The organism is Oceanisphaera sp., from assembly GCF_048268965.1.
GTDB lineage: Bacteria > Pseudomonadota > Gammaproteobacteria > Enterobacterales > Aeromonadaceae > Oceanimonas.
In genome coordinates this window covers 57,672-103,291 of the sequence record NZ_JBLWUK010000008.1, presented here as the reverse complement: position 1 = coordinate 103,291, position 45,620 = coordinate 57,672, and the positions used below count along the sequence as shown (strand labels likewise).

36 protein-coding genes and 4 tRNA genes (1 of these 40 only partly in view) are annotated in these 45,620 nt (G+C 56.2%); 23 read left to right on the top strand and 17 right to left on the bottom strand.

Annotated features, from left to right (window positions below; all coding sequences use genetic code 11):
- Positions 1-179: 179 nt before the first annotated feature.
- The 4 genes from ACN0VL_RS06125 to yfbV form a co-directional block, all read right to left on the bottom strand.
- Positions 180-863, bottom strand: a complete 684-nt coding sequence (locus ACN0VL_RS06125; protein WP_417615539.1) for a LuxR C-terminal-related transcriptional regulator — start codon at positions 861-863, stop codon at positions 180-182.
- Positions 864-1,378: 515 nt separating this feature from the next.
- Positions 1,379-2,872 carry an alanine/glycine:cation symporter family protein gene (locus tag ACN0VL_RS06120; protein ID WP_417615537.1) on the bottom strand — a complete coding sequence of 498 codons (1,494 nt, stop codon included), beginning with the start codon at positions 2,870-2,872 and terminating at the stop codon, positions 1,379-1,381.
- Between the two features lie 536 nt (positions 2,873-3,408).
- The gene (locus ACN0VL_RS06115) at positions 3,409-4,167 is read right to left on the bottom strand and encodes a M15 family metallopeptidase (RefSeq protein WP_417615535.1); all 759 of its coding nucleotides are present in this window, start codon (positions 4,165-4,167) and stop codon (positions 3,409-3,411) included.
- Between the two features lie 82 nt (positions 4,168-4,249).
- Entirely contained in the window at positions 4,250-4,690 is a 441-nt protein-coding gene (yfbV, locus tag ACN0VL_RS06110; protein WP_417615533.1) for a terminus macrodomain insulation protein YfbV, read from the bottom strand.
- Between the two features lie 274 nt (positions 4,691-4,964).
- On the opposite strand from yfbV, the gene ACN0VL_RS06105 reads away from it, so the two are divergent.
- The 4 genes from ACN0VL_RS06105 (at position 4,965) to ACN0VL_RS06090 (ending at position 10,574) form a co-directional block, all read left to right on the top strand.
- Positions 4,965-6,197, top strand: coding sequence for an acetate kinase (locus tag ACN0VL_RS06105; RefSeq protein ID WP_417615531.1), 1,233 nt, complete (start codon positions 4,965-4,967; stop codon positions 6,195-6,197).
- 9 nt (positions 6,198-6,206) lie between these two features.
- On the top strand, positions 6,207-8,369 hold the full coding sequence (gene pta, locus ACN0VL_RS06100) for a phosphate acetyltransferase (RefSeq protein ID WP_417615529.1): 2,163 nt from the start codon (positions 6,207-6,209) through the stop codon (positions 8,367-8,369).
- A gap of 556 nt (positions 8,370-8,925) precedes the next feature.
- On the top strand, positions 8,926-9,426 hold the full coding sequence (gene tpx, locus ACN0VL_RS06095; protein ID WP_417615527.1) for a thiol peroxidase: 501 nt from the start codon (positions 8,926-8,928) through the stop codon (positions 9,424-9,426).
- A gap of 242 nt (positions 9,427-9,668) precedes the next feature.
- Positions 9,669-10,574 carry a TIGR01777 family oxidoreductase gene (locus tag ACN0VL_RS06090; protein ID WP_417615525.1) on the top strand — a complete coding sequence of 302 codons (906 nt, stop codon included), beginning with the start codon at positions 9,669-9,671 and terminating at the stop codon, positions 10,572-10,574.
- A gap of 39 nt (positions 10,575-10,613) precedes the next feature.
- Here ACN0VL_RS06090 and ACN0VL_RS06085 read toward each other — a convergent pair whose 3' ends face one another.
- Positions 10,614-13,037 (bottom strand): ABC transporter permease, encoded by a 2,424-nt coding sequence (locus ACN0VL_RS06085; protein WP_417615523.1) that lies wholly within the window; start codon positions 13,035-13,037, stop codon positions 10,614-10,616.
- Positions 13,030-13,713 (bottom strand): ABC transporter ATP-binding protein, encoded by a 684-nt coding sequence (locus tag ACN0VL_RS06080; RefSeq protein WP_417615521.1) that lies wholly within the window; start codon positions 13,711-13,713, stop codon positions 13,030-13,032. Before ACN0VL_RS06080 ends, ACN0VL_RS06085 begins: the two co-directional genes overlap by 8 nt.
- Here ACN0VL_RS06080 and ACN0VL_RS06075 point away from each other — a divergent pair.
- Positions 13,712-14,320 (top strand): arylesterase, encoded by a 609-nt coding sequence (locus tag ACN0VL_RS06075; RefSeq protein ID WP_417615519.1) that lies wholly within the window; start codon positions 13,712-13,714, stop codon positions 14,318-14,320. The two genes, ACN0VL_RS06080 and ACN0VL_RS06075, sit on opposite strands and share 2 nt — an antisense overlap.
- 142 nt (positions 14,321-14,462) lie before the next feature.
- On the opposite strand, the gene ACN0VL_RS06070 is transcribed toward ACN0VL_RS06075, so the two are convergent.
- The 5 genes from ACN0VL_RS06070 to gltX form a co-directional block, all read right to left on the bottom strand.
- Positions 14,463-14,538: transfer RNA gene (locus tag ACN0VL_RS06070), tRNA-Ala, on the bottom strand.
- Between the two features lie 21 nt (positions 14,539-14,559).
- Positions 14,560-14,635: transfer RNA gene (locus ACN0VL_RS06065), tRNA-Ala, on the bottom strand.
- A gap of 39 nt (positions 14,636-14,674) precedes the next feature.
- Positions 14,675-14,750: transfer RNA gene (locus ACN0VL_RS06060), tRNA-Ala, on the bottom strand.
- A gap of 48 nt (positions 14,751-14,798) precedes the next feature.
- Positions 14,799-14,874 (bottom strand) — tRNA-Ala (locus tag ACN0VL_RS06055).
- A 251-nt stretch (positions 14,875-15,125) separates the two neighbouring features.
- Positions 15,126-16,538: a glutamate--tRNA ligase gene (gene gltX, locus ACN0VL_RS06050; RefSeq protein WP_417615517.1), complete on the bottom strand. Its 1,413-nt coding sequence runs from the start codon at positions 16,536-16,538 to the stop codon at positions 15,126-15,128.
- 259 nt (positions 16,539-16,797) lie between these two features.
- Here gltX and ACN0VL_RS06045 point away from each other — a divergent pair, with 259 nt between their 5' ends.
- On the top strand, positions 16,798-17,325 hold the full coding sequence (locus tag ACN0VL_RS06045) for a LysM-like peptidoglycan-binding domain-containing protein (protein WP_417615515.1): 528 nt from the start codon (positions 16,798-16,800) through the stop codon (positions 17,323-17,325).
- 81 nt (positions 17,326-17,406) lie between these two features.
- Here the strand turns inward: ACN0VL_RS06045 and ligA are convergent, their stop codons facing one another.
- Positions 17,407-19,440 (bottom strand): NAD-dependent DNA ligase LigA, encoded by a 2,034-nt coding sequence (gene ligA / locus ACN0VL_RS06040; RefSeq protein ID WP_417615513.1) that lies wholly within the window; start codon positions 19,438-19,440, stop codon positions 17,407-17,409.
- Positions 19,441-19,502: 62 nt separating this feature from the next.
- Positions 19,503-20,537 carry a cell division protein ZipA gene (gene zipA, locus ACN0VL_RS06035; RefSeq protein WP_417615511.1) on the bottom strand — a complete coding sequence of 345 codons (1,035 nt, stop codon included), beginning with the start codon at positions 20,535-20,537 and terminating at the stop codon, positions 19,503-19,505.
- A 375-nt stretch (positions 20,538-20,912) separates the two neighbouring features.
- Here zipA and cysZ point away from each other — a divergent pair, with 375 nt between their 5' ends.
- Positions 20,913-21,674, top strand: a complete 762-nt coding sequence (gene cysZ / locus ACN0VL_RS06030; RefSeq protein ID WP_417615509.1) for a sulfate transporter CysZ — start codon at positions 20,913-20,915, stop codon at positions 21,672-21,674.
- Here cysZ and ACN0VL_RS06025 read toward each other — a convergent pair.
- Entirely contained in the window at positions 21,638-22,186 is a 549-nt protein-coding gene (locus tag ACN0VL_RS06025) for a DUF882 domain-containing protein (RefSeq protein WP_417615543.1), read from the bottom strand. The two genes, cysZ and ACN0VL_RS06025, sit on opposite strands and share 37 nt — an antisense overlap.
- 337 nt (positions 22,187-22,523) lie before the next feature.
- Complete coding sequence (locus tag ACN0VL_RS06020) at positions 22,524-24,110, bottom strand: L,D-transpeptidase family protein (protein ID WP_417615507.1); 1,587 nt, start codon at positions 24,108-24,110, stop codon at positions 22,524-22,526.
- Positions 24,111-24,425: 315 nt separating this feature from the next.
- Here ACN0VL_RS06020 and cysK point away from each other — a divergent pair, with 315 nt between their 5' ends.
- The 6 genes from cysK (at position 24,426) to ACN0VL_RS05990 (ending at position 31,502) form a co-directional block, all read left to right on the top strand.
- Positions 24,426-25,400, top strand: coding sequence for a cysteine synthase A (gene cysK / locus ACN0VL_RS06015; protein ID WP_417615505.1), 975 nt, complete (start codon positions 24,426-24,428; stop codon positions 25,398-25,400).
- Between the two features lie 269 nt (positions 25,401-25,669).
- Complete coding sequence (gene crr / locus ACN0VL_RS06010) at positions 25,670-26,179, top strand: PTS glucose transporter subunit IIA (protein ID WP_417615503.1); 510 nt, start codon at positions 25,670-25,672, stop codon at positions 26,177-26,179.
- Positions 26,180-26,254: 75 nt separating this feature from the next.
- Positions 26,255-26,533: an HlyU family transcriptional regulator gene (locus tag ACN0VL_RS06005; protein ID WP_417615501.1), complete on the top strand. Its 279-nt coding sequence runs from the start codon at positions 26,255-26,257 to the stop codon at positions 26,531-26,533.
- The gene (locus ACN0VL_RS06000) at positions 26,511-28,601 is read left to right on the top strand and encodes a tRNA(Met) cytidine acetyltransferase TmcA (RefSeq protein WP_417615499.1); all 2,091 of its coding nucleotides are present in this window, start codon (positions 26,511-26,513) and stop codon (positions 28,599-28,601) included. The genes ACN0VL_RS06005 and ACN0VL_RS06000 overlap by 23 nt, the downstream gene beginning before the upstream one ends.
- Before the next feature lie 87 nt (positions 28,602-28,688).
- Positions 28,689-30,038 carry an alanine/glycine:cation symporter family protein gene (locus tag ACN0VL_RS05995; RefSeq protein ID WP_417615497.1) on the top strand — a complete coding sequence of 450 codons (1,350 nt, stop codon included), beginning with the start codon at positions 28,689-28,691 and terminating at the stop codon, positions 30,036-30,038.
- 108 nt (positions 30,039-30,146) lie between these two features.
- Entirely contained in the window at positions 30,147-31,502 is a 1,356-nt protein-coding gene (locus ACN0VL_RS05990; RefSeq protein ID WP_417615495.1) for a D-serine ammonia-lyase, read from the top strand.
- Between the two features lie 133 nt (positions 31,503-31,635).
- Here ACN0VL_RS05990 and ACN0VL_RS05985 read toward each other — a convergent pair whose 3' ends face one another.
- Positions 31,636-32,238, bottom strand: a complete 603-nt coding sequence (locus ACN0VL_RS05985) for a hypothetical protein (protein ID WP_417615493.1) — start codon at positions 32,236-32,238, stop codon at positions 31,636-31,638.
- A 227-nt stretch (positions 32,239-32,465) separates the two neighbouring features.
- On the opposite strand from ACN0VL_RS05985, the gene ACN0VL_RS05980 reads away from it, so the two are divergent.
- The 7 genes from ACN0VL_RS05980 to oppF all read left to right on the top strand — a co-directional run bounded on the left by ACN0VL_RS05980 (position 32,466) and on the right by oppF (position 40,707).
- Positions 32,466-34,724, top strand: a complete 2,259-nt coding sequence (locus tag ACN0VL_RS05980; protein ID WP_417615491.1) for an Orn/Lys/Arg decarboxylase N-terminal domain-containing protein — start codon at positions 32,466-32,468, stop codon at positions 34,722-34,724.
- A gap of 65 nt (positions 34,725-34,789) precedes the next feature.
- Positions 34,790-35,101: a monooxygenase gene (locus ACN0VL_RS05975; RefSeq protein WP_417615489.1), complete on the top strand. Its 312-nt coding sequence runs from the start codon at positions 34,790-34,792 to the stop codon at positions 35,099-35,101.
- Positions 35,102-35,135: 34 nt separating this feature from the next.
- Positions 35,136-36,761, top strand: a complete 1,626-nt coding sequence (locus ACN0VL_RS05970) for an ABC transporter substrate-binding protein (RefSeq protein ID WP_417615487.1) — start codon at positions 35,136-35,138, stop codon at positions 36,759-36,761.
- Positions 36,762-36,853: 92 nt separating this feature from the next.
- Complete coding sequence (oppB, locus tag ACN0VL_RS05965; protein WP_417615485.1) at positions 36,854-37,780, top strand: oligopeptide ABC transporter permease OppB; 927 nt, start codon at positions 36,854-36,856, stop codon at positions 37,778-37,780.
- A gap of 4 nt (positions 37,781-37,784) precedes the next feature.
- On the top strand, positions 37,785-38,693 hold the full coding sequence (gene oppC / locus ACN0VL_RS05960) for an oligopeptide ABC transporter permease OppC (RefSeq protein ID WP_417615483.1): 909 nt from the start codon (positions 37,785-37,787) through the stop codon (positions 38,691-38,693).
- A 9-nt stretch (positions 38,694-38,702) separates the two neighbouring features.
- Positions 38,703-39,680 (top strand): oligopeptide ABC transporter ATP-binding protein OppD, encoded by a 978-nt coding sequence (gene oppD, locus ACN0VL_RS05955; protein WP_417615541.1) that lies wholly within the window; start codon positions 38,703-38,705, stop codon positions 39,678-39,680.
- Positions 39,667-40,707, top strand: a complete 1,041-nt coding sequence (oppF, locus tag ACN0VL_RS05950) for a murein tripeptide/oligopeptide ABC transporter ATP binding protein OppF (protein ID WP_417615481.1) — start codon at positions 39,667-39,669, stop codon at positions 40,705-40,707. The genes oppD and oppF overlap by 14 nt, the downstream gene beginning before the upstream one ends.
- Before the next feature lie 67 nt (positions 40,708-40,774).
- Here the strand turns inward: oppF and ACN0VL_RS05945 are convergent, their stop codons facing one another.
- Positions 40,775-41,083, bottom strand: a complete 309-nt coding sequence (locus tag ACN0VL_RS05945) for a hypothetical protein (protein WP_417615479.1) — start codon at positions 41,081-41,083, stop codon at positions 40,775-40,777.
- A gap of 428 nt (positions 41,084-41,511) precedes the next feature.
- On the opposite strand from ACN0VL_RS05945, the gene ACN0VL_RS05940 reads away from it, so the two are divergent.
- The 3 genes from ACN0VL_RS05940 to ACN0VL_RS05930 all read left to right on the top strand — a co-directional run.
- Positions 41,512-42,861, top strand: a complete 1,350-nt coding sequence (locus tag ACN0VL_RS05940) for a hypothetical protein (protein ID WP_417615477.1) — start codon at positions 41,512-41,514, stop codon at positions 42,859-42,861.
- A 24-nt stretch (positions 42,862-42,885) separates the two neighbouring features.
- A complete protein-coding gene (locus ACN0VL_RS05935) occupies positions 42,886-45,102 on the top strand; it encodes an Ig-like domain-containing protein (protein WP_417615475.1) in 2,217 nt (738 codons plus the stop codon).
- Between the two features lie 87 nt (positions 45,103-45,189).
- Positions 45,190-45,620, top strand: the 5' portion of a protein-coding gene (locus ACN0VL_RS05930) for a hypothetical protein (RefSeq protein ID WP_417615473.1). It continues 70 nt past the right edge of the window; 431 of the gene's 501 nt are visible here — the first part of the coding sequence; the start codon lies at positions 45,190-45,192; its stop codon lies beyond the right edge, outside the window.

Below are 45,620 nucleotides of genomic sequence, written 5' to 3'. Positions count from 1 at the left end.
CGAAGGCGTTAATTAGCTCAAGCCATTGCGCCTGGCTACGATGTTTACGACTCATAGATCACCTCGTTCATTAAAACGGGTAATCTACGGTATTAAAAGTGGGCTAAACAGGTGCGGATGCAGTGACGCTTACTACTCAACCGAGACAATGACTGGACGACTACTGAAGCACAGGGCAACTACTGAAGCGAGCGAGCCGTTTCAACATTGGGCATGAGCGGCCCTATGTTTTTATGAATCCAGTTCAGCGCCTGAACCCGGTTATTCACATCAATTTTGCGGAAGATATTATAAAGATGAGACTTGACCGTATGCTCACTCACAAACAGCTTTTCTGCTATCTGCTGGTTGGATGCACCGGTACCCAATAAAGAAATAATTTCCATTTCCCTGTTGGTTAGCCCACACACGGGGCGAAAGGCGTTACGTTGCTGCTTGCGATATAAATGTATCAGCTTGGTCATTAATTCTCGTGACAGCCACAAGTCCCCTGCCAGCATGGCATGAATGCCTTTACAGATGACGACCAGGCTCTCGTCACGATAAAACACGCCCTTCAACTGAGAGCAATAAAGTGCTTTCAGCGCTTGCTCAAGATCGGGCACATTAAGCGCAGCCACGGGAACGTCGGCCATGCTGGCTGGCAGGGTTTCATACCAGGGGTGCAGCTCGTCGCTCCCGATATGATCACTATCAACCACCAACAATACCGGGTGAGAAGGCAAGCTGGTAAAAGGGGTATCAGGCGCATGTACATGGATCTCGCAGCTGGTATGCTCTGCAAGGTAGTTGGCAAACAGCTGAGTTTGAGCACTGTTCTCGGTGATAATGAAGACTGTGCCCGTTATTGTTTTATGCTGCATTGAAACTTCCTTGTTGCCATGTAGCCATAGTTTGTACGGGGCCTAAAAATAAATGTAGCCATAGTTTGTACGGGTGCCTTAAAAAAGTGTCGTACATTACAGAGGGTTAGTAAAGTACCGGCCTGCGGCTTGCCGGCCGCCCACCACAAACCCCATACGAATCCATTATTTTCAAGCACTTGAATACACATAACTTTCCAATATAAAAAGACAACTAAACTATTATTTCACCCTATTACTTTGATTGTGATGGCCTCACAAAGAACCGCTTCCCTGCAATTCCACCACCAGTTTTATAGTTATTATTTCAGTCATAAACATGATTTTTTTAATAGTTTAGGGATTAGAAAACTCCCCCCCCTCGTCTCTTGTTGAGCAACTTCTGTTGAGCGACTTCCTTGAATGCGGCTCTCCCTGTTTGTGACAGACTGCTCAATGACTCCGGGCCTGAGGGGCAGAAATGAAAAAAGCCGGGCTCTTAACCCGGCTTTTGCAGCAATACTGTGTCTGTTGACTTAACCGCGCTCTACCTCGGCATCGGTCAATACCTCATCGGCACGGGTGCCGGTGTTGGCTTTCTTGTCCTTGACCCAGATATCGGCATTCTTGATACCCAGTTTCACGGGGTCGAAAGTGGGATCCAGCCCCTGTGCCTTCTGCGCCTCATAGTCTTTCAGGGCGAGCAGCGCCGGCTTTTGCAGCAACAATATGGCAACTATGTTCAACCAGGCCATCAGCCCCACACCGATATCACCCAGACCCCAGGCCAGTTCCGCCGTTTTCACCGAACCGTACACCACGGAGCTCATCAGGGCGATCTTCAGCAGGAAGGTCAACCAGGGGCGATGCACCTGACGGTTGATATAGGCTACGTTGGTTTCGGCTATATAGTAGTAGGCCAGAATGGTGGTAAAGGCGAAGAAGAACAGCGCTATTGCCACAAACATGCCACCAAAGCCCGGCATGACCGACTCTACCGCCGCCTGGGTATAACCCGGACCGGCTTCCACGCCGGGCAACTGCTCGACAATGGCCTCACCGGCCTTACCCATAACATTGTAGGCACCGGTAATGATGATCATGAAGGCCGTTGCAGTACACACAAACAGGGTGTCGACATAAACGGAGAAACCCTGCACCAGACCCTGCTTGGCCGGGTGAGATACCTCGGCTGCCGCCGCCGGATGGGGACCCGTACCCTGACCGGCTTCGTTGGAGTAAATACCGCGCTTGACACCCCATTCGATAGCCAGGCCCAGAATGGCTCCAAAACCGGCCTTCATGCCGAAGGCGCTGCCAACGATCAGACCCACTACATCAGGCAGCATATCGATATGCATCACTATGATGACGAAAGCCACCAGGATATAACCCAGCGCCATGAAGGGAACCACTATCTGGGTAAAGTGAGCAATCCGCTTGACGCCACCGAAGATGATAAGCCCCAGCATCACAACCACAGCCGCGGCAGATACGGAGGTGGAAATGCCGAAGGCATTCTCGATACCGGACGCAATACTGTTGGCCTGAACACCCGGCAGCAGCAAGCCACAGCCTATGATGGTGGCAAAGGCAAAGATCCAGGCATACCACTTCATGCCCAGGCCTTTTTCGATATAGTAGGCAGGACCGCCGCGATAGAGACCCTTGTCGTCTTTTTCCTTGTAGATCTGCGCCAGCGTCGATTCCACGAAGGCAGTACCGGCGCCAAAAAAGGCGACGACCCACATCCAGAATACGGCTCCCGGGCCACCGAAGGTGATGGCGGTAGCCACACCGGCAATGTTACCTGTCCCTACTCGCCCGGACAAAGACAGCGTGAGTGCCTGAAACGATGTGATGCCGGCGGGCGAAGATTCGCCCTTGAACATCAGGCGTACCATTTCCTTGATATGGCGTATTTGCAAAAAACGGGTACGCAGCGAAAAGTATAACCCCACCCCCAGACACAAGTAGATCAGAGGCAGGCTCCATATATAACCATTTATGCCATTAACCAGGTCACTCATATAACATCCTTTGTTCTAATGTAATGGCTCTGCATCAGCAGAACATTTCTCAAAAATGCTTAACACTAACGGCTAAGACAAGGCCCACCCGTTATGTGCAGAGAAAAATACTACGCATTGGCCATCTACACAAGTAAGCAACCGCTTCAAAAACACATCGTCACCAGACAACCATTGCGCAACATATGAATAACATTTCACCTGGCCGGATGAATAAATCATGGTCTTGACACACACACCTTGCTAACCATTTGTTTGTATTGAATTAAATGCAACACTGCGGATTGATGATGGCCTGGAGGCATGCATGAATATCTAAAACAATGTAAAAAAGTGGTGTTTAAATGGGGAAATAAAATCGGAAAAGCGAGAGAAAGGTCACATATTGCTTCCCAGTGCACTGGCCATACCGCCCCGGGCACGGCGCTCTGGTGGGCCATGCATGGCCTGACAAGCTGGTGTACGACAGAGACAAGAATGAATACAGCAGAAAATGCTTGCTGTGCATGAGATTGCAGAGCAAGCAATTAACCCTGTTACTGAACCTGCAAGGCGACCTGACGCAACCAGCGTTGCCTTAGTGGTTGCAGCTCGGTGGCACTAAACACGGCCTCTCCCGACTTGCTGTACCAGGCCCAGGACTGATTGCCATAATCAAAGTGCCACCACTCACTGGGTAAGTTGGTAAAACCGGCCTGGATCATGACGCTGTGCAGCAAGCGGCGATTCTCGATGACTTCCGCTTCCCGGGCATTGGGCTTTTCTATGGCTTCGAAGGCCGCACTGTAAGACCAGGGGCTAATGTCGTCAAACTCGGTGCCCATGTCGAGCAACAGCCCTTCACCGTCGCATAGCGCCACATCAACCGAGCCGCCGGTTAAATGCGGGCTGGGGGCAGCGGGATCGCTGCTGGGCAGTGCAACAAAGTGACGAATTCGGTTCAGCAGCTCGGGCTCGCTCTCGCTGGCATAATGGGCACTCATGGCGGCAAACAGGGTATCAAACAGATGTTGCTGCACCTGAAGTGGCCGCCAGCCATCCAGTACCACCAGCTCTATGCCTGCAGGCAATAGTCGTGCTGCTTTATATAAACGAAACAACACACTGCGACGCACATAGCATTCACTCAGGGAGCCGGGCACCCCCTGGTGAAAGTAAGCGGGATAGGCTCGCAGCGGAGAGTTGACCAGCCCAAGCGGCACCAGAGGATCGTTGTTTTCCGCTATTGGCTGTGCCAGTAGCGCCGGCCAGTCAGGCTCTGGCTTGGCCGCGATGGTTTGAGACAAGAAATTCATCGGGTTTACCCACTATTACAAAAACATGGCACAGCCTCACCAAAATCAGCCATGTTTGCAAGGGAGTGCCCGTCTATAATCATTACAGATCGCGAATAAACGACTTGTCCAGCTGCTTGAAGGCCAGACTCAGGGTTTCACCCAGCTGAAAATAACTGGGCCTGGCGACGGGCTCTGCAATAGGCACACCGGCGGCGGCAATTTTGGCATACAGCTGACGATACCAGTTAACCAGTGAGGGAGGCAGTTGCGTATCGGCGCGCTTGCCCAGCCAATACAGTCCCTGCATCGGCAGGCTGGCCAGAAACAACACGGACGCGACCACGCCCGGCCAGTAACGCGGATCACCCAGCTGAAACTGCACCAGCAGGCTCAGTACGATCAGAGCCGGCATGGCGCGCAGCCCCAATCGTGTGGCTGTCATAATGCGATATTCGGGAAACAGCGCTGCCAGTTGCCGCTCTTTGGGCCAGACGCCAAGGTAGGCGCTGCCTCTGTGTAGCGTGTCAGTCAATGTTGCCATAATGCCTCCAAAACAGATCACGGACGCCAAGGGAGTGGATCCAGATCATAAACCCGTCGTCACTTTATGTTATTTTACGCCACCAAACGGGGTTTATCCCCTGTTATTGTGATTTGCCTGGTTTCACGCCACCGGCAAGCTGAATCAACCCGGGCGAAAGCCACCTGTTTGATGCTGACTGTGCATCCCGCTCGCGGATGCAACCGAAGCCAATGACCTGAATATCCTATTCAGGCAACAAGACTTTCGACCTCACTGACGATAAGGTTTACAGATGACTAGCAAGCTGGTTCTTGTGCTTAATTGCGGCAGCTCGTCGCTTAAATTTGCCATCCTTAATGCCGACACCGGTGCCGAGAAGCTTTCCGGCCTCGCCGAGTGCTTCTATTTGCCCGACACCCGTATCAGCTGGACCCTCAATGGCGAAAAGGGCCAGGCTGCTCTGGGGGCCGGTAGCGCTCACCAACAAGCCCTGGACTTTATTGTTGATAAGCTGCTGAAGCCCCATCCCGAACTGATGCGCCAGCTATCTGCCATCGGGCACAGAGTGGTGCACGGTGGCGAACAGTTTACGCATTCCGTGCTGATTGATGAGTCCGTCATCAAGGGGATTGAAGACTGCGCCAGCCTGGCACCGCTGCACAACCCGGCACATTTAATTGGCATCGCCTCGGCCCGGCACTCGTTTCCCGAGTTGCCGCAGGTCGCGGTATTTGACACCGCCTTCCATCAGTCCATGCCCGAGCTGGCCTATCTCTATGCCCTGCCCTATTCGCTGTATCAAGAGCACGACATTCGTCGCTATGGCATGCACGGCACCAGCCACTTCTTTATTACCGAACAAGCGGCCAAACAGCTCGGCAAGCCGCGGGAACAACTGAACATCATCAGCTGCCACCTGGGTAACGGGGCCTCGGTGTGCGCCATAAAAAATGGCCAGTCGGTCGACACCTCCATGGGCCTGACACCGCTCGAGGGCTTGGTGATGGGTACCCGTTCCGGCGATATCGACCCCGCCATTATCTTTCACCTGCACGATAACCTGGGCTATAACCTGGATCGCATCAACACCTTGCTGACCAAAGAGTCCGGCCTGCTGGGACTGACCGAGCGCACTAGCGACTGTCGCTATATTGCCGAACACTACGACGCTGAGCCCGAAGCCAAGCGAGCCCTGGACATCTTTTGCTACCGGCTCGCCAAGTATATCGCCAGCTACACCTGTGCCCTGGACGGTCGTCTGGATGCCCTTGTCTTTACCGGTGGCATTGGGGAAAACTCCATTCTGGTGCGCGAATTAACGCTGGCCAGGCTTGGCTTGCTCGGCTTCAAGCTGGATACAGAAGCCAACACGGCCACCCGCTTTGGCAAAGCGGGCTGCATTACCACTGCGGACAGTACCCCCGCCTGGGTCATTCCGACCAATGAAGAGTGGGTGATTGCGCAGGATGCACTGGCCTTGTCCGAACAATCGGTTTCAACTCCCACGCCGGCGGCGAAAAAATAAGAGGTTTTTATGGCCAGAACGATAATGCTTGTCCCCGTGAGCGGGGGCGTAGGTGCCACTTCTGTCAGTCTTGGCATGGTGCACGCCATGGAGCGTAACGGGGTCAACGTCAGTTTTTTTAAACCCGTTTCACAACCTCGTCATCGCAACAATATTCAGGATCATTCCACTGCCGTCATCTCCAGTGGCGCTAACATTGAACCGCCAGAGCCTTTTGCGGTCAGTTATGCCGAAGCCATGATCTCTCAGGGCAATCTGGATGTGCTGCTCGAAGAGATCGTCGCCCGGGTAGAAAAACACGTCGCCGACAACGGGGTCGAAGTCATAGTGGTGGAGGGCCTGCTCCCCACCGATAAACAGCCCTTTGCCAACCGCATCAACTACGATATCGCCAAGGCACTGGATGCCGATATGGTCTTTATTGCTCAGCCCGGCAACGATACCAGCCAGCAGCTGAAGGAACGTATCGAGCTGGCCTGCGCCAGCTTTGGTGGCATACTCAACAAGCGCATTGTGGGCTGCATTATCAACAAGGTAGGTGCTCCAATGGACGATCAGGGCAATACGCGCCCCGATCTCACCGAGATGTTCAACCCCAACAACAAGATCCAGCAATACAGCCCCAACCTGGAAGTGCTGCAGGTGTTCGGTAAAACCCCGCTGCGCATTCTGGGCTGCGTGCCCTGGAATACCCAGCTGGTGGCGCCACGGGCAGTCGACCTGGCCCGCCACCTGAATGCCACCGTGCTTAACGAAGGCAAGCTGAACAGCCGTCGCCTGCAAAGTGTGACCTTTTGTGCCCGCGCCTTGCACAACATGGTGCAGCACTTCAGGCCCGGCAGCCTGCTGGTGGCGTCGGGGGATCGCTCCGATGTGATTGTCGCCGTGTGCCTGGCCGCCATGAACGGGGTAAAAATTGGTGCCCTGCTGTTAAACGGCGGCTATCACCCCGAGCCTCAAATCATGGACCTGTGCCAACGCGCCACCGAAACCGGGCTGCCGATCCTGATGGTGAACACCAACACCTGGCAAACCGCCGTTAGCCTGCAGCATTTCAACCTTGAAATTCCTGTCGATGACCTGCCCCGCATCGAGCTGGTGCAAGATTATATGGCCGGTCACATCGATCAGAACTGGATTGAATCCCTGAGCGCCAAGTCGACCCGTAGCCGCCGCCTGAGTCCCCCCGCCTTTCGCTATAAATTAACCGAACTGGCACGGCGCGCCGCAAAACGTATTGTATTACCCGAAGGGGAAGAGCCGCGCACCATTAAGGCCGCAGTGATTTGTGCCGAGCGCAGCATAGCCCGCCCGGTCTTGCTGGGGAACCGGGAAGAAATCATGCGCGTGGCGGCGCAGCAGGGAGTGGTGCTGGATGAAAAAATCGACATCATCGAGCCCGAACAGGTGCGAGAGCACTATGTAGAACGCCTGGTGGAATTACGCAAAGCCAAGGGCATTACCGACATTGTTGCTCGCGAGCAATTAAAGGACAACGTGGTGCTGGGCACCATGATGCTGGAGCGCAACGAAGTGGACGGTCTGGTATCCGGTGCCATTAACACCACCGCCAACACCATGCGCCCGCCGCTGCAGATCATTAAAACCGCACCGGGTTCATCACTGGTGTCCTCGGTGTTTTTCATGTTGCTGCCCGATCAGGTGCTGGTATACGGCGACTGTGCCATTAACCCGGACCCCACCGCCGAACAACTGGCAGAAATCGCCATTCAGTCGGCGGAGTCGGCACTGGCCTTTGGCATAGAGCCCAGGGTGGCGATGATTTCCTACTCGACCGGCAGCTCGGGCACCGGCGCCGACGTTGAAAAAGTACGAGAGGCCACCCGTCTGGCCCAGGAAAAGCGTCCCGATCTCATCATAGACGGGCCCCTGCAGTACGATGCGGCCATTATGGAAAACGTGGCCAAGTCCAAGGCGCCGAACTCTCCGGTTGCCGGCAAGGCCACCGTGTTTATCTTTCCGGACTTGAACACCGGCAACACCACCTACAAGGCGGTACAGCGCTCGGCACAACTGGTGTCAATTGGTCCTATGCTGCAGGGGATGCGCAAGCCGGTCAACGACTTGTCGCGCGGCGCCCTGGTGGACGACATCGTCTACACCATCGCCCTGACCGCCATCCAGGCCAGCCAGATGGCAGCAACCAAGTGAACCCAGTGGGCAACAGCAAGCTGTAATACCAAACTGATTAAAGAGCAGATCTATTTCTGCTCTATAAATGTCGGACAAAGGGTCTCCTCCACCGACCCGCTACAAGCACATCCCTGTGACGCTCAGCACATGACGTCCCTGTCATGTGATGGTCGGCGGAGAAGATCCCTTTATCCTCCTTGATGCTACGGAGTTGCCTGTCCGTGCTGTCTACAGGCAACTCGGTGCTTGAGAAGAGGCAGCAGAGATCGCCTCCCACGACCGTGAAATGCCATGGAGGGCATTTCCCGAGCCCTCAAGGATGAGTTCATGGCGTGTCGTGGGAGGTGGCTGTGGTGCCTCTGGTACTCAGGCTCAAAGATGAGCAGAGTTTTACTGTAATTGGTATAAGCCATCATCCGTCGGCAGCGCCGCCAGTCTCCATAGACTGGCGGCGCTTTTTTATGCCCAAAAACAGACGATAGTAATAAAAAACCTTTTCCTTGTTATCAAAACTGTTAACTTAACCTTTTCACTACACTTGTTTCACACTGCCTTTCAACAAGGAGCACAATACATGCCTACAGTGACTTTTCAGGGTAACTCCGTTGCCGTTTCCGGTCAGTTTCCACAAGCAGGCCAAACGGCTCCCGACTTCACGCTCACCGACGGTGAGCTGAACGACATTCGCCTGGCGGACTTTAAAGGCCAGAAAGTACTGCTGAACATCTTTCCGAGCGTGGATACCGGCGTGTGTGCCACCAGCGTGCGCACCTTCAATGAAAAAGCGGCGGCCCTTGGCAACACCAGGGTGCTCTGTGTTTCCATGGATCTGCCGTTTGCTTTTGGCCGTTTCTGTGCCGCCGAAGGCATTGAAAATGTACAAGCCGCTTCTGCCTTTCGCCATCCCGAGTTCCTCAATGCCTACGGCGTGGCGTTAAGCGATGGCCCACTGCGTGGTCTGTCTGCCCGGGCCGTGGTCTGCATCGACGAGCAAGGTAAAGTGCTCTACGGCGAGCGGGTTGCCGAGCTGACCGACGAGCCGGCATACGACGCCGCTATCGCCGCTTTATCCTGATCTTGCCGGATCCCTACCCAGTCAGTTTTTTAATGTAATATCAAAGAACTAGCTATAATGTCCGAGGTAATCTACAGACTTACTCACAGTTTATGTGGATAACCTCGGCGGCCAGTCTCTTTTTCGGGATAAGTCCCGCCCTTCTTTAATATCCTCTGCAACCCTCTTTTACCCCGATAATGTATTACCCTTTAAGGTGCTGCTAACCTGTATGCAGGCTGGGCAGGTGGAGGACTGGAATCATGAACATATTGCTGACCGGTGGCACCGGCTTTATCGGCCATCGCCTGATGAGCCACTTGCGGCCCCATCATCAAGTGACAGTATTAAGCCGTACGCCCGACAAGGTGTACCAGCGACTGGGCCACGATATCCAGGCGCTGGCATCGCTGGACAACCTGGAGAACCTGGATCAATTTGATGCGGTGATCAACCTTGCCGGCGAGCCCATCGCCGACAAGCGCTGGACCCAGGCCCAGAAGACACGCATTTGCGAAAGCCGCTGGCAGATCACCGAACAGCTGGTAAGCAAGCTAAAGGCCGGCCAGAACCCGCCCAGAGTACTCATCAGCGGCTCGGCCGTGGGATTTTATGGCCGCCAGGGCGAGGCCTTGGTCGACGAAGACTCCAATCCTCATCCTGAGTTTAGCCACAAGGTGTGTGCCAAGTGGGAGCAACTGGCGAATGAAGCCGCCAGTGAGCACACTCGAGTCTGCTGCATTCGTCTGGCCGTAGTGATGGGGTCCGAAGGTGGCGCACTCAAGAAAATGCTGCCCAGCTATCGCCTGGGCCTGGGGGGGCCCATGGGGAGCGGCAAGCAGTATATGTCGTGGATCCATATTGATGATGTCGTGGCCTTGCTCTTGTTTTTGCTGGAGCATGAAAGCTGTCAGGGTCCCTTTAATGCCGCCGCCCCGGATCCAGTCACCAACGAACAATTCAGCCGCACCCTGGCCCGCGTATTGAACAAGCCTCATTTTATGCGCATTCCCGCCTGGACCATGCGGCTGTTGTTTGGCGAAATGGCCGACTTGCTGTTAACCGGGCAAAGAGTGATGCCGGTACGGCTCCAGAAAGCCGGTTTCTATTTTCGTTACCCCACCCTGGAAAAAGCACTCAAGGAAACCCTCAAATACCGTGAGGGGTGAGGGGTTTACTCCTCCCGCCTCACTCCTCACGTTCTAAATTCACCATTCTCGTAATCTGTACATCAGGGTGCCACTGGTAATACCGCCCATTCTGCCTGCCAGCAACAAGAGGGTCGCCCCCAGAACAGGAAGCCCGACCCACAACGCCGGGTGTGGCTGCCATGCCAGGCCCAGCCATTGGGGCAAGAGCACCGCCACGCACAACTCAACGGCCAATGCCGCCGCCAGGCCCGAGACCAGACCCGCCGCCAGCCATTCCCAGCGTAAAGAGGCCTTCAGTAACTTCTCGCTCGCCCCCAGGGTGCGCAGCAAGACCAGCTCGCGCTTGCGACTGTCCAGGGTGGTTTCCAGCTGCGCCAACAAAACCAGCACGCTGGCGCCGGTGACCAACGCCATTAGCACCAGCAGGGCCTGACTGACCTGGGCCAGTACCTCCCGCAGCTGTTGCAACAGCGCCTCAACATCCAGCAAGGTCATGGTGGGAAAGGCACGAATAAGCTCCACCTCCAATCCCTGTTGCTCGGGGGGCAGATAAAAGCTGGCCAACCAGGTAGCCGGATAAGTCGCCAGCACATCGGGGCTGAAGATCAGATAGAAATTGGGCTTCATGCTGTCCCAGTCGACTTCCCGGATATTGCGCACCTCGGCCGAAACCGTCTGGCCGGCCAGGTCCAGCGTGAGCTTGTCGCCCAGGCTCAGCTGCAAGCGCTCGGCCAGCCCAGATTCCACCGAGACACTGTTGGGTGAGCTACTCCAGTCACCTTGCAACAGGCGATTGCCCGTGGGTAGCAGCTCGCTATAGGTCAGATTCAACTCTCGGCCTACGCCGCCACTCTCTCCGCTATCCACGTCGGACACTGTGGACTTATCGTTAATGGCACTTAAGCGTCCGCGCACTATCGGGTAAAACTGCGAACGCGCCAATCCGGCCTGATCCAGCCGCTCGCGCAGCGGATCCAGCTGGTGGCTGGCAATATTGATCAGGAAGCGATTGGGGGTATCCGGTGGCAGCCGCGCCAAAAAGCCATCCACCAGTTCGCCACGCACCACCCACAACAAGGTGCCCAGGAACAACGCCAGCGCAATGCCGCCAAACTGAAGCAGGGTCGCCAGTCGTGCACGCTGCAAGCGGCTGACTGCCAGCCGAAAGCCGATGCCACCGCCGCTGTGGCGTACCAGGGTCAACATTAGCCAGCACAAGCCGCCCAACAGCCCCACCAGGGCAATCAGGCCCACCAGCAACCCCACTGCCAGCTGCCAGGCACCGGCAAACACCCAACTCAGAATAAAGGTGCCCCCCAGCAAGATCCCCAGACTCCAGCCCGGAGCAATATGCGCCTCGGCTTCATTGCGCAGCACCCTCAAGGGTGGCACCTTGAGCAGGCGTGCCATGGGCACGATAGACAGCATCAGCGTGGTCAGCAGCGCCAGCCCCATGGCCACCGCAAAGGGGGTTAGGGAGGGCGGAGGCAAGGGGATGGCCAAGGCCTCCCCCAGGCTCAGCAAAATCAGCTTGTGCAGCCCGTAGCCCACCACAGCCCCCAGTAACGAGCCCATGAGGAGCAGGCTCAGCAGCAAACGGGTCAACCAGGCAAACAGCTGCCGCCGACTGGCACCCAGCGTTTTTAACAATGCCATGCGATCCTGCTCGCGCCGCGAAAAATAACCCAGGGCAATGGCCATCGCCAGTATGCCCAGCAGCACGCCAATCAGGGAAGCCAGACGAAAGAACTGCTCGGCCCGCACCAGGGAGCGCGCCACCGGTGTATCTGAGTTATGGGGGCCACGCCAGTGCTGCCCTTGTTGTAATTGGGGCTCCAGCCAGGCGCCATAGGCGGCCAATGGTTCAGGCTCTCCCTTGAACAGATAACGGTAGCGGACGCGGCTGCCGGCCATGTGAATGCCGGTGGCGGCGACATCATCAATATGGATCAGGGCCCGGGGCGCCAGCAATGCCGGAGAAAAACCCTGATCCGGCTCTTTGAGCAATTCGCCCGCCACCTTGAGCCGGGTGTTACCCAACTCGACACTGTCGCCTGTGCTCAGCTGCAACAAAGCCAGCAATCGAGACGATAGCCAGATAGCCCCCGGCGTGACCGGCTGCTCGGGCATGAGTTGTAATTCGCCATAAAACGGAAAGGCATTATCCACGGCGCGCACACTGGCCAGCTGCAGTTGGTCACCGGCAAACAGCACGCTTTGAAACGACTGAGTGCGCGATACTGCCAGCCCCTGATGCTCGGCTTCAGCCAGCCAGGCCGGTTCTGCCGCACGGCTGCCCGATAATACGCGGTCGGCGGCAATATAATCGCGCCCCGACAAGGTCAGCGCCTGATTCAAGCGGTCGGCGACCAGGGTCACGCTGAGTATGCTGGCCACGCTTAATGCCAGCGCCAGCAAAAACAGCCGCAGGGGGCCGCGCCCCACTTCTCGCCATACCAATCCCCAGCCCAGACTACGCATGGTGTTCCTCCAGCCGACCGGCGGTCATCACCAGGCGCCGCTGGCAACGCTTGGCCAGCGCCTCGTCGTGAGTCACCATCAACAAGGTGGTGCCGTGGGTACGATTCAGCTCAAACAACAATTCGATGATTTGTGCCCCGGTGTGATGATCCAGGTTGCCGGTGGGTTCATCGGCCAGCAAAATATCCGGCTGGGTCATAAAGGCGCGGGCAATGGCCACCCGCTGTTGCTCACCGCCGGATAACTGGCTGGGGAAGTGCTGCATGCGTGCCGACAACCCCACTTGCTCCAATAATTGGCGGGCGCGCCGAACACTGTGTTTTTGCCCTTGCAGCTCGGCGGGCAGCATGACGTTTTCCAGCGCCGTTAGCGTAGGCAGCAGTAAAAAAGACTGAAACACGAAACCAATGTGCTGTCCGCGCAATCGAGCCCTTTGCTCTTCATTTAAAGCAGACAGCCACTGTTCTTTAATGGCAATATCACCTTCACTGGCGCTATCCAGTCCGGCCAACAGCCCAAGCAGCGTCGACTTGCCCGAGCCCGACGCGCCGACCAGCGCCACGCTTTGCCCGGCCTTGACTTCAAAGCTGATCCCCTCAAGGATGGTCAGTGACTGCTCACCAGGCCGGACCCTGTGCCCCAGCTCGGCAACCTTGATAATTGGAGAAACTGTCATGCCTCGTGTCCTTCTGCTACTCGTGCTGTTAGTGTCGTTTGTCACCCATGCTAACACCGTCTTGATTCTGGGGGACAGCCTCAGTGCCGGTTATCGCATGAATGCCCAGCAAGCCTGGCCACAGTTGCTGGCCCGGCAATGGCAAGCGGAAAACCGCCAGGTCGAGCTGATTAATGCCAGCGTGAGTGGTGACACCACTCAGGGCGGCTTGCAGCGTCTGCCCTCTTTACTGGAGCGTCATCAGCCGAGTCTGGTACTGCTGGAGCTGGGCGGTAATGACGGTCTGCGCGGCCTGCCACCGCCCCTTATTGAAAGTAACCTAGAACAGATGATCACGCTGGCCCATCAGGCCGGTGCCAAGGTCATACTGACCGACATTCAGTTGCCCCCCAATTATGGTCGCCGTTACTTGCAGCAATTCAGCGCTATTTTTGCCCGTTTATCCGACGCGCATCAACTGCCGCTACTGCCGTTTTTTGTGGCCCCCTTGATAGGCGAGAACGGCATGATAATGGACGATGGCATTCACCCCACCGCCGATGCCCAACCGCTGATCGTGCGTCAGGTTCATGCCTTTTTGACGCCCTATTTGAAGGATAATGGGTGAAGGAGTGAGGAGTGAGGAGTGAGGAGTGAGGAGTGAGGAGTGAGGGGAAAAGCGTGAAGGGTGAGACGTTTCCCTTCGCGCTTCACAGCCATAAAAAAGCCGCTGCAGTGATGCAGCGGCTTTTTCTGATTCCACAAATAAGTGGTGGAGCTACGCGGGATCGAACCGCGGACCTCTTGCATGCCATGCAAGCGCTCTCCCAGCTGAGCTATAGCCCCTAAATTCGGGTCAGATTGTTTTGGTGGAGCTACGCGGGATCGAACCGCGGACCTCTTGCATGCCATGCAAGCGCTCTCCCAGCTGAGCTATAGCCCCAAAACAATGCTGTTTAACTGGTATTCATTTTTTGCCATTTGGTGGAGCTACGCGGGATCGAACCGCGGACCTCTTGCATGCCATGCAAGCGCTCTCCCAGCTGAGCTATAGCCCCATTTGGCAGATCTAACTATATTTTACTTACTCTATTACATTCGATAAGTGGTGGAGCTACGCGGGATCGAACCGCGGACCTCTTGCATGCCATGCAAGCGCTCTCCCAGCTGAGCTATAGCCCCGCTTATCTTCCGTCACGGCGTTAAACCGTTCGAGCGAGGCGCATAATAGGCAGCCGGCTTTTTCCTGTCAACCAAAAACTATAAAAAGCCATTCAACCAGTCACTTTTTGAACGCCTTGGCGAGATTGTCATCAATTCCGGCTCGAACCGGTAACAACCGCTGGCAACGGCAGGCTGTCGGCGGCCAGAAAAACCCAAAAAAATGGCGCTGTAGCAAACAGCGCCATTTCTCTTACCGTTTTAGCTTTGCTTTAGCCTTTGGCGCGCTCTTCAATAAAGGCCAGCGCCATATCGATGCGTGCCAGAGTTTGCTCTTTGCTCAGCAAGGCAATCACGCCATCAATGGCGGGGGACTGGCCTGCGCCCGTCACGGCCACGCGCAGCGGCATTCCCACCTTGCCCATGCCCAGCTCCAGTTCGGCGGCGGCGGCATTGATTTGCTCGTGAATCGCCGGTGCCTGCCAATCGGCCAGCTCAGCCAGCTTGCTGCGTACCAGGGTCAGTGGCTCTGCCGCTACCGGGCGCAAATGCTTTTTGGCGGCGGTCGCATCAAACTCGCTGAATGCTTCGAATAGATAACGGCTTTGCTCGGCCATTTCCTTAAGGGTATGGCAGCGCTCTGCGTACAGGGTCACCACATCAGCCAGGCTGGGGCCCTGTTCGGTGGCGATGCCTTGATCCTGCATGTGCCACAGCAGGTGCCCGGCCACTTCACTGGCTGGCAATGACTTGATGTAATGCTGGTTCAACCACAATAACTTATCGGTATTAAAGGCCGATGCCGACTTGCTGATGGCATTCAGCGAAAACAACTCGACCATTTCTTCCAGCGAGAATATTTCCTGATCCCCATGGGACCAGCCCAAACGGACCAGATAGTTGAGCAGCGCCTGAGGCAAATAGCCGTCGTCGCGATATTGCATTACGCTGACCGCGCCGTGACGCTTGGACAACTTGGCACCGTCGTCACCCAGGATCATGGATACATGGGCAAATTCGGGTACCGGAGCGCCCAGGGCCTGATAGATGTTGATTTGGCGAGGGGTGTTATTGATGTGATCTTCCCCACGTACCACATGGGTGATCTCCATGTCCCAGTCATCGACCACGACGCAGAAGTTATAGGTAGGTGCGCCGTCGGTACGACGAATGATGAGGTCGTCCAGCTGATCGTTCCCGATCTCAATGCGGCCACGCACGTGGTCATCAAATACCACAGTGCCTTCGGTCGGATTTTTAAAGCGGATCACACAAGGCGCATCGGCAGCCTGCTCATGCTCGCCGTGGCGGCAGTGGGCGTCGTAGCGTGGTTTGACCCCTTCGGCCATTTGTTGTTCACGCAAGGCATCGAGCCGCTCGCGGGAGCAATAACATTTGTAGGCTTTACCTTCGGCCAGCAGCTGGTCGATCAGGGCATTGTAACGGTCAAAGCGCTGGGTTTGATAATAAGGCCCCTCTTCCCAGTTCAGCCCCAACCAGTTCATGCCCTCCAAAATGGCATCTATGGCTTCCTGAGTCGAACGCTCCAGGTCGGTATCTTCAATGCGCAATACAAACTCACCCTGCTGGTGACGGGCATAAAGCCAGGAGTACAGGGCAGTACGGGCACCACCGACGTGAAGAAAGCCGGTAGGGCTGGGAGCAAACCGCGTTTTAACTGTCATTCTTTCTGCCTTAGCTGGTAAATGAAGCCCAAATGGATTTGGGTTAAACCCCAAATGAACTTGGAAAAATAAGGTAACGGCTATTTTAGCACCCGAGGCAAAGGGGTTAAACGCTTTGTCATCTTCAAATGCTGAGCTGATGGTAGACAAAAGTTGTCGCCGTCTCAAAGGGGGCCACTGTCACCGCTTGTCGAGCCTGCGCACCACAGATACACTGAAGCCCAAGAGGTGTCTATTCATGTCTAGAAGAAAAACCGCAATGAAACGGAACGAATCCGAGTCTTTCGCCAGTAAGATCAACGCCCTGACCCTGCCCGTTCGTCAGGGTATCGGTCGTGGGCTAAAAGGCTGGCAGCGAGTGCCCAGAATACACAAGGCAGGGTTATGCATTTTAATCCCGCTCTGGTTGCTGTTATTGGCATGGCAGCCGGCCCCCAAACAGGCCCCGACTCCCGTGAGTGGCAGTTTAAGCCTGTCGCTGGCTCCCGCCGTCAGCCGCGATATTCCGGTGCCCGACGGCGGTAAACGTATCGATCATACCCTGGCCCAGGGGGAAACCCTGGCCGCGCTGTTTCGCCAGTGGCAACTGCCGGGGACCGATCTCGTGGCCCTGATTCGTGCCGAGCCCTCGTACAGGCCGTTAAGCAACTTGCGAGCGGGGCAGGATGTGACTCTGGTCGTGAATGGCGATGGTCGACTGCATTACCTGGAAGTCAACGACAAGGGCCTGCTGCTCAACGCCTTTCGCCGCATGGGCCAGGAATTCAGCGTCGTCACCACGCCGTAACAACAGCTGGAAGCCGTCAGCGATAAGCTGGAAGAAAAACACCGAGTCTGTGGCTCGGTGTTTTTCTTATTGCTTCAGGCTTCAGGCTTCAAGCTTTAATAACGCCAGCAGGCCGTCTTCGTCGAGAATGGGAATCTCCAGCTCCTGAGCCTTTACCAGCTTGGAGCCGGCGGCTTCTCCGGCAACCACACAGCTGGTTTTGGCCGACACCGAACCGGCTACCTTGGCGCCCAACGCCTGCAGTGCCGCTTTGGCATCGCTGCGCGAGAGCTGCGTCAGGGTACCGGTTAGCACAAAGGTTTGCCCCGCCAGGGGTTGGGCCTCTGCGGCCACTTTCTCTATGGTGGGCCAATGCAGGCCACAGCCCCCTTCGGCTTGCGGGGTGACCAATGCCTGCACTACGTCCTGGTTTTCCGGCTGGCGAAAGAAGTAGTACAAATGCTTGGCTACAATCTCACCCACGTCGGGCACTTCCAGCAGGCTGTCGACCTCGGCCTGCATCACAGCGTCCAGAGTCAAAAAGTGCTGAGCCAGGTTATTGGCCGTGGCCTCGCCGACTTCGCGAATGCCCAGGGCATACAAGAAGCGGGGCAGCGTGGTTTCCCGTGACTTGTCGAGGGCGGCCAGCAACTTGCTGGCCGACTTGTCGCCCATTCGCTCCAGCCCCAGCAGGGCCTCGTGAGTTAATGAGAACAGATCGGCGGGGGTTTGAACGAGCTCCAGATCCACCAGCTGTTCGATCACCTTGGTGCCCAGGCCTTCGATGTCGAGCGCCTTGCGCGATGAAAAGTGCTTGATGGCCTCCTTGCGCTGGGCGGCACAAAACAGGCCACCGGTACAGCGCGCGACGGCCTCGCCCTCTATGCGCTCTATGTCTGCCGAGCAGACAGGACAGTGCTCGGGAAAGGTGACGGCACGGGCGTCTGCGGGGCGTTTTTCCAGCACCACCGCCACCACCTGCGGGATCACGTCACCGGCGCGGCGAATAATGACGGTATCACCAATCATGACTCCCAGGCGCGCAATTTCATCGGCGTTGTGCAGGGTTGCATTAGACACCACCACCCCGGCCACCTGCACCGGAGCCAGTTTGGCAACCGGCGTGACGGCACCGGTACGCCCCACCTGAAACTCCACGTTCAGCAGTTCGGTGAGTTCCTCCTGGGCCGGAAACTTGTGCGCCGTGGCCCAGCGCGGCGCGCGGGCCACAAAGCCCAGCTGTGCCTGCAGCGCCAGATCATCCACCTTGTAGACCACGCCGTCTATTTCATAAGGCAGCTGATCCCGGCGACGTAAAATATCCTGATAGTAGTGCTCACAGCCCTCGCGCCCCTGCATGCGTTTGACTTCCGGGCTGACCGGCAGCCCCCAGCCCTTAAGGCGTTGCAGGGTGGCAAAATGACTGTCCGCCAAAGGCTCACCCTCCACCAGCCCCACGCCATAACAGTAAAACGACAGCGGACGCCTGGCGGTAATGCGCGAGTCTAACTGGCGCAGACTACCGGCGGCGGCGTTGCGCGGGTTGGCAAACACCTTGTCACCCTTGGCTCGGGCCGCCTCGTTCATGGCCGCAAAACCGGCACTGGGCATAAAGACTTCGCCCCGCACTTCCAGCCGTGCTGGCCAGTCTTTGCCTTTCAGCTTGAGCGGAATGGCCTTGATGGTACGAACGTTCTCGGTAATGCCCTCCCCCGTGCTGCCATCGCCGCGGGTGGCCGCCTGCACCAGCTGGCCGTGCTCATACAGCAGACTGACCGCCAAACCATCCAGTTTGGGCTCACAGCAAAATTCCACCGCAGTGGTGTGTCCGAGGCGCGACAGCAGCCGCTTTTCAAAGGCGGCCAGCTCTTCATCACTGAACACGTTATCCAGCGATAACATGGGCAGCGCATGGCGCACCTCAGGAAACGCCGACACTGGCGCGCCGCCCACCTTCTGGCTGGGGGAGCTGGCATCCAGTAACTCGGGGTGGGCTTGCTCCAGTGCAATCAGCTCTCGCATCAGCCGGTCATATTCGGCATCGGGCACCGTGGGGGCGTCGGCGATATAGTATTGCTCGTTATAACGTTCGAGTTGCTCACGCAAGGCAAGGATCTGGGCTTTCGCATCATTCATGGCAGGGTTCCGCTGAAACAAAAAGTGCGGCCAATGGCCGCACTTGAATCTTAAAATAAAGGTTACTGTGCCTGGCTATCGAAGTCTCGCAGCTGCTCGCGACAGCGTGCCAGATAATCGGGTCCAAGTGGGCGGCGCTCGGCATCCAACAAGAGTCCATCCAGCCCTTCGGCCATACTTTCGGCGGCCTGTATCATCAGATTAAACTGGTTTTTCGCCATGCCAGGCTTGGGCAGCTGCATGAAAATGGACACTCCGGGCGTACTGAACTCACTCATGGCGTCCGGGTTGAAGGTGCCGGGCTTAACCATATTGATTAAGCTGAACAGCGGCTCCCCCTGGGCGCCAGCGCTCTGGTAACGATGAAAAATGTCCATGTCGCCAAAGCTGAACCCGGCTTCGGTCAGGGCCCGCATCAGGTCGTTGCCCGTTAGTTGTTGATTGGGCTGGGCAACCAGGTTAATCACGTACACATCCTGCCAGGTCTTGGGTACCTTGCGCAGCGGCGCTGGCGCCGGTTCGGGTTCAGGCGTTTCCTGAACTGCCGGCTCGGGCTGCGGTGCAAACCTCGGCTCGTCGGACTCGACAGCACCCGACAGCGGTTCAGGCTCGGGGGCATCCCGGTTCGGCTCATCAAACAAAGGATCAATTTCACCCTGCTGATACTGACGAGCACGCAGCTGTGCCTGGGTTTCAGCCGGGTTTGGGGTGCCAGCTGCGCTATTATCAGCTTCATTGGCAGCAACCGCACTGCGGGGTGGCTGAGGGGGCAAGCCCAGGCTTGGCTCGTCTTCATCGTCATCGTTGATGGCAGAAAAATGCGGCGTCTGGTGCCAGTCATCTGCTCTGTCGGCTTCACCAGTAACGGGGGCCGCCTGGCGCTTGCTGCCGGCCACGCTTATCTTGCCAATACCGTCGCGATCAAAACCGTCCAGGTCGCCGGAGGTATTGTCCGCCCCTGTGCTGGCGACTTTGCCAATGGGTTTTTCGCGTATGGGCTTTTGCCGCCCTTTCTGGCTGGTCCACAGTCCGTGGATCAGCAAGGCAGCAATGGCCACCGCACCCAAAATGATCAAGATAATTCGCAAATCCTGCATTATCGTTTCTCTAATTTTTTGCTTATGTTAAAGCCATGTCGCCGACGCAAGCAGATACAGCATGGCTTGAACCGGAATGTTATCGAAGACAACAACAAGGGTATGTTTACCATCAGGGTTTGACAAGAGTCATCTGGGGGAGGATGGGAGAAAAAACGGCATTTTGTTTGTTTTTACCTACCAGAGGGCGCCTTATTACGGCCAACTAGCCGGCTTAGTGAATAAAACGAGCAAATAACAACCACCCGCAAGGCCAGCCGCGGCTACGACAAACTGCTTCGTTGCCACTTTCATTATCTCACTCTACGGCGATAACAGGCTTGGCAGCCTGCAGCCGGCTCTCTAAAATGTTCTTTTTTATCAAGGAAGTCTTTTATGTCTGCCTCTTACCATGTGGCCAGTGGCCCACAGTATCTGCTCAGGGGCCTCTCTCTGATTGGGGAACGGGATTTACGGCTGTTTGTGCTGATTCCCCTGGCGATTAATCTCTTGCTGTTTAGCGGGGCATTTTATTGGTTTTACCTACAGCTTGATCAGCTGTTTGCCTGGTTAGAAGAAGCAACCCCCAGCTACCTGCAATGGTTGAGTTATCTGCTGTGGCCCCTGGCCATTATTACCATTACCGTGGTGTTTTCACTGCTGTTTACCAGTGTGGCCAACTTTATTGCCGCCCCCTTCAATGGCCTGCTGGCTGAGCGGGTAGAGCTGAAACTAACAGGAACCGCGCTGCCCGACTCCGGCTGGCTGGATCTGATAAAAGACACCCCGCGGATGCTGGCCAGAGAAATGCACAAGATGCTGTATTACCTGCCCAGGGCACTGGGGTGTTTGCTGCTATTTTTAGTGCCCCTGTTTGGGCAAATGCTGGCACCGCTGATCTGGTTTGCCTTCAGTGCCTGGATGATGGCGATCCAATATTGTGATTACCCTTTCGATAACCACAAAGTCGATTTCGATGTCATGCGCCGCTCTCTGGGAGAAAAGCGCCGGCTCAGCTGGGGGTTTGGTGCCAGCGTCGCCATTTGTTCCGGCCTGCCGGTCATTAATCTCCTGATCATGCCAGTGGCGGTGTGTGGCGCCACCGCCCTGTGGGTGGATCATTACACCCAGCTGCGCACCGGCCCGGTATCCAGGTGAACGAAATTGGAGCGGGGATAATAGCCCACACCGCCGACTTTCAGTTCTAATGCCGCCTTGCGCACTTGTGACAGCGGTACTCCGGGCAGGCGCAAGTCAATGGCCTGCCCTGTCATGTGATAGCTCTTCTTCGCCACCCCACTGCTGTTACGACGCAACATGGCGTTGGTAGCAGGAGAGCGGTAGCCGGAAATAATCTGGATCTCGCCGGCTTTACCGAGTCGGTGCTGCAACAGAAACAGCTGGTCGAACAGCTTGGGATCTATGTCGTGCTTTTCGTTTTGACGAAAATCACGCATGACGTAATTAAAGGTCTCCAGGCCTTCTTTCAGGTAGCGCCCATCTTCCCAGAAGTTGGCGGTTACCTGTTCGCCGGTATGCAGGTTGCGCATACTCAATTTACGCACCGGCGCCGACAGGCTGGCCTGCGCCGATAGCGGCAACATGGCAGCCAGACCGACGCCGCCCATGCCCATCAAAAAACGGCGTCGATTCACGCCTTGCTGCTGTATATCCGGTTGTTGCTCTCTGGGTTTTGCAAAATCAAACATATTCCAACTCGTTGTTTTAAGTACCACACTGGCGCATCAACCGCATCAAGCTCCGTTGTTCATCACGACTCGACATTAAAAAGGAAAAGCAAAGGCCGCCATTATCGGGAACTGGCCTTTGCTTTGACTGTAAGTGTTCGGCTATCGGACGATATGCGCCACATTAAACAGCGGAGAAAGTACCCTATAACCGGCTGGAAAACCAACATGATTTCGTTATAAAGACGGCGCGAGCGGTCTCCTTTACAGGAAGATCGCTCGCGCCAGTTTCGTTTGAAAACGGTTATTGTCTGACCGTTTATCCCGCAGCGAAGGGACTTTTCACCCCTTCGTCAAAATCGTAAATATCATGGCGAAAGTGAAGGGCGCCGTCCGGGCCTAACCAGCCAGGCCAGTACACCATAAACAATGGCAAGGGCTTGGCCACCCTGACCCAGCGGGTTTCCGGGTTGGCTTTCAAAGCCGCCAACCGGCTACTGCTCAGCTGATCCTGCAACAGCCAGTTGGCCAGCTGTTCGGCGCCGGCTACCCGTACACAGCCGGAGCTCAAGTCTCGACTGTCCCGGCCAAAGAGGCTGCGCGAAGGGGTATCGTGCAGATAAATGGCATTGCTGTTGGGTAAATGAAACTTGTAGGCCCCCAGCGCATTGCGGCTGCCGGGACGCTGGCGCAAGCGATAGGGGAAGCCACCGCCTCCTTCCAACCGTGCCTGCCATATAAAGCGGGGAACCACGCCGCCCCCGTCGAGCACTTCAAAGCCTTCACGCTCTATGTAGCCCGGATCGCGGTACAGCCTGGGCACTATGTCTTTGTTGATAATGGATCGCGGTACGTTCCAGGGCGGGTTGAACACCACATTGGTAATAGTGCTGGCCATGACGGGGGTTTTGCGTTCATCGCGCCCCACTATCACATCACTTTCCAGCACCAGCACCTGATTCTGGTACAGCCGCAGCTGATATTCAGGGATGTTCACCAGCAAATAGGAAGCCGGCAGCTCGTCGCCGATCAGGGTTCTCATCATGCTGCGCATCAGCAGTTGTGAGCGTTTCAGCGGCGAAGTATCCAGCCAGGCATAGGTTTTCGGGCCAATCACGCCATCTACCGTTAGTCCGTGCCGCTGCTGAAAACGCCGAACCCCCTGTTCCAGTTCTGCATCGTACAACTGGGGGTCACTAAACGGGCTGGCTGCAAGCGAACTGCCGCTATCAGCAAGAGATGTACTGCTGGCCGCCTCTCCCCGGGGGGCGAGTGTGGTCACCGCCTCTTCGGTCAGCGCCACGTCTTCGGGAACACCAGTCTCATCCAGTACCAGATCCAGATCCGGCACCTCAGCCAGCTCCACCTCCATGGCGCTGGGCAGGTCACCAAGCAAACGCAGTCGCTCGCGGATCGAAGTGACCACAGGCAGGCGATCGCCGGGGCGGACAGTGGTGGTGTGTAACACCGGCCAGGGAACCTCTTGCAGCTCCAGCAAGCGTGCCAGTTGCTGCTGCAGCTGGGCATAATTGGCAAAGCCGGGCGTCAGCCCCTGCACCAGTTGCCAGCGGCGCTTCAGCTGTCCGGCCAGCTGCAGGTTGGCCCGGTCGGCTTCTGAAAACGACAGCTCGGCGGTTCGGGTCTGCAAATATTGTCGCTCAATAAAGGATAAGTTTGACCAGTGCCGCCAGAAGCTTTGCAAGCCAAGCAGCAGGCGATCGTCTGCGATATCCGAGGCGCTCTCTTCTGCCACCGCCTGCTGCCACCATAGCGTGAGTTTGGGATGTACATCGGCCAGCGCTAACTCCAGCCCCAGCTGATGTAACTGTTGTCGCGCCTCGGGCTCATCCTGCCAGCTGCTCGCGAATGCACTGCCAATGCCAAAAGACAGTAATAGCCAAAGCACGCATGCGGCCCGATACCTTTTTATCAGCTTGCTGCCTATCATCTCAATGTCCGCCTTATCCCCTGAATAACCACTTTGATTGGCTTCGATAATATCTTTGCCATATAACTGAAGAATACTCCGCCTGTCGGGGGCTGGGTATAAAACTTCCCGTCAGCGCTCTTCCCCCTGGGATCAACCTATGACAATGGAATATCATTTTATCATTTAATAACATATGGTTATAACAATTTGTCACTTCTCATTCTAAACAGAAGGGTTAAGCTGACTGTATATCAATAATGATGGCACTAGCGAACAGTAGGGATAGTCACGATGAGCAAAATTTTTGAAGATAACTCTCTGACCATTGGACAGACGCCTCTGGTTAAATTAAACCGCGTCAGCACTGGCCGTGGCCATGTTCTGGCAAAGATAGAAAGTCGCAACCCCAGCTTCAGTGTGAAATGCCGCATTGGTGCCAACATGATCTGGGATGCCGAAAAGCGCGGCGAGCTGGTGCCAGGCAAAGAGCTCATTGAACCCACCAGCGGAAATACCGGCATTGCGCTGGCATTTGTGGCGGCGTCTCGTGGCTACCCCATTACTCTGACCATGCCCAATACCATGAGCATTGAACGCCGCCAGCTATTGAAAGCCCTGGGTGCCAACCTGGTACTGACCGATGGTGCCAAAGGCATGAAAGGCGCCATTGAAAAAGCCATGGAGCTAAAAGAAACGGCCCCCGATAAGTTTGTACTGCTACAGCAGTTCAACAACCCGGCCAACCCGGAGATTCATGAAAAAACCACCGGCCCCGAGCTGTGGGACGATACCGACGGCGACATTGATGTGTTTGTGTCCGGCGTGGGTACCGGCGGCACCCTGACCGGCGTGTCGCGTTATATCAAAAACACCAAAGGTAAAGCCATTACCACGGTCGCGGTTGAACCTGTCGAGTCTCCCGTTATCACTCAGGCGCTGGCCGGTGAAGAGCTCAAGCCGGGCCCGCATAAAATTCAGGGCATAGGCGCGGGCTTTATTCCCGGCAACCTGGACCTGTCCTTGATTGACCGCGTCGAGCAGGTGAGCAGTGAAGATGCCATAGAGATGGCTCGCCGCCTGATGAGTGAGGAAGGCATACTGGCCGGTATCAGCTCCGGTGCCGCCGTGGTTGCCGCAAGCCGACTGGCCGAACTGCCCGAGTTTGCCGACAAGACCATAGTGGTCATACTGCCCAGCTCCGGCGAGCGCTATTTAAGCACCGCCTTGTTCCAGGGTATTTTTACCGAGCAAGAGCTGCAGGCTTAACACAGACCGGGCCCAGACACGCTATTGGTGTCAGTCTCACTCACGCGCGAGTCGTCTTGATAGGCGGCTCGCGTTTGTGTGTTTCTTTCGCCGGTGAAGGTTTGGCGCCTTTGTTCCCGCCGTCTTTGCGGTATCGATTCGCTTTTTTGCCTTAACATCACTTAAGATATTGTTTTTAGCTCATCTTTTTTAACCAAACTAGCTACTTCTTTCTCTTGGGAAAGCCCGTCTGTTATCATCATCATTAAATAGTGCCAGGAGCTGATATTATGGGTCTGTTCGATAAATTGAAAAGAATGGTGTCTGACGAGTCAGTAGACAGCAGCGGCATCGACATTTTTGCCCCTCTCTCCGGAGAGCTGGTCGCCATTGAAGAAGTACCGGATGTGGTGTTTGCCGAAAAAATTGTGGGTGATGGCATCGCCATCAAGCCCAGCGGCAATAAAATAGTGGCGCCGTTCAACGGCACCATAGGCAAGATTTTTGAAACCAACCATGCCTTTTCCATCACCTCAGACTCGGGCATCGAATTGTTTGTGCACTTCGGCATCGATACGGTAGAGCTGAAAGGCGAAGGCTTTACCCGCATTGCCGCAGAAGGTCAGCAGGTAACCACCGGCGACCCCATTATCGAATTTGATCTGGCCTTGCTGGAGGCGAAAGCCAAGTCGACTCTCACGCCTATCGTGATTTCCAATATGGATGAAATAAAAGAAATCACCAAACATACCGGTGCCGTCAATCTGGCAGCCGACGTCATACTGACAGTCAGAAAGTAATACCACCTCGGTCAGGCCAATGATGCTGAACAGACGCCACCCCCGGCGTCTTTTATCTATTTTAAGGTCATTATCATGTTTAACTGGCTAAAACGCCTGGGCCGGAAAGAAGCCGCGCCCTCTGCCGGCTTCGCGCAGGAAACTTATCAGGGCTTCGCTATTCATCCCGAGCCCTTGCCAGACGGCGGACAATACCGGCTGCATGGTCGTATTACCCGGCTGAATAACGGAGAGCTGCAAGAATATCGCCTGATCCGCGCCGACTTGCTGCCCTCGGCCGAGCTGGCCGCCGAGTTAATGGTGGCCAAGGCCAAGCGAATGATAGACGAAAATGGCAGCCGCCTGTTTGACTGAGTGGCAAACCTGGCGCCAGCAGCTACTGCATAACGGCGAGCGACGGCTGCTGGTGCTGGCCGGTAGCCAGACCTGGGCCATGGCCCAGGCCCGCCGGCTTGGCAACGTCTGTCACTCGCGCCAGCTGTGGCTGGGCCAGGCTGAACCCGGGCAGGCAGCCCTGCCAGTCAACAAGTTTCAAACCGCCCTGGGCCAGGAATACGACAGCCTGGTGTTCAACGCCTTCAGCGGCCTGCACCCAGATGCGTTTGGTGCCGCGGCCGGTACCCTGGTCGCCGGTGGCGTCATGTTGTTACTCTGCCCACCGCTGACCGACTGGCCAGAGTATGCCGACCCGGATCTGGTGCGCTATGTGGCGCAACCCGAACAGGCGGAGGGGCTGGACAGCCCTTTCTTACGGCGCTTTGTACGACAACTGCAACAGGACGAGTCCGTTCTTGTCTGGCAGCAAGGCGCGCCCTTTCCTCCCCTGCCCCCATTGTCATCGACGCCCTGGCAACCGGCACGAGACCGCCAGGGCTGTTTGAACAGCCAGCAGCGCAATGCCCTGGCCCACATGCTGCGCTGCGCCCGTACTCGTACCCCTCTGGTCCTGACGGCAGACAGAGGGCGCGGCAAGTCGAGCCTGCTGGGGCTGGCCGCCCACCGTTTACTGCAATCCGGGTTGAAGGTGTTGCTGACGGCGCCCAATCACCATGCGCCGGCTCAGGCCTTGCATCACTGTGCCAGCCCGCTGCGTTTTGTTGCGCCCGATGCCCTGCTGGCCGAGCAACCCGCCGCCGATATGCTGCTGATTGATGAAGCCGCCGCCATTCCGGTCCCCATGCTGCTCACCCTGGCCAGGCGCTATTGCTGCATCTTTGCCAGCACAGAGCACGGCTACGAAGGCACGGGCCTGGGCTTTCAACTCAAATTTCAGCCCAGGCTGAATACCCTGTCCCCGGGCTGGCGCAAGGTGCACATCAAGACCCCGGCGCGCTGGAGCCCCCGTGACCCGCTAGAGCCCTTGGTGTTTCGGCTGCTGGCGCTTAATGCCGCCCCCGTCGCGCCCCCCCGCTCTCGCTCAGATGATTCAACGCCGGCCGGGGCCGACCCGCTCAGATTTTGCTGGGTAACCCGCGAGATGCTGCAAAACGATGAGCCCTTGTTACAGCAGCTGTTTGGCCTGCTGACCCTGGCACATTATCAAACGCGACCCAGCGATCTCCGGCAACTGCTGGATGCCCCCGATCTCCGGTTGGCCGTCACCTTGCAGGGCAATATTCCTGTGGCCGTGGCGCTGGTCATCCGGGAGGGGCCTTTACCGGCCGCACTCAGTCAGGGGGTCTGGCGCGGTCAGCGGCGCCCTCGCGGCCACTTGCTGCCGCAATCGCTGGCATTTCATGGCGGCCTGGCCCGAGCCTGCCAATTTACCTACCAAAGGGTGATGCGCATAGTGGTGCACCCGCACTGTCAGCAACAGGGGACCGGCAGCCGGCTTTTGCACTGGTTACAGCAACACTTGCCGCAACAGACAGGCTGCGACTTCATCGGTACCAGTTTTGGCGCCAGCCCCTCCTTGCTGGCATTCTGGCAGCAGAACGGCTTTTGGGCCGTGCGCCTGGGTCAAAGTCGTGACGGGGTCAGCGGCCTGCATGCGGTCATGATGTTATGGCCCTGCTCTGCGGCAGCCAAGCACACCCTGCCCCTCTGGCAAGGGCAGTTTAGTGCCAACCTGCAGGCCTACCGTCAGGGTAGATGGCCAGAGGAATTGAACGCCATTTATCAGGCGCTTGACCTGCTTCCCCCTGGTGTCACCGAGCAGCAAGACAGCCACATCGCCCGTGATTTTGCCTTTTATCACCGAGACTTAAGCTGCGATCAGCCGGCGTTATCCCGCTTTGTGGCGACCCATGCGCCCTTGCAGCCCTTGTCTGATCGTCAGCAGCAATTGCTTGCGGCTCTACTGACCCCGGGCGCCTTGCCGGCCCAGACTGCCAGAGAGCATGGCTTGTCCGGTCATAAAGCCGCCATTACTCAGGCCCGACAATTGCTGCAGTCTTTTTTTATGGTTCCATCCGAAACATAAATCTATTATTCTTTTCCTGAGATAACGACTAGGCTAGTACAGGAAAGTCTTCTAAATACAACATTACTCACTCTAGGAGTGCTGCAAATGGAATTGCTTACCAACATATTAAGCGCCATAAACGGGGTAGTGTGGGGTGTTCCCATGCTGATCGGTATTTTAGGGCTGGGGCTCTATCTGCAACTGGGCCTGGGGCTCATGCCCATCCGCAAGCTGGGTACCGGCTTCAAACTGTTATTCAGCAAGACAGAAACCGGCAGCGGTGAAATTTCACCGTTTAACGCCTTGATGACGGCACTGGCCGCCACCATAGGGACGGGTAACATTGCCGGGGTTGCCACCGCTATTTTCTTTGGCGGCCCGGGTGCCTTGTTCTGGATGTGGATGACGGCACTGGTCGGCATGGCCACCAAATATGCCGAAGCCGTGTGTGCGGTTAACTTTCGTGAAACCGATAAACTCGGTAACCACGTGGGCGGCCCCATGTACTACATCAAGAACGGCCTGGGTGCCAAGTGGGCCTGGCTGGGCGTGGCCTTTGCCATTTTTGGCGGCATAGCCGGCTTTGGTATTGGTAATACGGTGCAGGCCAACTCGGTCGCCGATGCACTGGATGCTTCCTTCGGCTTATCGCACACCACCACAGGTATCGTGCTCATGGTACTGGTGGGTCTGGTATTGATTGGTGGTATTCGCTGGATTTCGGAAGTGGCGGGTAAACTGGTGCCCCTGATGACGGTGGCCTATTTTTCCGCCGGCCTGGTGGTACTGGCCATGTACTTTGCCGAGCTGCCTGCCGCATTTGGCCTGATTTTCGAGCACGCCTTTACGCCGATTGCCGCTCAGGGCGGGTTTGCCGGTGCCGCCGTATGGATGGCGATTCGCTTCGGTGTGGCCCGTGGGGTTTTCTCCAACGAAGCCGGCCTGGGTAGCGCGCCCATCGCCCATGCCGCCGCCAAAACCGACAACCCGGTACGTCAGGGCCTGATTGCCATGCTGGGCACCTTTATCGATACCATTATCGTCTGTTCCGTCACCGGCCTGGCCATTATTGTGACCGGTAGCTGGACCAGTGGTGAAGCCGGAGCGTCGCTGACGACCCTGGCCTTCTCGCTGGCCATTCCCGGTGGCGAATACATCGTATCGGTCGCCCTGGCGATATTTGCCTTCACCACCATTCTGGGCTGGAGCTTCTATGGCGAGAAGTGTGTGCAGTTCCTGTTTGGCGTCAAGGCCATAGTGCCGTTCCGTATTGCCTGGGTACTGGCACTGCCTATTGGCGCCACTCAGTCGCTGGAGTTTATCTGGCTGCTGGCGGACACGCTTAACGCCATGATGGCCATTCCCAACCTGATTGCCCTGGCCCTGTTAAGTCCGGTGGTGTTTCGCCTGACCAAAGAATATTTCGCCAAGCAATCCCCCGTCACCAAGTCTTGACCCTTCAGTGGGGAGCGAGCCAGCCTCCTCCCCACTTTCTGTTCACCGTTTTTTCATCCATGCCTGATATACTATGCTGTGTTCAGCTTATTTTCAGGACCCAATCACATGAATTCTCACCCTCAGTACAGCGAAGAAGCGATTAGCGAACTGTGTCGCACTCATCCATTACTTGATGAGCTGATGGCTCTTAACCCCGTCAGCTGGTTTAACCCGGAACGCTTGCCCACGGAGCAGGCCTTGTCCGCGGTAGGGCTCACCGCCGAGGACGTACTGGATGCCAGCCAGCGGCTAGACCGTTTTGCCTCTTACTTTTGCGCTGCCTTTCCTGAAACCCGAGCCAGCAATGGCTTGCTGGAATCCCCACTGCAGGCGGTGCCTGCCATGCAACAAGCATTGGACAGCCGTTTTCAGCAGACCCTGAGTGGCCAGTTGTGGCTCAAGCTTGACAGCCAGTTGCCCATCTCGGGTTCCATCAAGGCCCGCGGCGGCATTTATGAGGTCTTGCAGCACGCCGAAAAGCTGGCACTCAAGGCCGGTTTGCTACAGCGCACCGATGACTACGCGCGCCTGCACAGCGACGAGTTCAGGGAGTTTTTCAGCCAGTATCAGATAGCCGTCGGCTCTACCGGTAATCTGGGCCTGTCGATTGGCATGATAGGTGCAAAACTGGGCTTTAATACCAGTGTGCACATGTCGGCCGATGCCCGCCAATGGAAAAAAGATATGCTGCGCGCCCATGGCGTCACCGTGATGGAGTACCAAAGCGATTACTCGGTGGCCGTGGCAGAAGGCCGCGCCCAGGCCGAACAGGATCCAAACTGTCATTTTGTGGATGATGAAAACTCGGTACAGCTGTTTTTAGGCTATGCGGTGGCCGGTGAGCGACTGAAAGCCCAGCTGGAACAGCAAGGCATCAAGGTCGACCGCGCCAACCCGCTATTTGTCTATCTTCCCTGTGGAGTGGGCGGTGGTCCGGGCGGCGTGGCCTTTGGCCTGAAGCTGGCCTTTGGTGATGCGGTGCATTGCATTTTTGCCGAGCCAACCCATTCGCCCTGCATGTTGCTGGGCGTGTACACCGGCCTGCACGATCAAATATCGGTACAGGACCTGGGTATCGACAACGTCACCGCCGCCGATGGCCTGGCGGTAGGCCGGGCATCGGGCTTTGTGGGTCGCACCATGGCCCCCATGCTGGATGGTTTTTATACCTTGAGCGATAAGGACATGCTGGCGATGCTCGGCTTGTTAAACGAGCAAGAGCACATTCAGCTGGAGCCCTCGGCTCTGGCCGGCATGCCAGGTCCCTGGCGCGTCATCGAGAATGAAAGCTATCTGACACGTCTGGGGCTGAGCCCGGAGCGGTTGGCCAATGCCCATCACCTGGTGTGGGCCACCGGTGGCGGTATGGTACCCGAAGCCGCCATGGCCGATTACCTGGCCCAGGCCAGCAAGGCGCTGTAAAGGGTGAAGGCTAAAGCGTGAAAGCAAAGAGTGAGGGGGCCTCTCCCCTCACTCTTTATACCAATTACAGTAAAGATCTGTTCACCTTTGAACCTGAATACCAGAGGCACCACAGCCACCTCCCTTCAATCCCTTAGCCAAACCAGCCGCTATTGAGTTGGTCCTTGCACTGCCAGTATTGGCCCGCGTAACGTTTGGCGCGGGCTTCTACCTTGCGTGATACCTTTAACAGCCAGCCTTTCCGCTTGTGGGTGCCACGACGATAACCGCCCCAGCCGTCGTGATAATTCAGATACTGGCCATAGGCATCCCACTTCGAGACCCCGTTTATTTTGCTGGTTTTACTCATGTACCAGCCCATAAAGTCCATGGCATCGTCAAAGTTGCTGCGACTCGCCCAGCCATTGCCGCTTTCCCGTTGATAATCTGCCCAGGTGGCCTTTTTTGCCTGAGGATAGCCATAGGCATCCGAGGCGCGCCCGTAGGGGATAAACAGAAAGTAACGCATCGGCGGCCTGGCATCATGTTTGAAGCTGCTTTCCTGATACATCACCGCCATGGTGACGTGCACGGGTACCCCCCACTTTTCACGGGTTTTGCTGGCTGATTTATGCCAGCTTTTATGCTGTTTGAAAATCGCACAAATGTTTTCCGGATTACGCGGCGGGGACGCCGCACAGCTGGTCAGTAACAGTACCCCCAACAGGCAGGCGGTGGCTTTTAGCAATGGGGTCATCCAGGCTCACTCTGCTTGGTAACAAGTAATAACAGATAGTGCCTGCAGCCCGGTAAAACTTCCAGCGTGGCCGGATACTTATGCCAAACTTATGATGATTCATGCGTTTAATACCATCACCGGCTTTGTTAGCCGTCATTGTCACAGTAGAATGTACTCACGCCGGCTCAGTTACCGAGCCTTTCAGTACATAGCAGCTGCTATGACCGCACACTCAAGGAATGTCGATGCGCTTTTATTTCCCTATCATCATTATTGATGAAGACTTTCGCTCCGAGAACACCAGTGGCTCGGGTATTCGTGAGCTGGCGGCCGCCATCGAAAAGGCCGGTATGGATGTAGTGGGTTATACCAGTTACGGGGATTTGACCTCATTTGCCCAGCAACAAAGTCGTGCCGCCGGTTTTGTATTGTCCATTGATGACGAAGAGCTGGCCGGCAGCACAGAAGAAGCCCAGGCCGTGTTGGCGCAGCTGCACCGTTTTGTAGAGCAAATTCGCCACCGCAACCCGGATATTCCCATTTATCTGTATGGCGAAACCCGTACCGCACGCCACATTCCCAATGCCATATTGCGCGAGCTGCACGGCTTTATTCACATGCACGAAGACACGCCGGACTTTGTGGCTCGCCATATCATTCGTGAAGCAAAAGGTTACCTGGACAGCCTGGCGCCGCCCTTTTTTCGGGCCCTTACCCATTATGCCCAGGATGGTTCCTACTCCTGGCATTGCCCGGGGCACTCCGGCGGGGTGGCGTTTTTAAAGTCGCCCGTCGGCCAGATGTTTCACCAGTTTTTTGGTGAAAACATGTTGCGGGCCGACGTGTGCAACTCGGTCGACGAACTGGGTCAGCTGCTGGACCATACCGGGCCGGTGGCAGCGAGCGAGCGCAATGCGGCGCGGATTTTCAACGCCGATCACTTGTATTTTGTGACCAACGGTACCTCCACCTCCAACAAGATTGTCTGGCATTCAACCGTGGCCCCCGGCGATATAGTGGTGGTGGATCGCAACTGTCACAAGTCGATTTTGCACGCCATCATGATGACGGGGGCGATACCGGTGTTCTTGATGCCTACCCGTAACCATTACGGCATTATTGGCCCTATTCCGCGCAGCGAGTTTGAGCCGGCGCGCATTCGCGAAAAAATGCAGGCCAACCCCTTCTGCCGTGAACTGCTGGCCAAAAATCCGGATCTCAAGCCTAGAGTGCTGACCATTACCCAGTCCACTTACGATGGCATTCTGTATAACGTAGAAGAAATCAAAAACCTGCTCGACGGGGAAATTGAAACCCTGCACTTTGATGAAGCCTGGCTGCCCCACGCCGCCTTCCACGATTTTTATGGTGATTATCACGCCATTGGCGAACACCGCCCGCGCTGTGAAAACTCGATGATCTTTTCCACCCAGTCGACCCACAAGATGCTGGCCGGTTTGTCCCAGGCCTCACAAATTCTGGTGCAGGATGGCAATGCCAATCGCCTGGACAGGGATGTGTTCAACGAAGCCTATTTGATGCACACCTCGACCAGCCCGCAGTACGCCATTATTGCCTCGTGCGATGTGGCTGCCGCCATGATGGAAGCGCCCGGTGGGACCGCCTTGGTGGAAGAGTCACTCTCGGAAGCGCTGGAGTTCAGACGTGCCATGCGCAAGGTGGGTGATGAATACGGCAGCGACTGGTGGTTCAAGGTGTGGGGGCCGGATGATTTAACCGACCATGGCCTGGATGATCGCGACGCCTGGATGCTGCACGCCGGCGAAAGCTGGCATGGTTTTGGTGATGTAGAGCCGGGCTTTAACCTGCTCGACCCCATCAAGGCCACTATTTTAACCCCGGGTCTCAATGTGGAAGGCGACTTTTCCGACTCCGGCATGCCGGCGGTAGTGGTGACCAAGTACCTGGCCGAGCACGGTATCGTGATCGAAAAAACCGGGCTGTATTCTTTCTTTATCATGTTTACCATCGGCATTACCAAGGGCCGCTGGAACAGCATGGTCACCGAGCTGCAGCAGTTTAAGGACGATTACGATAATAACGTGCCGCTGTGGAAGGTGCTGCCCAAGTTCATTCAAAGCCACCCCAGTTACGAGCGGGTGGGGTTGCGTGATCTGTGCGATCAAATCCATCAGATTTATAAAGAAAACGACGTGGCCAGGCTGACCACGGACATGTATTTGTCCGACTTGATCCCGTCGATGAAGCCCGCCGACGCCTTTGCCAAAATGGCGCATAAACAAATAGAGCGGGTGCCCATCGACGAGCTGTCGGGCCGCACTACGGCTGTAATGGTGGCGCCCTATCCGCCCGGCATTCCACTCTTGATCCCGGGGGAGGTGTTTAACGACACTATTATCAGCTACCTGAGATTTGCTCGTGAACTCAATAACCGCTTCCCGGGCTTTGAAACCTACATTCACGGTTTGGTCGCCGAAGAGCATAACGGGCAAACCCACTACTTTATCGACTGTATTATCTAACTGCAGTCTGCTTGAGACGCTTGCCGTGCAAGCGTCTTTACCTTGAATACAAAAGGAAACCAAAAATGGCCGTGGTATTACAAATTGATTTTACTTTTCCTGCCCACATGATGGGCGACGCCTTGACCCAGGGGGCGCAGCAACTGGCGCACACCATTAACGAAGAGCCTGGCTTTATTTCCAAAATATGGACTGAAAATGCCAGCACCGGTGAAGCCGGTGGTATTTATGTGTTTACCGAACAAGTACTTGCCGAGCGTTACGCAAAAATGCACAGTGAACGTGTCGCCGCCATGGGCGCGACCAATATCAGAGCCAAAATCTTTGATATTAACACCCAGCTCACCGACATTAATCACGGCCACTACCAGGGTTAATGACGCGGGCACGATGCTTAAGGGAGTAAGCTCGATGACACCGAAGAAAAACGATTTTGCCATGGCGGTATTGGCCGCCTCATTGTTGATGCAGCCCACGCATGCCCTGGCAGCAGAGGTACCGGCCGGCGCCATTCTCGCCCAGCAGCAACATCTGGTTAAGGACAACGGTGCCGAGCCGGCAACCCTGGATCCTCACAAAACCGAAGGTGTACCGGGTGCCAACGTGCAGCGCGACTTGTTCGAAGGCCTGGTGATCTCCGGCCCCAAAGGGGAGACCCTGCCCGGTGTGGCGACCCACTGGGATACCGACGACAATATGCGCTTTACCTTTCATCTGCGCCCCGAGGCAAAATGGTCCAACGGCGATCCTGTGACCGCCCGGGATTTTGAATACAGCTTTAAACGCGCCATCAACCCCGCCACCGCCTCCCCTTACGCCTGGTACCTCGAAATTCCCACCATTATCAACGCCGCAGCCATTCTCAAAGGCGAAAAAGAGCCCGAGCAGCTCGGTGTCAAGGCGCTGGACGAGCATACGCTGGAAATCCGGCTCGAACACCCGGTGCCCTACTTCGTGACCATGCTGGCACACACCACCACCTATCCCGTGCACCGCAAGGCCATTGAACAGCATGGCGATAACTGGACCCGACCGGGTAATCTGATTTCCAACGGTGCCTATACCTTGAGCAGCTGGGTGGTCAACGAAAGAATTGAGCTGGAGCGTAACCCCCACTATTGGAATGACAAGCAGACGGTGGTCGATCGGGTGAGTTACCTGCCCATCTCGTCACAAAACGCCGCCATGAACCGCTTTCTGGCGGGCGAGATTCATCTCACCAACGATATGCCGATAGAGCACTTCAAACGCCTGAGCCAACAGCATCCGGAGGAAGTCAGGATCACCGGCTATGTGGGAACTTACTATTACCTGTTTAATACCCAAAAGCCGCCGTTCGATGATGTCCGCGTACGCAAGGCGCTGTCTTACAGCATAGATCGTCACGTTATCGCCAATCTGGTGATGGGCCAGGGTCAGCTGCCCGGCTACACCATGACTCCGGAAATCGTCGACGGCTTTACGCCTCCTTCCCTGGCCTGGGCCAACTGGACTCAAACACAGCGAGACGACACAGCCCGTGAATTACTTGAACAAGCCGGCTTTAACAAGCAGAACCCGCTGAAGTTCGAGCTGCTTTATAACACCAGCGAAAATCACAAGAAGGTAGCCGTGGCCATCGCCTCTATGTGGAAGAAGAGCCTGGGGGCAGAGGCCGAGCTGGTTAACCAGGAATGGAAAACCTATCTGGATACCAAGACCCAGGGGAACTTCGACGTGGCTCGGGCCGGCTGGATCGCCGATTACAATGAGGCGTCCTCCATGCTGGATCTGTTGCAAAGCACCCATGGTAATAACGACGGCAAGTACTCCAGCCTCAAGTATGACCAGCTGATGAAGGCGACTCGCGCCATGGTTGACGCCGATGCCCGCAATGCCAAATACACGCAGGCAGAGGAAATTCTGGCCGAAGACATGCCCATCGCCCCCATCTACCAATATGTGACCGCACGCCTGGTGCAGCAACATGTCGGTGGCTACCCCGAAAACCCGCTGGATAACCTGTACTCCAAGGACATGTATATTCTGGCGCATTAATCACCGGAGCTGGCCCCGGGCTATCTGTTAGTCCGACAGCCAGCTCAACAACAGGGAGCCCCGTTCGTGGCTCGGGCTGAAAGGACCATAACATGCTTGTATTTATCATAAAGCGGGTGCTGGAAGCCATTCCCACCCTGCTGGTGTTAATCACCCTTTCCTTTTTCATGATGCGCTTTGCGCCCGGCAACCCCTTTAGCTCGGAGCGCAGCCTTCCTCCCGAGATACTGGCCAATATCGAAGCCAAATATGGCTTCGATAAACCGGTGCTGGAGCAGTACTTCAGCTATCTGGGTAATCTGCTGCAAGGGGATCTGGGGCCGTCATTCAAGTACAAGGACTTCTCGGTCAACGAATTGGTGGCCCAGGCGCTGCCGGTATCCGCAGAAATCGGTCTGTATGCCTTTCTGGGTGCCGTTTTCTTTGGGGTCGGGCTGGGGATGATTGCGGCCCTCAAACAAAATAGCTGGCTCGATTACCTGACCATGTCCACCGCCATGATCGGCGTGGTCATCCCCAGCTTTGTACTGGCGCCTGTGCTGGTATTCATCTTTGCAATCAGCCTCAAGTGGTTGCCGGCGGGCGGCTGGAATGGCGGCGCACCGCACTATCTGATCCTGCCCGTGGTGGCCATGATGATGCACTATATTGCCTCCATTGCCCGTATTACCCGTGGCTCCATGATTGAAACCCTGAATGCCAATTTCATTCGCACCGCGCGCGCCAAGGGGCTGCCACTGCGCCGCATCATATTCCGCCACGCTCTGCGTCCCGCCATGTTGCCGGTCGTCTCTTATCTGGGCCCTGCCTTCGTCGGCATTATTACCGGCTCCGTGGTCATCGAAACCATTTTCGGGCTGCCCGGCATCGGCCAGCTGTTTGTTAATGGTGCCCTGAACCGTGACTACTCCATGGTGTTAGGGCTGACGATTTTAATCGGTGCCCTCACCATTACCTTTAATGCGCTGGTCGATATTCTTTATGCCCTTATCGACCCTAAAATTCGCTATCAGGAGTAACATCATGGTCGTCGTAAAAGCCAGGAGCCAAGCGCTGGAGCAATTCTCCGATCGGCTGGAAATAGCAGGCCGCTCTTTATGGCAGGATGCGCGTGGGCGCTTTTTTGCCAATCGCGCGGCGCTGGCCAGCCTGATGATACTGGTGGCGATCATCCTGCTGGTGTTAATCGGCCCGTACTTTTCCCCGTATGCCTTCGATGACACCGATTGGGGGGCCATGATGGCCGCTCCCAGCCTGGATAATGGCCATTACTTTGGTACCGACTCTCTGGGTCGCGACTTGTTTGTGCGCACCCTGGTCGGCGGACGTATTTCCTTGATGGTGGGTCTGATGGGCGCCCTGGTGGCGGTGGTGATCGGCACCCTCTATGGCACGGCGTCCGGCTTCATTGGTGGACGCACCGACCGGGTGATGATGCGCGTGCTCGAGATCCTCTATTCCTTTCCCTTCATGTTTTTCGTGATCCTGCTGGTCACCTTTTTTGGCCGCAATATTCTGCTGATCTTCTTCGCCATCGGCGCGGTCAGCTGGCTGGACATGGCGCGGATCGTGCGCGGCCAGACCCTGAGCCTGAAGAACAAGGAGTTTATCGAGGCGGCTCAAGTGGGGGGCGTCGGCAAGGCCACCATTATATGCCGCCATATAGTGCCGAATGTGCTGGGCATAGTGGCGGTCTATGCCACCTTGCTGGTGCCGGGCATGATTTTATTTGAATCGTTTTTGAGCTTTTTGGGATTGGGGGTGCAAGAACCCATGACCAGCTGGGGGGCCTTGCTGGATGAGGGATCCAAATCGATGGAAATTGCCTTGTGGCAGTTGCTGTTTCCCGCCGGCTTTATGGTGACCACGCTGTTTTGCTTTAACTTTATCGGGGACGGTCTGCGTGACGCCCTGGATCCCAAAGATCGATAAGGAGCCATGATGTCACTCCTGGATGTTCAAGATCTGCGCGTCGAATTTTCGACCCCAGATGGTCGGCTGGTGGCGGTCAACGATCTTGATTTTTCGCTGACTGCCGGTGAGACCCTCGGCATCGTCGGGGAGTCGGGATCCGGAAAAAGCCAGACGGCGTTTGCCATTATGGGGCTGCTGGCCAAAAACAGTACCACTCATGGCTCGGTGCGTTTCAAGGGCCAGGAGCTGCTGGGGCTGCCCGAACCGGCTCTCAACCGTATTCGATCCGAGCAGATTGCCATGATCTTTCAAGACCCCATGACCTCGCTCAATCCTTACATGAAAATAGGCCCGCAGCTGATGGAAGTGCTGATGCTGCACAAAGGCATGAGCAAGGCCGCCGCCTTTGAAGAGTCGGTACAGATGCTGAATGCGGTACAGATCCCCGAGGCCAGGCAGCGCATGAAGATGTATGCACATGAGTTGTCCGGTGGCATGCGTCAACGCGTGATGATTGCCATGGCACTGTTATGCCACCCGCAACTGTTAATTGCCGATGAACCCACCACGGCGCTGGACGTGACCGTTCAGGCCCAGATCATGAGCCTGCTCAACGAGCTCAAGCAAGAATTTAATACCGCCATCATACTGATCACCCACGATATGGGGGTGGTAGCCGGTAGCTGCGAGCGGGTATTGGTGATGTATGCGGGCAGAACCATGGAAGTGGGACCCGTTGACGATATTTTTTATCGGCCCAGCCACCCCTACACCCAGGGGTTGCTCAATGCCATTCCCAGACTGGACACCGACGGTGCTGTCTTGCCGACCATACCCGGCAACCCGCCCAACTTGTTGCATCTTCCCCCTAGCTGCCCATTTCAAGATCGTTGCCAGCACGCGCACGATCTGTGCCGTACTCACTCACCCGAGCTCAGCGCCTTTGCACCAGGCCGCTATCGTGCCTGCCACTGGAACGAGGAGGTCCCTGATGAGCAGCCCTGATAACACGACCACTATTAGCACAGTAGAAGCCAGGCGCCCATTGCTCGCAGTCAACGGACTCAAGGTCCATTTCAGCGTCAAGCAACAACTCGCCTGGCCCTGGACGCCCCCCGCCACACTCAAAGCCGTAGACGGCATCAGCTTTACCCTGAATGCCGGCGAAACCTTAGGCATAGTCGGCGAGTCTGGCTGTGGCAAGTCGACTCTGGCGCGGGCCATTATCGGCCTGGTACCCGCCTGTGCCGGCGACGTGCTCTGGCAGGGACAGGATCTCACCGTACTGAGCCACAAGGCATTACGCGAGATACGCAAAGAGATTCAGATGATCTTTCAGGATCCGCTGGCGTCACTCAACCCTCGCATGACCGTAGGCGATATCATCGCCGAGCCGCTGCGCACCTATTATCCGAGCATGCCCAAGACAGAGTTAAAGCAAAAAGTCGGCGCCATGATGGCCAGAGTCGGCTTATTGCCCAATCTGATTAACCGCTATCCCCATGAATTTTCTGGCGGCCAGTGCCAGCGTATCGGCATAGCGCGGGCGCTGATCCTCAAGCCCAAACTGGTAATATGTGACGAGCCGGTCTCATCCCTCGATGTGTCCATTCAGGCGCAAGTGGTCAACTTGCTAACAGAACTGCAGCAAGAAATGGGACTATCACTGATCTTTATTGCTCATGATTTGTCGGTGGTAAAACATATCTCCGATCGGGTACTGGTGATGTATCTGGGCAAAGCGGTCGAGTTCGGCCACAGCCAGACCCTGTTTGAACACCCTGCCCACCCTTACACCCAGGCTTTGATGAGTGCGGTTCCGGTACCCGATCCTCATTATGAACGCCATAAACAGGTACAACTACTGAAGGGCGAACTGCCCTCGCCCATCAAGCCACCATCCGGCTGCGTCTTTCGTACCCGATGCCCTCTGGCGGATGACGACTGTGCCCACATCAGGCCCCAACTCAAAGGCAGCCCTCGGCACAGTGTTGCCTGTTTAAAAACCTCCACCGATGACAGTGAGCTTTAAGCAATAAAAGCGGCCAAATATAAAAAGGGCCTGATAGAGTCAGGCCCGAGCAGCATAAAAATTAAAGCTAATAACACAAATCAGACATTAAGTTTTCATGCTCCTCTTGTGCTGCATCAATAGTCTGGCAGAGCTCAAGGGCATCACGGTAAGAAAGTTCTAGCTGGATGGACTTAGGCCCGACTGCATCTTTTGCATGACACTCTAACAATATATTTTCGTTGCTCGGCGTAAAATGTATTAACGCCAGCTTACTTCTAACACGCTGACCTTTCTTCGGCACTGTTATTTCAATGGTACAACAAGGCTCAATTGTAATATCGACATAACAATTAGCATCGCTTTGTAGCGAATAACGACACTTTCTCGCTAACATTTTTGTCTCCTTTACTCCTGGTATCACCCAAGAAAATAAATAAAACATCTGCCAACCAAGTAGTACGTTTTTTATACAGCCACTTGATACTAGCCTAGTACCAGTTATTTGCAAGCCAACTGACTACCTCTCTACCTTAAAATTTCGCACCCGAATTAAGGCATTAAGCCTGTGCTCGAATTGCTGCTTCTAACTTTAGGTCTTATTGAATCCCCCAACTTCCCCCAAAAAAACCCAAACCTGGGGGAGATCCCCCCGAAACCATGTCGGTATGAGCGCATTGATATATCCGCAAGACCTAGTGCCAGCCCTGTTCACTTCAAAAAACAAAGGCTGGTATGGATATTGCTCTTTCTCCATATCAGCCTCTTTGTGATTGAACCGGATACAAGGATAAGGGGCACCGTTCATGGCTGGAGGAAGAACAGATGCAAAACACCAGAATTAACACAGCAACTTCGTTGCTGCTCGTCATGATAGCGAGTCAACCGGCACTGGCGGCATTGAATGCCGTAGACTCCGGGCCTTATACACAGGAAAACGGAGGCTTTGCCGCCTGGTACCAGGATACGCACGGTCGGGTACTCGAGCTGTGCCTGTCCAAGGCAACCAGTTCTCGCACCCCGGGGGCAGCAGGAGCCCCCGCTTATATGTGTGGTCTGGCCTCCGAGCCGGGCTTCGATACTACCCAAGCAGTCAACTTTCCCACTAACTTTCCGGGCGAAGCCTTCTGGTTTACCGGTGATGCCAGCATAGTGGATGCCGCCACGGGCATCGATTTGACCTACGTTTCGGCCCTGGAAGCCGCCTTTGCCGCCGAGGAAGTAGTTGAAGGGGATCAGGTCAGCTTCGCCCGTATCCGTATTCGGGTGGATGTGCCCCAGGAGGGTACTTACATCGTTACTCACCCTTATGGCGTCGAGATATTCGAGGTAGACGCGGCTGGTGGGAGAGTCATCAACATGACCCGCGATATCGGCATAGGTGTGCCCCAAACCTATGACGGTGCCCTGACCGGTGATGTGGGACCTTTTCTGCGGAGCGTAAACGGCCCCTATACGGAACCCAACCCGGATACCTTTGAAGACGAAACCTTTATCGGTGATCCCAACCTGTTGGAAGAAGTCACCGGCAGCCCCTTCGGCACCAACTTTATTCGCATTCAAGGCCCGGGGGGTATCGATTTACGCACCGACTTGTTCGCCGTAATGGGCAAGCTCTCTACTGACGTTATCCTGCCTACCCCAGCCAGGGTCGAACGCGCCACCTACTCCCGCAAAAATGGTGTCAGCGGCGTTGAAGCCCAGCAGGATGTGTTTCTGCAAGCCCCGCCCCCCCCGAATACCGCCAGTTTTACTGACTCGTCCAATGTCAGCGTAGAGATGACCGAAGCCAACACCACCGGCAACTGGTACGGGCAATCGAGCAGCAACCCCACCGCCCTACCAGTGACCCTGAACCTGAGCGCCGACAACCAGCTTGCTATTCCCAATAGCACGGCAACCACAGTCACTACGCCCCTGGTCGATCTGGTGCAGATCCACAGTGCTACATACAACCCGGCAAACGGCCAGCTCACCATATCGGCCAGCAGCAGCGACGAAACGGCATCACCGACCCTGACCGTGTTCAGCAACGGTAACGACATCGGCACGCTCGCTGGAGCCGGGCCAATCAAGACGCTGACCACCAATATTTCGCCCATTCCACCATCCGAAATAAGGGTGGAATCGACCAACGGCGGCAGTGATCTCGAAGAAGTCATTATTCAGCCCTAAATATCCAGTGAGCCAGGAGGCATCATGAACAAATGGACAAGAACAATCATCACTCCCATAGGGCTGTTTGTCGCCACCGTCGGGCCGGCCCAGGCCGCGCTGTCGGGGGTGGCCCCAGGGCCCCATACGGCCATATCCGGTGGTTTTCCGCTCTGGTATGAGGACGAAAATGGTCTGCAACTGGAGCTGTGTACATCCAAAGCCATCAGCGGGGGCACTGCCGGTGCCTACATGTGTATCTTGAATCCCGAACCCGGGGTCTTTGACGATGCCGACCCCCTGGTCTTCCCGAACAATTGGCCAGGGGAGACATTCTGGTTTCTGGCCGAGACCTCTATTCCTGAAGATGCAGTCCCCGGCTATGAGCTCGAGGTGTATGTCGCCGCCCTGGAAGCGGCCTTCGCCGCGGAAGAACCGAAAGCAGGAGATCAGGTTGGCTTTGCCCGCATTCGTATCCGCGCCTCTGTGCCCGTGGCGGGCACCTATACCGTTACCCACCCTTACGGCGTCGAAACCTTCGTGGTAGACCAAGCCGATGTCGGCAGACGGGCCATCAACATGACCCGTGACATCGGAATAGGTGCACCGGGCGACTTCACCGGCGCCCTGGGAGGAGATCTGGGCCCCTTCCTGCAAAGCGTGAATGGCCCCTATACCGAGACCAACCCGGACACCGAGCTACCCGAAACCTTTATTGGTAATCCCAACCTGACCGAATCGGTCACCGGCAGCCCCTTCAATACCAACTTTGTTAGTATTGAAGGTCCGGCAGGTACGATTACAAACGATCAGTTCACCCTCTCCGGCAAGGTACGCGACCCAAACACAGTCCCCTCGATCCCACTGGACATCGAACGAGCGAGCTACCAACGCACCACTGAGCAGACGAACATCGAGGTCTTCGCCAGCTCGTCGACAGATGCCGAAGTCTGCTACCGGGAAACCGTGGCACTGGTCGGCGGCGACCCTTGCCTGACCGACCTTATCCCTGATAATAACGGTCGCTTCTTCGTGCAGCAGCCCTCGTCAGCAGAGTTGCCACCCTTGATTGTGGTCACCGCCAGTTCGCCAAATGGCCCCTCGAGCTCCCTGTCCAGCTCGTTGGTGGACATCGTCAAAATCAACAGCGCCACCTATTCGTGGGACGATAACACCCTGCGCATAGAGGCAACATCCAGCGATGAAACCCAGGTACCGGATCTGGTTGCCACCGGTTTCGGTCCGTTGAGCAAGTCGGGTACAGTACAAAGCCTGACCATAACCGATCTGCCCCAGCCTCCTGCCAGTATCACAGTACAGTCCGCCGCTGGCGGCGCTGATACCGAGCTGGTAATGGTCAGCGGCAAGGCCCCGGATGTGGACGAAAACCAGCTACCGATTGCCCAGGACGACAGCGGCACCACCACCACAGGCGTGCCTGTCACGCTTCAGCTGCTGACCAACGACAGCGACCCCGATGGCAATACTCCGCTCAGCATAGTGGAGCTGACCCAACCGGGGGCTGGTCAAGGCAGTGTGGTGCTCAATGGCAGCACGTCCGTGGTCTATACGCCACCCAGCACCACCAACAATGTGCCCGTGACAGCGAGCTTCACCTACCGGGTGCAGGATAGCCGCGGTGGTCTTTCCGAGCCTGCGACTGTCACCGTAACCGTCAGTGCCAATCAAGCCCCGACTGCGGTCGACGACAGCGCCCAGGCCCTGAGTGCTCCGGTGACCATAGATGTGCTGGCCAACGACAGCGACCCGGAAGGCAATACGCCGCTCGGCATCGTCGGCCTCACCCAGCCGGCTGACGGTCAGGGCACAGTGACTACCGACGGCCTCACGGTGACCTATACGCCACCAACGTCGGTCACCAGCGCCTTTGACGCCAGCTTCACCTACCAGGCACAAGACTCGCTCGGTGTGACCTCGGCGCCGGCCACGGTCACGGTAACCGTGTCGCCACAACCGGACGCGACTGAAGATCTGACGGTCAGCCGCGCAGATGCCAGAGCAAGGCGTAACCGCATCAGATGGGACCTGCAAGGCCAGACCTCGGTGGCAGCCGGCAACACCATTACCGTCGAGGTCTCGGGCATCAATGGTCCCGTGACGCTGGGCACGGCGACGCTGACCCAGACCGGGAGTTGGCAGCTGTCGGCCAGCACCACCGATCTGGTGCTGGCAGAGGACCCGACCGCTACCATCAGCTCGGCCTTCGGTAATGCCATCACGGTGCCGGTGAATATCCGGTAGCGTTTCCCCCTGCCTCTGCAAGGACGCGGAGGCAGGCCTGACTGCCGGTAAACCGGGCAGGAAGAAAAACCAGAGGGATCTGAAACCATGCCACACCAGACAAACAGGCAACGCCACCATAAAGCACTTCTGCTTGGCCTCTGCTTCTGTCTGGTCAGTGCGCCGCTGCAGGCGGCAGATTTGATGGAGAACTTCGATTTGGCCGGGAATGCCGATTTGATAGTGCCAGGGACAGGCGAACCCGGTAGTACAGCACAGGCTCAGCTGGCGGTAGTGCTCCAGCAGGGTCAGAACAACCTGGCGCACATAAGCCAGTCCGGCCAATCCCTGCTGGGGATTATCGTCCAGGCTGGCACGGATCAGGAAGCCTATATCTTGCAACAAGGAGGTAGCCATATGGCAAGGATTAATCAGACGGGTCAGGGCAATGCGGCCTTTATTTCACAAGAAGGTGTCGACAACCAGGCATTGATTGTGCAGGAAGGCGCCAACAACGGAGCCCGTATCGAACAGTCCGG

Bases quoted from the DNA above. Each gene is read 5' to 3' on its own strand.
- ACN0VL_RS06125 (WP_417615539.1), bottom strand. From the start codon at position 863: ATGCAGCATAAAACAATAACGGGCACAGTCTTCATTATCACCGAGAAC.
- ACN0VL_RS06120 (WP_417615537.1), bottom strand. From the start codon at position 2,872: ATGAGTGACCTGGTTAATGGCATAAATGGTTATATATGGAGCCTGCCT.
- ACN0VL_RS06115 (WP_417615535.1), bottom strand. From the start codon at position 4,167: ATGAATTTCTTGTCTCAAACCATCGCGGCCAAGCCAGAGCCTGACTGG.
- yfbV (WP_417615533.1), bottom strand. From the start codon at position 4,690: ATGGCAACATTGACTGACACGCTACACAGAGGCAGCGCCTACCTTGGC.
- ACN0VL_RS06105 (WP_417615531.1), top strand. From the start codon at position 4,965: ATGACTAGCAAGCTGGTTCTTGTGCTTAATTGCGGCAGCTCGTCGCTT.
- pta (WP_417615529.1), top strand. From the start codon at position 6,207: ATGGCCAGAACGATAATGCTTGTCCCCGTGAGCGGGGGCGTAGGTGCC.
- tpx (WP_417615527.1), top strand. From the start codon at position 8,926: ATGCCTACAGTGACTTTTCAGGGTAACTCCGTTGCCGTTTCCGGTCAG.
- ACN0VL_RS06090 (WP_417615525.1), top strand. From the start codon at position 9,669: ATGAACATATTGCTGACCGGTGGCACCGGCTTTATCGGCCATCGCCTG.
- ACN0VL_RS06085 (WP_417615523.1), bottom strand. From the start codon at position 13,037: ATGCGTAGTCTGGGCTGGGGATTGGTATGGCGAGAAGTGGGGCGCGGC.
- ACN0VL_RS06075 (WP_417615519.1), top strand. From the start codon at position 13,712: ATGCCTCGTGTCCTTCTGCTACTCGTGCTGTTAGTGTCGTTTGTCACC.
- ACN0VL_RS06080 (WP_417615521.1), bottom strand. From the start codon at position 13,713: ATGACAGTTTCTCCAATTATCAAGGTTGCCGAGCTGGGGCACAGGGTC.
- gltX (WP_417615517.1), bottom strand. From the start codon at position 16,538: ATGACAGTTAAAACGCGGTTTGCTCCCAGCCCTACCGGCTTTCTTCAC.
- ACN0VL_RS06045 (WP_417615515.1), top strand. From the start codon at position 16,798: ATGAAACGGAACGAATCCGAGTCTTTCGCCAGTAAGATCAACGCCCTG.
- ligA (WP_417615513.1), bottom strand. From the start codon at position 19,440: ATGAATGATGCGAAAGCCCAGATCCTTGCCTTGCGTGAGCAACTCGAA.
- zipA (WP_417615511.1), bottom strand. From the start codon at position 20,537: ATGCAGGATTTGCGAATTATCTTGATCATTTTGGGTGCGGTGGCCATT.
- cysZ (WP_417615509.1), top strand. From the start codon at position 20,913: ATGTCTGCCTCTTACCATGTGGCCAGTGGCCCACAGTATCTGCTCAGG.
- cysK (WP_417615505.1), top strand. From the start codon at position 24,426: ATGAGCAAAATTTTTGAAGATAACTCTCTGACCATTGGACAGACGCCT.
- crr (WP_417615503.1), top strand. From the start codon at position 25,670: ATGGGTCTGTTCGATAAATTGAAAAGAATGGTGTCTGACGAGTCAGTA.
- ACN0VL_RS06005 (WP_417615501.1), top strand. From the start codon at position 26,255: ATGTTTAACTGGCTAAAACGCCTGGGCCGGAAAGAAGCCGCGCCCTCT.
- ACN0VL_RS06000 (WP_417615499.1), top strand. From the start codon at position 26,511: ATGGCAGCCGCCTGTTTGACTGAGTGGCAAACCTGGCGCCAGCAGCTA.
- ACN0VL_RS05995 (WP_417615497.1), top strand. From the start codon at position 28,689: ATGGAATTGCTTACCAACATATTAAGCGCCATAAACGGGGTAGTGTGG.
- ACN0VL_RS05990 (WP_417615495.1), top strand. From the start codon at position 30,147: ATGAATTCTCACCCTCAGTACAGCGAAGAAGCGATTAGCGAACTGTGT.
- ACN0VL_RS05985 (WP_417615493.1), bottom strand. From the start codon at position 32,238: ATGACCCCATTGCTAAAAGCCACCGCCTGCCTGTTGGGGGTACTGTTA.
- ACN0VL_RS05980 (WP_417615491.1), top strand. From the start codon at position 32,466: ATGCGCTTTTATTTCCCTATCATCATTATTGATGAAGACTTTCGCTCC.
- ACN0VL_RS05975 (WP_417615489.1), top strand. From the start codon at position 34,790: ATGGCCGTGGTATTACAAATTGATTTTACTTTTCCTGCCCACATGATG.
- ACN0VL_RS05970 (WP_417615487.1), top strand. From the start codon at position 35,136: ATGACACCGAAGAAAAACGATTTTGCCATGGCGGTATTGGCCGCCTCA.
- oppB (WP_417615485.1), top strand. From the start codon at position 36,854: ATGCTTGTATTTATCATAAAGCGGGTGCTGGAAGCCATTCCCACCCTG.
- oppC (WP_417615483.1), top strand. From the start codon at position 37,785: ATGGTCGTCGTAAAAGCCAGGAGCCAAGCGCTGGAGCAATTCTCCGAT.
- oppD (WP_417615541.1), top strand. From the start codon at position 38,703: ATGTCACTCCTGGATGTTCAAGATCTGCGCGTCGAATTTTCGACCCCA.
- oppF (WP_417615481.1), top strand. From the start codon at position 39,667: ATGAGCAGCCCTGATAACACGACCACTATTAGCACAGTAGAAGCCAGG.
- ACN0VL_RS05945 (WP_417615479.1), bottom strand. From the start codon at position 41,083: ATGTTAGCGAGAAAGTGTCGTTATTCGCTACAAAGCGATGCTAATTGT.
- ACN0VL_RS05940 (WP_417615477.1), top strand. From the start codon at position 41,512: ATGCAAAACACCAGAATTAACACAGCAACTTCGTTGCTGCTCGTCATG.
- ACN0VL_RS05935 (WP_417615475.1), top strand. From the start codon at position 42,886: ATGAACAAATGGACAAGAACAATCATCACTCCCATAGGGCTGTTTGTC.